At 39.3% G+C, this 57,671-nt stretch carries 52 protein-coding genes, 2 tRNA genes, 1 riboswitch and 2 other annotated features (1 of these 57 cut by a window edge); of the genes, 50 read left to right on the forward strand and 4 right to left on the reverse strand.

What is annotated here, in order from left to right; translation table 11 throughout:
• Positions 1-245 precede the first annotated feature (245 nt).
• The 4 genes from N0O92_RS04415 to N0O92_RS04430 all read left to right on the forward strand — a co-directional run bounded on the left by N0O92_RS04415 (position 246) and on the right by N0O92_RS04430 (position 3,938).
• Positions 246-875, forward strand: coding sequence for a succinate dehydrogenase cytochrome b558 subunit (locus tag N0O92_RS04415; RefSeq protein ID WP_315613439.1), 630 nt, complete (start codon positions 246-248; stop codon positions 873-875).
• A gap of 14 nt (positions 876-889) precedes the next feature.
• On the forward strand, positions 890-2,659 hold the full coding sequence (sdhA, locus tag N0O92_RS04420) for a succinate dehydrogenase flavoprotein subunit (RefSeq protein ID WP_315613440.1): 1,770 nt from the start codon (positions 890-892) through the stop codon (positions 2,657-2,659).
• Positions 2,656-3,405: a succinate dehydrogenase iron-sulfur subunit gene (gene sdhB, locus N0O92_RS04425; protein ID WP_315613441.1), complete on the forward strand. Its 750-nt coding sequence runs from the start codon at positions 2,656-2,658 to the stop codon at positions 3,403-3,405. The genes sdhA and sdhB overlap by 4 nt, the downstream gene beginning before the upstream one ends.
• Before the next feature lie 86 nt (positions 3,406-3,491).
• Complete coding sequence (locus N0O92_RS04430; RefSeq protein WP_315613442.1) at positions 3,492-3,938, forward strand: acyl-CoA thioesterase; 447 nt, start codon at positions 3,492-3,494, stop codon at positions 3,936-3,938.
• Between the two features lie 183 nt (positions 3,939-4,121).
• Here N0O92_RS04430 and N0O92_RS04435 read toward each other — a convergent pair whose 3' ends face one another.
• Positions 4,122-4,346: a helix-turn-helix domain-containing protein gene (locus tag N0O92_RS04435; protein WP_034627048.1), complete on the reverse strand. Its 225-nt coding sequence runs from the start codon at positions 4,344-4,346 to the stop codon at positions 4,122-4,124.
• A gap of 560 nt (positions 4,347-4,906) precedes the next feature.
• On the opposite strand from N0O92_RS04435, the gene N0O92_RS04440 reads away from it, so the two are divergent.
• The 10 genes from N0O92_RS04440 (at position 4,907) to N0O92_RS04485 (ending at position 12,022) form a co-directional block, all read left to right on the forward strand.
• Positions 4,907-5,170, forward strand: a complete 264-nt coding sequence (locus N0O92_RS04440) for a phosphocarrier protein HPr (protein ID WP_315613443.1) — start codon at positions 4,907-4,909, stop codon at positions 5,168-5,170.
• Complete coding sequence (gene ptsP / locus N0O92_RS04445) at positions 5,170-6,885, forward strand: phosphoenolpyruvate--protein phosphotransferase (protein ID WP_315613444.1); 1,716 nt, start codon at positions 5,170-5,172, stop codon at positions 6,883-6,885. Before N0O92_RS04440 ends, ptsP begins: the two co-directional genes overlap by 1 nt.
• A gap of 142 nt (positions 6,886-7,027) precedes the next feature.
• Positions 7,028-7,471, forward strand: a complete 444-nt coding sequence (locus N0O92_RS04450; protein WP_315613445.1) for a MarR family winged helix-turn-helix transcriptional regulator — start codon at positions 7,028-7,030, stop codon at positions 7,469-7,471.
• Positions 7,472-7,501: 30 nt separating this feature from the next.
• Positions 7,502-8,296 (forward strand): glutamate racemase, encoded by a 795-nt coding sequence (gene racE / locus N0O92_RS04455; RefSeq protein ID WP_315613447.1) that lies wholly within the window; start codon positions 7,502-7,504, stop codon positions 8,294-8,296.
• A gap of 150 nt (positions 8,297-8,446) precedes the next feature.
• Entirely contained in the window at positions 8,447-9,532 is a 1,086-nt protein-coding gene (locus tag N0O92_RS04460) for a GerMN domain-containing protein (RefSeq protein ID WP_315613448.1), read from the forward strand.
• 148 nt (positions 9,533-9,680) lie between these two features.
• Complete coding sequence (rph, locus tag N0O92_RS04465; protein WP_315613449.1) at positions 9,681-10,418, forward strand: ribonuclease PH; 738 nt, start codon at positions 9,681-9,683, stop codon at positions 10,416-10,418.
• 25 nt (positions 10,419-10,443) lie between these two features.
• Positions 10,444-11,034 (forward strand): XTP/dITP diphosphatase, encoded by a 591-nt coding sequence (locus tag N0O92_RS04470; RefSeq protein WP_315613450.1) that lies wholly within the window; start codon positions 10,444-10,446, stop codon positions 11,032-11,034.
• Between the two features lie 12 nt (positions 11,035-11,046).
• Positions 11,047-11,559 carry a metallophosphoesterase family protein gene (locus tag N0O92_RS04475; protein WP_315613451.1) on the forward strand — a complete coding sequence of 171 codons (513 nt, stop codon included), beginning with the start codon at positions 11,047-11,049 and terminating at the stop codon, positions 11,557-11,559.
• 312 nt (positions 11,560-11,871) lie between these two features.
• A tRNA-Gly gene (locus N0O92_RS04480) sits at positions 11,872-11,942 on the forward strand.
• Positions 11,943-11,945: 3 nt separating this feature from the next.
• A tRNA-Arg gene (locus N0O92_RS04485) sits at positions 11,946-12,022 on the forward strand.
• 31 nt (positions 12,023-12,053) lie between these two features.
• On the opposite strand, the gene N0O92_RS04490 is transcribed toward N0O92_RS04485, so the two are convergent.
• A complete protein-coding gene (locus N0O92_RS04490; protein WP_315613452.1) occupies positions 12,054-12,461 on the reverse strand; it encodes a hypothetical protein in 408 nt (135 codons plus the stop codon).
• Between the two features lie 294 nt (positions 12,462-12,755).
• Here N0O92_RS04490 and ilvE point away from each other — a divergent pair, with 294 nt between their 5' ends.
• The 15 genes from ilvE to yihA all read left to right on the forward strand — a co-directional run bounded on the left by ilvE (position 12,756) and on the right by yihA (position 33,311).
• Positions 12,756-13,649 carry a branched-chain-amino-acid transaminase gene (gene ilvE, locus N0O92_RS04495; RefSeq protein ID WP_315613453.1) on the forward strand — a complete coding sequence of 298 codons (894 nt, stop codon included), beginning with the start codon at positions 12,756-12,758 and terminating at the stop codon, positions 13,647-13,649.
• A 43-nt stretch (positions 13,650-13,692) separates the two neighbouring features.
• Positions 13,693-15,360, forward strand: coding sequence for a dihydroxy-acid dehydratase (gene ilvD / locus N0O92_RS04500; protein WP_315613454.1), 1,668 nt, complete (start codon positions 13,693-13,695; stop codon positions 15,358-15,360).
• 3 nt (positions 15,361-15,363) lie between these two features.
• Positions 15,364-15,606: a binding site (T-box leader), on the forward strand.
• A gap of 127 nt (positions 15,607-15,733) precedes the next feature.
• Positions 15,734-17,461, forward strand: coding sequence for an acetolactate synthase large subunit (ilvB, locus tag N0O92_RS04505; protein WP_315613455.1), 1,728 nt, complete (start codon positions 15,734-15,736; stop codon positions 17,459-17,461).
• On the forward strand, positions 17,458-17,979 hold the full coding sequence (gene ilvN / locus N0O92_RS04510; RefSeq protein WP_315613456.1) for an acetolactate synthase small subunit: 522 nt from the start codon (positions 17,458-17,460) through the stop codon (positions 17,977-17,979). Before ilvB ends, ilvN begins: the two co-directional genes overlap by 4 nt.
• 68 nt (positions 17,980-18,047) lie before the next feature.
• Positions 18,048-19,064: a ketol-acid reductoisomerase gene (gene ilvC / locus N0O92_RS04515; protein ID WP_315613457.1), complete on the forward strand. Its 1,017-nt coding sequence runs from the start codon at positions 18,048-18,050 to the stop codon at positions 19,062-19,064.
• Positions 19,051-20,601, forward strand: coding sequence for a 2-isopropylmalate synthase (locus N0O92_RS04520; RefSeq protein WP_315613458.1), 1,551 nt, complete (start codon positions 19,051-19,053; stop codon positions 20,599-20,601). The genes ilvC and N0O92_RS04520 overlap by 14 nt, the downstream gene beginning before the upstream one ends.
• 12 nt (positions 20,602-20,613) lie before the next feature.
• Entirely contained in the window at positions 20,614-21,705 is a 1,092-nt protein-coding gene (leuB, locus tag N0O92_RS04525; RefSeq protein WP_315613459.1) for a 3-isopropylmalate dehydrogenase, read from the forward strand.
• Between the two features lie 127 nt (positions 21,706-21,832).
• Positions 21,833-23,251: a 3-isopropylmalate dehydratase large subunit gene (gene leuC, locus N0O92_RS04530; RefSeq protein WP_315613460.1), complete on the forward strand. Its 1,419-nt coding sequence runs from the start codon at positions 21,833-21,835 to the stop codon at positions 23,249-23,251.
• 13 nt (positions 23,252-23,264) lie between these two features.
• Positions 23,265-23,843, forward strand: coding sequence for a 3-isopropylmalate dehydratase small subunit (leuD, locus tag N0O92_RS04535; protein WP_315613461.1), 579 nt, complete (start codon positions 23,265-23,267; stop codon positions 23,841-23,843).
• A 222-nt stretch (positions 23,844-24,065) separates the two neighbouring features.
• Complete coding sequence (locus N0O92_RS04540) at positions 24,066-25,124, forward strand: tetratricopeptide repeat protein (RefSeq protein ID WP_315613462.1); 1,059 nt, start codon at positions 24,066-24,068, stop codon at positions 25,122-25,124.
• 123 nt (positions 25,125-25,247) lie between these two features.
• Positions 25,248-26,540, forward strand: coding sequence for a trigger factor (gene tig / locus N0O92_RS04545; protein WP_315613463.1), 1,293 nt, complete (start codon positions 25,248-25,250; stop codon positions 26,538-26,540).
• A gap of 562 nt (positions 26,541-27,102) precedes the next feature.
• Entirely contained in the window at positions 27,103-28,377 is a 1,275-nt protein-coding gene (clpX, locus tag N0O92_RS04550) for an ATP-dependent protease ATP-binding subunit ClpX (protein ID WP_315613464.1), read from the forward strand.
• A 231-nt stretch (positions 28,378-28,608) separates the two neighbouring features.
• Positions 28,609-30,273, forward strand: a complete 1,665-nt coding sequence (gene lonB, locus N0O92_RS04555; RefSeq protein ID WP_315613465.1) for an ATP-dependent protease LonB — start codon at positions 28,609-28,611, stop codon at positions 30,271-30,273.
• A 127-nt stretch (positions 30,274-30,400) separates the two neighbouring features.
• Positions 30,401-32,722, forward strand: coding sequence for an endopeptidase La (gene lon / locus N0O92_RS04560; RefSeq protein ID WP_315613466.1), 2,322 nt, complete (start codon positions 30,401-30,403; stop codon positions 32,720-32,722).
• A gap of 1 nt (position 32,723) precedes the next feature.
• A complete protein-coding gene (yihA, locus tag N0O92_RS04565; RefSeq protein ID WP_315613467.1) occupies positions 32,724-33,311 on the forward strand; it encodes a ribosome biogenesis GTP-binding protein YihA/YsxC in 588 nt (195 codons plus the stop codon).
• A 52-nt stretch (positions 33,312-33,363) separates the two neighbouring features.
• Here the strand turns inward: yihA and N0O92_RS04570 are convergent, their stop codons facing one another.
• Entirely contained in the window at positions 33,364-33,840 is a 477-nt protein-coding gene (locus tag N0O92_RS04570) for a LiaI-LiaF-like domain-containing protein (protein WP_315613468.1), read from the reverse strand.
• Between the two features lie 337 nt (positions 33,841-34,177).
• Between N0O92_RS04570 and hemA the strand changes: the two genes are divergently transcribed.
• The 9 genes from hemA to ysxE all read left to right on the forward strand — a co-directional run bounded on the left by hemA (position 34,178) and on the right by ysxE (position 44,326).
• Complete coding sequence (hemA, locus tag N0O92_RS04575) at positions 34,178-35,557, forward strand: glutamyl-tRNA reductase (protein WP_315613469.1); 1,380 nt, start codon at positions 34,178-34,180, stop codon at positions 35,555-35,557.
• A gap of 18 nt (positions 35,558-35,575) precedes the next feature.
• Complete coding sequence (locus tag N0O92_RS04580) at positions 35,576-36,391, forward strand: cytochrome C assembly family protein (protein ID WP_315613470.1); 816 nt, start codon at positions 35,576-35,578, stop codon at positions 36,389-36,391.
• A gap of 497 nt (positions 36,392-36,888) precedes the next feature.
• Positions 36,889-37,824 (forward strand): hydroxymethylbilane synthase, encoded by a 936-nt coding sequence (gene hemC / locus N0O92_RS04585; RefSeq protein ID WP_315613471.1) that lies wholly within the window; start codon positions 36,889-36,891, stop codon positions 37,822-37,824.
• On the forward strand, positions 37,821-38,612 hold the full coding sequence (locus N0O92_RS04590) for a uroporphyrinogen-III synthase (RefSeq protein ID WP_315613472.1): 792 nt from the start codon (positions 37,821-37,823) through the stop codon (positions 38,610-38,612). The genes hemC and N0O92_RS04590 overlap by 4 nt, the downstream gene beginning before the upstream one ends.
• A complete protein-coding gene (gene hemB, locus N0O92_RS04595; protein ID WP_315613473.1) occupies positions 38,609-39,592 on the forward strand; it encodes a porphobilinogen synthase in 984 nt (327 codons plus the stop codon). Before N0O92_RS04590 ends, hemB begins: the two co-directional genes overlap by 4 nt.
• Before the next feature lie 15 nt (positions 39,593-39,607).
• Entirely contained in the window at positions 39,608-40,894 is a 1,287-nt protein-coding gene (gene hemL / locus N0O92_RS04600; protein WP_315613474.1) for a glutamate-1-semialdehyde 2,1-aminomutase, read from the forward strand.
• A 166-nt stretch (positions 40,895-41,060) separates the two neighbouring features.
• Complete coding sequence (gene spoVID, locus N0O92_RS04605) at positions 41,061-42,374, forward strand: stage VI sporulation protein D (RefSeq protein WP_315613475.1); 1,314 nt, start codon at positions 41,061-41,063, stop codon at positions 42,372-42,374.
• Between the two features lie 12 nt (positions 42,375-42,386).
• Entirely contained in the window at positions 42,387-43,298 is a 912-nt protein-coding gene (locus tag N0O92_RS04610; RefSeq protein WP_315613476.1) for a hypothetical protein, read from the forward strand.
• On the forward strand, positions 43,295-44,326 hold the full coding sequence (gene ysxE, locus N0O92_RS04615) for a spore coat protein YsxE (protein ID WP_315613477.1): 1,032 nt from the start codon (positions 43,295-43,297) through the stop codon (positions 44,324-44,326). The genes N0O92_RS04610 and ysxE overlap by 4 nt, the downstream gene beginning before the upstream one ends.
• A gap of 107 nt (positions 44,327-44,433) precedes the next feature.
• On the opposite strand, the gene N0O92_RS04620 is transcribed toward ysxE, so the two are convergent.
• Positions 44,434-44,640, reverse strand: a complete 207-nt coding sequence (locus N0O92_RS04620; protein WP_315613478.1) for a hypothetical protein — start codon at positions 44,638-44,640, stop codon at positions 44,434-44,436.
• A 173-nt stretch (positions 44,641-44,813) separates the two neighbouring features.
• Positions 44,814-45,049 (forward strand) — a binding site (T-box leader).
• Positions 45,050-45,095: 46 nt separating this feature from the next.
• Between N0O92_RS04620 and N0O92_RS04625 the strand changes: the two genes are divergently transcribed.
• The 12 genes from N0O92_RS04625 to N0O92_RS04680 form a co-directional block, all read left to right on the forward strand.
• Complete coding sequence (locus N0O92_RS04625; RefSeq protein ID WP_315613479.1) at positions 45,096-47,738, forward strand: valine--tRNA ligase; 2,643 nt, start codon at positions 45,096-45,098, stop codon at positions 47,736-47,738.
• A gap of 135 nt (positions 47,739-47,873) precedes the next feature.
• Positions 47,874-49,190 (forward strand): bifunctional folylpolyglutamate synthase/dihydrofolate synthase, encoded by a 1,317-nt coding sequence (locus N0O92_RS04630; RefSeq protein WP_315613480.1) that lies wholly within the window; start codon positions 47,874-47,876, stop codon positions 49,188-49,190.
• Positions 49,191-49,444: 254 nt separating this feature from the next.
• Positions 49,445-49,527: riboswitch (cyclic di-GMP riboswitch) on the forward strand.
• A gap of 113 nt (positions 49,528-49,640) precedes the next feature.
• Positions 49,641-49,865 (forward strand): type II secretion system protein, encoded by a 225-nt coding sequence (locus N0O92_RS04635; RefSeq protein WP_315613481.1) that lies wholly within the window; start codon positions 49,641-49,643, stop codon positions 49,863-49,865.
• Positions 49,866-50,025: 160 nt separating this feature from the next.
• Positions 50,026-50,463 (forward strand): type IV pilus modification PilV family protein, encoded by a 438-nt coding sequence (locus N0O92_RS04640; RefSeq protein WP_315613482.1) that lies wholly within the window; start codon positions 50,026-50,028, stop codon positions 50,461-50,463.
• Positions 50,463-50,918, forward strand: coding sequence for a prepilin-type N-terminal cleavage/methylation domain-containing protein (locus tag N0O92_RS04645; RefSeq protein WP_315613621.1), 456 nt, complete (start codon positions 50,463-50,465; stop codon positions 50,916-50,918). The genes N0O92_RS04640 and N0O92_RS04645 overlap by 1 nt, the downstream gene beginning before the upstream one ends.
• Positions 50,915-52,087, forward strand: coding sequence for a hypothetical protein (locus tag N0O92_RS04650; protein WP_315613483.1), 1,173 nt, complete (start codon positions 50,915-50,917; stop codon positions 52,085-52,087). Before N0O92_RS04645 ends, N0O92_RS04650 begins: the two co-directional genes overlap by 4 nt.
• Before the next feature lie 21 nt (positions 52,088-52,108).
• Entirely contained in the window at positions 52,109-53,224 is a 1,116-nt protein-coding gene (pilM, locus tag N0O92_RS04655; protein WP_315613484.1) for a type IV pilus biogenesis protein PilM, read from the forward strand.
• Positions 53,225-53,254: 30 nt separating this feature from the next.
• A complete protein-coding gene (locus N0O92_RS04660) occupies positions 53,255-53,809 on the forward strand; it encodes a hypothetical protein (protein ID WP_315613485.1) in 555 nt (184 codons plus the stop codon).
• The gene (locus N0O92_RS04665; protein WP_315613486.1) at positions 53,806-54,534 is read left to right on the forward strand and encodes a hypothetical protein; all 729 of its coding nucleotides are present in this window, start codon (positions 53,806-53,808) and stop codon (positions 54,532-54,534) included. Before N0O92_RS04660 ends, N0O92_RS04665 begins: the two co-directional genes overlap by 4 nt.
• Before the next feature lie 56 nt (positions 54,535-54,590).
• Positions 54,591-56,258, forward strand: a complete 1,668-nt coding sequence (locus N0O92_RS04670) for a GspE/PulE family protein (RefSeq protein ID WP_315613487.1) — start codon at positions 54,591-54,593, stop codon at positions 56,256-56,258.
• A gap of 18 nt (positions 56,259-56,276) precedes the next feature.
• On the forward strand, positions 56,277-57,317 hold the full coding sequence (locus N0O92_RS04675) for a type IV pilus twitching motility protein PilT (RefSeq protein ID WP_315613488.1): 1,041 nt from the start codon (positions 56,277-56,279) through the stop codon (positions 57,315-57,317).
• A 26-nt stretch (positions 57,318-57,343) separates the two neighbouring features.
• Positions 57,344-57,671: the beginning of a type II secretion system F family protein gene (locus tag N0O92_RS04680; protein ID WP_315613489.1), read on the forward strand. It continues 878 nt past the right edge of the window; 328 of the gene's 1,206 nt are visible here — the first part of the coding sequence; the start codon lies at positions 57,344-57,346; its stop codon lies off the right edge, out of view.

Here is a 57,671-nt window from a genome sequence, read left to right on the forward strand (position 1 = left end):
GAGGGCTTTTTTCTCTATATGACCATGAAAAGAGTTGTATACGTTTTCTTGACGAGGTTATCCGATGGGAGTACAATAAATTTGTCAGATTTTTTTCACAGAAACTTGCTAAAAGTTTCATAATATTGCTACTTGCAAATCTAGCATTCTAATTTTTGTGAGTGTCAATATACTATAAACGATAGAAAAAAATCATCGATTTACTATGTGTGGTAGGTACAATATTATTTTTGGGGGGAAAAGGTATGGCTGGCAACCGGGAATTCTTTAATCGTAAGCTTCATTCATTACTAGGCGTCATTCCAGTTGGACTATTCCTAGTTCAACACTTTGTAATTAACCATTTTGCAACAAGAGGAGCGAGTGCGTTTAATCAAGCGGCTCATTTTATGGAAAATTTACCATTTCGCTATCTTCTTGAAATCTTCCTAATTTTTATTCCATTGCTTTATCATGCAATTTATGGTTTATACATTGCATTTCAAGCAAAAAACAACACGGCAAGATACGGCTTTTTACGTAACTGGATGTTCCGTATTCAGCGTTGGACTGGAGTATTCCTAGTCATTTGGATTACTTGGCACGTATGGGAAACACGTGTAGCTGCTGCGTTTGGAGCAGAAGTGAATTTTGATATGATGGCGAATATTTTTAGCAATCCATTCATGATTGTCTTTTATATTGTTGGGGTTATTGCAGCGACATTCCATTTTGCTAATGGTCTTTGGTCATTTGCGGTATCTTGGGGCATTACAGTAACACCTCGTTCACAACAAATCGCAACATATGTAACAATGGGTATTTTCTTCGCATTAACGTTTGTTGGAATTAGAGCAATTCTAGCATTCATTAATCCAGACTTAGCAAACATTTAAGGAGTGGATCACATATGAGTAAAGGTAGAGTTATTGTTGTCGGTGGCGGACTGGCTGGTCTGATGGCAACAATTAAAGCAGCAGAAAAAGGGGTACCCGTAGATCTCTTCTCATTAGTTCCTGTAAAACGTTCACACTCAGTTTGTGCACAAGGTGGAATTAATGGCGCGGTAAACACAAAAGGGGAAGGAGATTCTCCGTGGGAACACTTTGATGATACGGTTTATGGAGGAGACTTTTTAGCGAATCAACCTCCAGTTAAAGCAATGACAGAAGCAGCACCTGGAATTATTCACTTAATGGACCGTATGGGTGTTATGTTTAACCGTACTCCAGAAGGATTACTAGATTTCCGTCGTTTTGGTGGGACGCAACACCATCGTACAGCATTTGCAGGAGCAACAACGGGTCAGCAGTTATTGTATGCACTTGATGAGCAAGTACGTCGTCATGAAGTAAGTGGACTTGTTACGAAATATGAGGGCTGGGAGTTTTTGTCAGCTATCGTTGACGATGAAGGAACCTGTAGAGGGATTACAGCTCAAGATTTAAAATCATCTGAAATTCGTAGCTTCCAAGGTGATGCGGTTATTATGGCTACGGGTGGTCCTGGAATTATCTTTGGTAAATCCACTAACTCAGTTATCAATACAGGGTATGCAGCTGCGAAGCTCTACCAACAAGGTGTTCACTACGCAAATGGTGAATTCATTCAAATTCACCCAACAGCCATTCCGGGTGATGACAAGCTAAGACTTATGAGTGAATCTGCTCGAGGTGAAGGTGGACGAGTTTGGACGTATAAAGACGGAAAGCCTTGGTATTTCCTTGAAGAAAAATACCCAGCTTACGGTAACCTTGTACCTCGTGATATCGCAACACGTGAAATCTTTGATGTGTGCGTCGAGCAGAAGCTTGGAATTAACGGAGAGAACATGGTTTATCTTGACCTTTCTCATAAAGATCCTAAAGAGCTGGATATCAAACTTGGAGGAATTATCGAGATTTATGAAAAATTCATGGGTGATGATCCTCGTAAAGTACCAATGAAGATCTTCCCTGCTGTTCACTATTCTATGGGTGGTATGTGGATTGATTATGATCAAATGACAAACATTCCAGGATTGTTTGCAGCTGGTGAGTGTGATTACTCTCAGCATGGTGGAAACCGCTTAGGTGCTAACTCGCTTCTATCAGCGATTTATGGTGGAATGGTAGCTGGACCAAAAGCTGTTGAATATTTGAATGGATTAGACAAAACGGCGGATTCAATGCCTTCATCTTTATTTGAAGGTGAAGTGAAAAAAGAACAACAAGCATTTGATGATATCATGAAAATGGATGGTAAGGAAAATGCCTACATTCTTCATAAAGAGCTTGGTGAATGGATGACAGATAACGTAACAGTTGTTCGTTACAACGATAAGCTTCTTAAGACCGACGAGAAGATCCAAGAATTAATGGAACGTTATAAAAATATTAATATCAATGATACAGCAAAATGGAGCAATCAAGGTGCATCATTTACTCGTCAGTTAGACGGAATGTTAAGTCTTGCTCGTGTAATTACTCTTGGTGCTTATAATCGTAATGAAAGCCGTGGTGCTCATTATAAGCCTGACTTCCCAGAGCGTAACGATGAAGAGTTCTTGAAGACAACGAAGGCTACATTTAACCCTGCGAAAAATGGTCCTGACTTTTCATGGGAAGAAGTTGATACGTCGCTTATTAAGCCTCGTAAACGTGACTACTCACAAAAAAAGCAAGGAGCTGCTAAATCATGAGTGATAAAACAATTAAATTTAAAGTAACACGTCAAGATGATCCGAACAGTGCTCCTTATGTAGAGGAGTTTGAAGTACCATATCGTCAAAATATGAACGTGATCTCGGCGCTAATGGAATTCCGCCGTAATCCAGTCACAACAAGCGGAAAAGAGACCACACCAATTGCTTGGGACATGAACTGCCTAGAGGAAGTTTGTGGTGCATGTTCGATGGTTATTAACGGTAAGCCTCGTCAATCATGTACGGCACTAGTTGATCAGCTAGAACAGCCAATTCGTCTTGAACCAATGAAGACTTTCCCGGTTGTACGTGATTTAATGGTAGATCGTAGTCGTATGTTTGATTCACTTAAAAAAGTAAAAGCATGGATTCCGATTGATGGAACGTATGATCTTGGTCCTGGACCGCGTATGGCAGAAACGAAACGCCAGTGGGCCTATGAATTGTCTAAATGTATGACGTGTGGAGTATGTTTAGAGTCTTGTCCAAATGTAAATAGCAAATCTGATTTTATTGGACCTGCGCCACTATCGCAAGTTCGACTATTCAATGCACACCCAACTGGTGAGATGAATAAAGAGGAACGTTTAGAAACAATCATGGGTGAAGGTGGACTCGCTAATTGCGGAAATTCACAAAACTGCGTGCAATCTTGTCCAAAAGGGATTCCACTTACGACATCAATTGCTGCGTTAAATCGCTCAACCACTCTACAATCGTTTAAAAATTTCTTTGGTGCATAATTGATAATAAGGTCTAATCTCTTTGTAAGGAAAGAGGTTAGGCCTTTTCTAACCATTACGATTATGAAAAAGGGAGAGTGATTATTATGAAAAGACCGTCATACATAGATAATGTAGAAATGTGGAAAGAATCGTTTGATTTTTTTATTGAGATCAAAGTGCGTTTCTGTGAAACAGATGCCTTTGGTCATGTTAATAATACAAATGCTTTTGTTTACTTTGAGGAAGCTCGCTTAGAGTGGTTTAAACAAAAAGGGATGATGAAAAAATGGGCGAGCAAGTCGAATGATGCCATTATTGTCACAGCTGACCTTCAATGTGATTACCATAGACAAATCCTTTTTGATGATCGCCTCCAGGTCGGGGTGAAAGTTGCTCATATTGGCCGTTCATCCATCGATCTTCACTATTTAGCAGTAACTTCAACTGGCGATGTTTGTTTAACGGGAAGGGGAACGATGGTACAAGTAAGCAAAGAAACAGGACGCGGGCTTCCTTTTGATCAAGAAACAAAAGAACTGCTAAGTATATAAAATAGAAGAAGAGGAAGTCTTTTAGAATAGAGTTCTGTTCATTGAGTAACAGTCTTTGAGTGAACAAAGACTGTTACTCAAAATGAATAGATCTATCTTAAGACAACCTCATTTAAAATATGAGACGACTAAAACGTAAGCGATCAACGAAATAGTAGATGAGCCTCGTGAATTTTAGCGTACCTATATTTCAAGTTCTCCTAGTCTTACTAATTCGATAACGGCTTGAGAGCGCCCCTTTACTCCAAGCTTTTGCATCGTATTAGAAATGTGATTTCGTACGGTTTTTTCGCTTATGAAAAGTTCTTGTGCAATGTCTCGCGTTGTTTTGTCTTGAACTAGTAATTCGAATACTTCACGTTCCCTTTTCGTAAGCAAGGGTTTAGGTCCGAATTCTGCTCCTTTCAATGAGTTCACTCCTTCTTGCTCGGGCTGAGAGCGAATTGTGGGGACTAAATTCCCACGTATTGAAGGGTTTTAGTCTCGATAGTATATGTGTGTAAGGGGAACGACGTGTTTTATTTGCTACAATAAGTTACATTATTTGGGCATTTGTTTCATGTAACTATTGTTTATGACAATTTATAAAACACCTCAACTCTACCTTCATATCACAAGCGAAATCTGTTGAACATTTCAAATTGCTTGTGATATACTGTTTATGGCTTTAAGAAAGCAAACCATCTACAGTACTTTATTGTATATGCAATTTGTGCTTAATACGTGTTACTGATTCGATCAGGCATGAGTATGGAAAGTGTATATGGGATTCATTTTGGGTACTCTATTTTTGTGTACATCAAAAAATGGGAATCTACATAACGTTTCTTTACTTATGTCTTTTTTAAGTTTCTTTTTGTTATTCCGTTTAAATGTACAAATGTAGAAAACAATAAGTACATGGCAAAATAGAAAAAGGTTTCTTTTTCTAAAACTAAATTTCATTCAAAAGAAAGAGGTAGATTATTATGGCAGAAAAAACATTCTTAATTACAGCAGATACGGGAATTCACGCACGTCCAGCAACTCAATTGGTGAACAAAGCAGGTCAATTCTCTTCAGATATTACACTTGAATACAAAGGCAAGTCTGTTAACTTAAAATCAATCATGGGCGTTATGTCTTTAGGTGTGGGCAAAGGTGCAGAAGTGACAGTGAAGACTGAAGGTTCTGATGCTGCTGAGGCACTTCAAGCTATTGAGGATGTTATTAAGGAAGGATTAGGAGAATAATGCAGAAACTGACTGGTATCGCTGCTTCATCTGGTGTGGCGATTGCAAAGGCTTTCGTACACGAAGAGCCGGACATGACGATTGAACTGAAAGAAGTTCAAGATGCCACTAGTGAAGTTCAGCGCCTTGATGATGCATTAACGAAGTCGAAAGAGGAGCTTTCTGTTATTAAAGATAAAACAGAAAAAGAACTAGGAGCTGATAAGGCTGAGATCTTTGCAGCTCACTTACTTGTTCTTAGCGATCCTGAATTAGTTGATGCAGTTAAGGCTAAGATTACAGATGAGAAACAAAATGCTGAATACGCAATGAATGAAATTTCATCGATGTTCATTACGATGTTTGAAAACATGGACAATGAGTACATGAAAGAGCGCGCAGCCGACATTCGCGATGTATCTAAACGTGTTCTTGGACACCTATTAGGGCTTGAGGTACAGTCTTTAGCTACGATCTCAGAAGAGACGATCATTATTGCAGAAGACTTAACACCGTCTGACACAGCTCAGTTAAATCCCGTTTTTATTAAAGGGTTTGCAACAGATATTGGTGGGCGTACATCGCACTCTGCTATCATGTCAAGATCTTTAGAAATTCCAGCTGTCGTCGGTACTAAAGAAGTTACAACTCAAATAAAAACAGGTATGACTGTTATTGTTGATGGATTAGAAGGTACGGTCATTGTTGAACCATCTGAAGATGAAATTGCTACTTATACAAAAAAGCGTGACGATTTTGCGAAACAAAAAGCAGAATGGGCAAAGCTTGTAAATGAGCAAACGACAACAAAAGATGGACAACATGTTGAATTAGCTGCAAACATCGGAACACCAAAAGATTTAGAAGGTGTTATTAACAATGGTGCAGAAGGAATTGGGCTTTATCGTACAGAGTTTCTTTACATGGGCAGAACAGAGCTTCCTTCAGAGGAAGAGCAGTTCGAAGCGTATAAAGAAGTGGTTGAGCGTATGGAAGGAAAACCTGTTGTAATCCGTACATTGGATATTGGTGGAGATAAAGAACTTCCTTATTTGGATCTTCCTAAAGAAATGAATCCATTCTTAGGTTTCCGTGCGATTCGTCTTTGTCTAGAAGAAAAGGAAATTTTCCGTACTCAATTGCGAGCTCTTCTACGAGCGAGTGCATTTGGAAATCTGAAAGTAATGTTCCCTATGATTGCAACACTTGATGAATTCCGTCAAGCAAAAGCAATGCTTCTTGCTGAAAAAGACGAACTAGTTGCAAATGGAGTAACGGTTTCAGACTCAATTGAAATTGGAATGATGGTTGAAATTCCATCTACAGCTGTTGCCGCAGATCTGTTTGCTAAAGAAGTTGATTTCTTTAGTATTGGAACGAATGATTTGATTCAATATACGATGGCTGCAGATCGTATGAACGAACGCGTTTCTTATTTATATCAGCCTTATCATCCTGCTATTTTACGTTTAGTAAAAATGGTTGTCGATGCAGCTCATAAAGAAGGAAAGTGGGCAGGAATGTGTGGAGAAATGGCTGGGGACGAAGTAGCCATTCCGTTGCTTCTTGGTCTTGGTCTAGATGAGTTTAGTATGAGTGCGACGTCTATTTTACCTGCGCGTAATCAAATGGTATCTCTTTCTAAAGAAGAACTAGCTTCTTTTGCAGAAGAGATGATTATGTTGGATACAGCAGATGAAGTAGAGAAACGAGTGCGTGAAACTTATATGAGCTAGTAAGAAGAGGGGGTTGACTTAATGGGTCAACCTCTTTTTTTATGATTCACCATGCATGGAATTGTCACATATTACGCTTGCTTTTCCTCAGAAAACAAGCGACAATTAAAAGAGTTACTAGAATTATGGGAGGTGCGTAGTGGTGGATCATCGCCAAATTGAGCAAATTGAACGTTCATTACGTAGAGTATCAGAAATGGTTAAACAAAAGGGACGAGAAATTTTGACACAATTTCCTATTACCCCACCACAATTTGTAGCACTACAGTGGCTAAACGAATATGGTGATATGACAATAGGTGAACTGTCTACAAAAATGTATTTAGCTTGCAGTACAACAACAGATTTAGTAGATAGAATGGAAAAGAATGAATTAGTAGAACGAGTCAAAGACAAAAATGACCGACGTGTAGTCCGGATTCATTTGTTAGATAAAGGTCGTACGATTATTGAGGAAGTTATTAAAAAGCGTCAAGATTACTTAGAAGGAATCTTAACAGATTTTTCTCAAGAAGAAGTGGATTTCCTTGAGAAGAGTTTGCATGTTCTTCATGAAGAAATGAAAGCGACACGAATGAACTCCTAACTATGCATTGAGTAGAATGAGGGGAAATTGTTGGATAGACCAATTGGAGTGATTGATTCAGGTTTAGGTGGACTAACCGTGGCAAAAGAAATTATGAGACAGTTACCGAAAGAAGAAATTGTTTATATTGGCGACTCTGCGCGGTGTCCATATGGTCCACGAACTGAAGAAGAAGTTCGAAAGTTTACATGGGAAATGATAGACCATTTATTAGAAGAAAAGATGAAAATGTTAGTTATTGCTTGTAATACGGCAACGGCTGTTGTCTTAGAGGAAGTAAAAAGAGAACTATCGATTCCTGTAGTAGGTGTTGTCCATCCGGGTGCCATCAGTGCTTTAAAAGTGACAAAAAGAGACCATGTGGCTATTATAGGTACAACAGGAACCATTCGTAGCCAAGCTTATGAAAAAGCGTTAAAAGCAATTAATAGTGAAGTGAAAGTCGAAAGTCTTGCATGCCCTCCTTTTGTTCCTCTTGTTGAAAGAGGCGTTTTTGAAGGGGAAGAAGCAGAGCGAATTGTTGATGAAACACTTAAGCCATTAGATGACTTGCTTTTTGATACACTAATCTTAGGGTGTACCCATTATCCGTTGTTAAAAGATGTCATTGGCAAACGATTAGGTGATAACATACAATTAATTTCTTCTGGTGATGAAACAGCCCGTGAAGTTAGTAGTCTCTTATACCATAATAATTTATTATTTACAGAGGATAGACAACCGAATCATCGTTTTTTTACAACGGGAGATGCCGATCGCTTTAAAGTTTTAGCAGATCAATGGCTTGAAATGAATGTAGATTGTGTAAAAACAAATCTCTTATAAATTAAAGTAAGTGACTATTATATATGTTTGTAATCGCTAAGATAATCTTAGCGATTTTTTGTTTTTTTGATAAAAATATAGACAAAGGTGGTCTATTATCTTTTTAAGGCTCGTATACATGTAGTACAAACTATCTTAGGAGGGAAAACAATGCGCAAAGTTTTACGAAAAGGGGTTCCCATTCTTGCATTTACTACATTGTTAACAATGACAGCTTGTTCGTTTGGTTCGAATGAAGCTACAAATGAGATGGATACACCACCGACGAATTACGTAGAGGAAGATGAATCATTAGGGTTAGAAGAAGATGTAGAGGAAGCACCAGATGAGGCTGATGGAGAAGAGGGTGCGGGTGAGGAAGCGAATGAAGAATACGTGCAACGTGAAATATACTTAATTGATTCTAATGGACTGGTTGTTCCGCAAACTCTTGAATTACCAAGAACAGAGAGTGTATTAAAACAATCATTAGAGTATTTAGTAGACGGTGGTCCTGTAACGGAATTGTTACCAAATGGATTCCGTGCTGTACTTCCAGCAGGTACGGAAGTGACTGTGAATTTACAAGAAGATGGGATTGCTGTTGCTGATTTTTCGAATGAATTTAAAGAATATGATCCTAACCAAGAGAAACAGGTTCTAGAAGCAATTACTTGGACATTGACTCAATTTGAAAATGTAGACAGTGTTCAGATCAATGTGAACGGCTATAAGCAAGACACGATGCCAGTAGGTGGGACTCCTATTGGTGAGACCGTAAGCCGAGCAAATGGGATTAATTTAGAAACAGGCTCTGTTACAGATGTTGTAAACAGCAAAGGGGTAACTCTTTACTTCCTAGCTCAGAATGGAGAGAATACGTACTATGTTCCAGTAACACGTCGTGTTGCATCAGGGCAAGAGTCACTCACTGCAGCAGTTAAGGAACTACTAAAGGGGCCATCAAATGAAAGTCCGTTATTGACAGATTTCCGCCATGAAGTGGCTCTATTAGATGAACCAAAGTATGAAAATGGAACCGTTACATTGAATTTTAATGAATCGCTTCTTTCGCAAAATCAAGCTACTGCAGTGTCAGATGATGTGTTAAATATGTTAGCACTTACTCTAACAGAGCAAGAGGGAGTAGAAAAAATTGCAGTAAAAGTAAATGGAGAAGCTAACGTCTTATCTGAGTCTGGTAACGCTGTTGAACCTGTTTCAAGGCCAAGCCTTGTCAATACAGGAAGTTATTAACTCCTTAATTGGACTCTAGTTATAAAATTCTTTATAATTAAATATAGAAATAAGAGGAGGAGCAGATTGCTTCCTCCTTTTTACTCTTACATAGAAACACATTGACGAAGTGTCATAAAAGTCTTTTTTAGTATTCAGGAGGGGTATTATGAGAGTGGACGGACGTGCAGAGAATCAAATAAGAGAGGTTTCGATTGAAACTGGTTATGTGAAACACCCTGAGGGTTCTGTTCTGATTTCCATGGGAGATACAAAAGTGATATGTACGGCAACAGTGGAAGAACGAGTTCCTCCCTTTTTAAGAGGACAGGGGAAAGGTTGGATTGCTGCAGAGTATGCAATGCTCCCTAGAGCGACAGAAACGCGCAATATTAGAGAGTCTTCCAAAGGGAAGGTTTCTGGTAGAACGATGGAAATTCAACGCTTAATTGGTCGATCATTACGTTCAGTTATTGATTTAGAGAAATTGGGTGAACGGACTGTTTGGATTGATTGTGATGTTATTCAAGCGGACGGAGGAACGAGAACAGCTTCTATTACAGGTGCGTTTGTGGCGTTAGTGCTTGCAATAGACAAAGTGATGAAAAAAGGCAAGCTAAAAGAGTGGCCGATCAAAGATTATCTAGCCGCTATTTCCGTTGGAGTGGATCAGAAAAAAGGTGAGCTCCTTGATTTATGCTACGTGGAAGATGCAGCAGCCAATGTAGATATGAATGTGGTTATGACCGGAACATTTGAATTTGTCGAACTGCAAGGGACGGGAGAAGAGGCAACATTCTCACGTACACAGTTAAATAAATTACTTGATTTAGCGGAACAAGGAATTGCTGAACTAGTTAAGAAGCAAAAAGAAGCCCTTGGAGATATTTCTGAACGAATGAACTAATAGGTGAATGAAAAAGGAGTACGGGATGAAAGAAATTGTTATTGCAACAAAAAATAAAGGGAAGATTGCTGAATTTAAGCAAATGCTAGATGGGTGGGAAGTACGATCATTACTTGATTATCCTGACATTCCTGACATCGAGGAAGATGGAGATACCTTTTCAAAAAATGCAGCAAAGAAAGCTGAAACGTTAGCGACATATTTAAATCAAATGGTTGTTGCGGATGATTCAGGATTAGAAGTTGATGCACTAGATGGAAGACCGGGAGTTTACTCAGCTCGATATGCAGGTTCTGATAAAAGTGATGCTGCCAATATGGGGAAAGTATTAACCGAAATGTTGGACGTTCCCAGCGAAGATAGAACAGCAAGATTTATATGTGTGATGGCTGTTGCTAGCCCAAAGAAAGAAACACGGTTCTATGAAGGTTCTTGTGAGGGAATGATTGCGTTAGAAGAAAGAGGAACAAATGGTTTTGGATACGACCCGATTTTTTATGTGCCAGAACTAGAGAAAACAATGGCTCAATTAACAGCAGAACAAAAAAATGAGCGAAGTCACCGCGCTAATGCATTGCACCAATTGCTTGCTCATAAAGAAGAATGGAGTGAATAAGGGGGAGATTCGATGAAGGCTTTTATTATAAGTGATAGCCATGGCTGGGGAGTGGAATTACAGAAGGTGATTCAACGTCACAGAAATGATGTTGACTTACTCATCCATTGCGGAGATTCTGAGTTAAGTGCAGAAGATGAAGCTCTTCGTGGAGTGAAAGTTGTCAGAGGGAACTGCGATTTCGGTGTAGATTTTCCAGAAGACCGCACAGAAAAAGTGGATGGAGTGACAATTTATGTGACTCATGGCCATTTGTATAATGTGAAAATGACACATGTTCCATTAAGCTACCGTGCAGAAGAAAAGGGAGCGCAAATTGCTTGCTTTGGTCATTCTCATGTAGCGGGAGCTTTCGTTGAGAATGGAGTTGTCTACATTAACCCAGGAAGTATACGACTTCCTCGTAATCGTGAAGAAAGAACGTATTGTATTTGTGAATACAAAGATAAGAAAGCAACTGTCACGTATTATGATTACAACGGTTCGGTTGTGGAAGATATGATTTATCAGTTTGAGGTTAACTAATGACGTTATTCTCTCTTATAAAGTCTTCTTTGTTAGGAGAGAATAACTTTTCAATTTTTTTCTGAGGAATTGTTGACATTTGTATTTGATTACGTTATATTAATATATGTCGTCACAAGTTGTTACTAACTTATGACAAACAATAGATATAACATGCGGGTGTAGTTTAGTGGTAAAACCTCAGCCACGAGCGAAACATCTGCCGAATTATCTACGAGTTGTCTTGACGCATCTTACTTCTATGAAATACTAGAAGAGGAAAAGACATGTTTGTCGTTACATGTGATTTCTGATAAACACTATATATGATATGCGGGTGTAGTTTAGTGGTAAAACCTCAGCCTTCCAAGCTGATGTCGTGAGTTCGATTCTCATCACCCGCTCTTGTCCCAGTAGCTCAGCAGGATAGAGCAACGGCCTTCTAAGCCGTCGGTCGGGAGTTCGAATCTCTCCTGGGACGCCACTTTTCATACATAATGAACAGCGTCTCCACTTTATGAAGTGGAGACGCTTTTTGCATGTGCGGGAGCTTGTTTTAATACTTGATTCACATATAATTTTTCGTTTTTTAATAACTGATCCGTATCATAAAATAAAACACGCCATCCGCGTTTTTTTAATTGACGAATGATTCTTTTCTCATTTAATCCTGGTCTTGCTTCAATCAGTGCGAGTTTGTAAGGAACAAGTGCCAAATTGGCTCGAACGCTTTCTATCCAATAATGTGGCGTCGGATAATACATGTTAGCACGCAACTGATTGTATAGTAATTTTTCGCCATCTGTATTGCATATTTGTTCCAGTTCTTCTACTAAAACTAATGAAGCTCGATGTCTTTTCGTTAGATGTAGATAAGGAAATTTTTTTGAAATACGCACATATTTTTTGTATTTTTTTAACATATTTTATCACCCATGTATAGGATGTCCTTTTGGTTTTGTAATATGCCCGATAAAGGCAGGGGTGGAAATATTTTTTTGCAATTCTTATTGTAATAACGGTGTAAGCGCATTCATTGAAAATGACTAATCGAAATAGTCAAATTATTTTAAAAAAATGGTTGACCATAGTGAAGAATGAGCGTATGATAAATCTCAAACAACACTATATAAAAAAACAAATGTCCGCTCTAGAGAGATAAAATTATGCAATGCTTGAAATGAATGTTGCATAATACATGAGGAGAGTAAAACGTCATGAGTGAGCAATGGATTTATTTAAATGGAGATTTTGTAGAAAAACACGAAGCTAAAATATCGGTATATGATCACGGCTTTTTATATGGCGATGGCGTCTTTGAGGGCATAAGGGTATATGAAGGAAATGTCTTTCGACTGCAAGAGCATCTTGATAGACTTTATAATTCAGCAAAATCTATTATGCTAGCAATTCCGCACTCAAAAGAAGAGATGAAATCACTAGTTGTTAAAACATTACAGAAAAATCAATTAAGTAATGCATACATTCGTCTAGTTATTTCAAGAGGGGTAGGGAATTTAGGACTTGATCCTTCGTCTTGTGCAACACCTCAGGTCATAATTATTGCTGAGGAACTGGCTCTTTTTCCAAAAGAATTATATGAATCTGGATTAGAAATTGTTACGGTTGCAACTCGTAGAAATCGTCCAGATGTTCTAAGTCCTAAAGTGAAATCTCTGAATTATTTGAATAACATTCTCGTGAAAATTGAAGCGAGCTTAGCTGGGGTAAGTGAGGCACTAATGCTAAACGATCAAGGATATGTAGCTGAAGGTTCAGCAGATAATGTTTTTATCGTTAAAGGGAAAGAGCTTTACACACCACCAGGATATGTAGGAGCGCTTGAAGGAATAACGCGAAATGCGATCATAGAATTTGCCCAAGATCTTGGTTATACGGTTAAAGAAGAACCATTTACTCGACATGATGTTTATGTTGCAGATGAAGTATTCTTAACTGGTACAGCAGCAGAGGTAATAGCAGTAGTGAAAGTAGACGGCCGAATCATTGGTGAAGGAAAACCAGGAAAAGAAACGAACGCTTTATTAAAAGCTTTTAGAGAAAGAGTAGTAGTAGAGGGAGAAAAAGTTTATTCAGAAACTTTTAAATAGAGTAGCAGAGCAGAGAGATACAAGGAAATAGGGAGCGGGTAGTATGAGAAGTAACATGATCAAAAAAGGAATTGACCGTGCGCCGCATCGAAGCTTACTTCGAGCAGCTGGTGTAAAAGAAGATGAAATGGATAAACCATTCATTGGTGTATGTAATTCATACATCGATATCATTCCAGGACATATGCACTTAAACAAATTTGCAGAAGTGGCAAAGCAAGCAATACGAGAAGCTGGAGGAATTCCATTTGAGTTCAATACAATTGGAGTCGACGATGGAATTGCTATGGGGCACATCGGGATGAGATATTCGCTCCCAAGTCGTGAAATTATCTGTGACGCAGCAGAAACGGTTATTAACGCACACTGGTTTGATGGAGTATTTTACATTCCAAACTGTGACAAAATTACGCCAGGTATGTTAATGGCATCAGTAAGGACAAATGTTCCTTCAGTATTTGTATCAGGTGGCCCAATGGAGGCAGGGAAGACAAAAGATGGGAAAAACTTATCTCTTGTTTCTGTCTTTGAAGGTGTAGGGGCATTTTCGTCAGGTAATATGACAAGAGAAGAGTTATTAGAAATTGAACAAACGGCTTGTCCAACTTGTGGTTCCTGTTCTGGAATGTTTACTGCCAACTCAATGAATTCATTAATGGAAATGCTAGGGTTAGCTTTACCAGGTAACGGTACGATTGTTGCAACATCCAATGATCGTCATCAACTAATTAAAGATGCAGCCAAGCACTTAATGAACTTAATCGAGAAAGACATTAAACCTCGTGATATCGTCACAAAAGAAACGATTGATGATGCATTTGCACTTGATATGGCAATGGGTGGTTCAACGAATACGGTTTTACACACATTAGCAATCGCAAACGAAGCTGAAATTGAATATGATCTTAACCGAATTAATGAAGTTGCTGAGCGAGTTCCTTATCTTTCGAAGATCAGTCCAGCATCCGATTATTCCATGGATGATGTTCACCACGCAGGTGGAGTGAGCGCTATTATAAAGGAATTGTGCAACATTGAAGGTGCCATTCACCCAGATCGAATTACGATTACTGGAAAAAGCTTGTATGAAAATGTAAAAGATGCAGAAATTACTAATGATGACGTTATTCGTCGCAAAGATAATCCTTATAGCCCAGTTGGAGGTCTTTCTGTATTATTCGGAAACATTGCACCAGACGGGGCAGTCATTAAAGTAGGGGCAGTTGATCCTTCAATCAAAGTGTTTGATGGAGAAGCAATTGTTTTTAACTCTCAAGAGGAAGCCCAAAAAGGAATTGATGATGGTCTAGTTCGTGAAGGCCATGTCGTAGTCATTCGATATGAAGGTCCAAAAGGTGGACCAGGAATGCCTGAGATGTTAGCACCAACTTCAGCGATTGCCGGAAGAGGTCTTGGAACGAAAGTCGCTCTTATCACAGACGGCCGTTTCTCTGGAGCATCTAGAGGAATTTCTATCGGTCATATTTCGCCAGAAGCTGCAGAAGGTGGTCCAATTGCTTTTGTAGAAAATGGAGATCGAATCAGAATAGATCTACCAAATAGAACAATTGAATGGTTAGTATCTGATGAAGAACATGCTAAACGTAAGGAAGGCTGGGTTGAGCCGGAACCAAAAGTAAAAAAAGGCTACCTTGCTAGATATTCAAAATTAGTAACTTCAGCTAATACTGGTGGAGTCATGAAAATATAATAGTTTAAAACGAAGAAGAGGAAAAGTAATCAATGATGTAACTTCGACAGAGAGCCGTGGTGCTGAGATGCGGTGTTGTTACCTTTGATGAAGCTCGCCTCAGAGTATCAATCTGAACGATTATATCTACTAAGATTGGTCGGGTGTACACAGCACTCGTTATCAAAACAATAAGATTAGATAGATCACGGATCTATCTAATGAATAAGGGTGGTACCGTGGAAAGAAAATCTTTTCGCCCCTTCTAGCTACAGCATAAGTGGCTTATATGGGGTGGGAAGATTTTTTTTCTTGTTTATAACTAGATGTTGTTCACTTTGTATTGTAACTGGGGTCATTTACGAGAGAATCTGAGTAAGGAGGCAGGAAAAACATGAGTACGCATGTGAAAAAGAAAGAACAACAAACAAGTGAAGAACCAAAACAACTATCAGGTTCAAGTATGTTGATTGAAGCTTTGGCAAAAGAGGGCGTTGATGTTATTTTTGGTTATCCTGGAGGGGCTATTTTACCAACATATGATGAAATCTATAAAACGGGTATCCATCATGTTCTAGCAAGGCACGAACAAGGAGCTATTCATGCTGCTGAAGGATATGCAAGGGTATCTGGAAAACCGGGTGTTTGTATTGTTACATCTGGCCCTGGAGCAACCAATGTTGTTACAGGAATCGCGGATGCTATGATCGATTCGTTACCATTAGTCGTAATTACGGGGCAAGTAGCAACAACTGTGATTGGAACAGATGCTTTCCAAGAAGCCGATATGATAGGAATTACGATGCCAATTACAAAGCATAATTATCAAGTGCGTTCTGTAGATGAGTTTCCTAGAATCATCAAGGAAGCCTTTCACATTGCAACAACAGGTCGCCCTGGTCCAGTTTTAATAGATTTACCAAAAGATATCTCGCTTGCAACGGGAATGTTTGATTATAGCAAAGAAGTAAATATTCCTGGTTATCAACCAACTGTTGTTCCAAATCGCTTGCAAATTCGCAAGGTAGTAGAAGCTGTATCGGAAGCGAAGAAACCAGTCATTTTAGCAGGTGCTGGGGTTTTACATGGCAAGGCATCTGATGAATTGTTTGAATATGTAGAAAAAATGAAAATTCCTGTTGTCAATACGTTATTAGGACTTGGTAGTTTCCCTGGCGATCATGATCTCTGTCTTGGTATGGCGGGAATGCACGGAACATACACAGCAAATATGGCTATTTATGAATCAGATTTATTGATTAGCATTGGTGCAAGATTTGATGATCGATTAACGGGGAATTTAGCACACTTTGCGCCGAATGCTCGAGTTGTTCATATCGACATTGACCCAGCTGAGATTGGAAAGAACATTAAAACGGAAATTCCAGTTGTTGGAGATGCGAAGCAAGCATTAAAAATGCTCTTAGATGAGGACGGTACACCTGGTAACACAGAAGAATGGCGTGCAACACAAAAAGAAAGGAAAGCAGAATATCCGCTTTGGTATCAGGAAGATGGAGAGGTTATTAAACCGCAACATTTGATTGAGCTAATTCATGAAGTAACGAATGGAGAAGCCATTGTTACAACTGACGTTGGCCAACACCAAATGTGGTCTGCACAGTTCTACCGCTTTAACAAACCAAACCGCTGGGTGACTTCAGGTGGACTGGGTACGATGGGATTTGGGTTCCCGGCAGCAATTGGAGCTCAATTTGCAGAACCAGATACTCCGGTTATTGCCGTAATTGGTGATGCAGGATTCCAAATGACAGCACAGGAAATGTCGATTTTACAAGAGTTAAATATGCCAGTGAAAATTGTTATTGTGAATAATGCTTCATTAGGAATGGTAAGACAATGGCAACAATTATTCCATGGAGAGCGTTATTCAAACTCGTTATTCCCAATTCAGCCGAATTTCGTCAAGCTAGCTGAAGCATATGACATTAAAGGAATGAGGGTGGATAACTTATCTGACCTTAAAGGGTCTTTAGAAGAAATGATGGCTCACCCGGGTCCTGTATTAATGGATGTGCGTGTTGCCAAAACAGAAAACGTCTATCCAATGATTGCACCGGGGAAAGGACAGCATCAAATGGAAGGGGTTAAGCCAGAATGAAACGTACCATTACTGCCCTTGTAAATAACACGTCTGGTGTTTTGAACAGAATTACTGGTCTGTTTGCTCGCAGGCACTATAACATTGAAAGCATAACAGTTGGAGTAACGGAGAACCCAGCCATTTCAAGAATGACGTTTGTCGTTGCTGCTGACAGTATGGAAAATGTCGAACAAGTAATTAAGCAATTAAACAAACAAGTAGATGTTTTAAAAGTGAAAGATATTACAGATGAGTCGATTGTTGCTCGTGAACTCGCACTAGTTAAAATTGTGGCAAATCCTCAACAACGAGGTGAAGTTGCTGCACTTGTTAATCCGTTTAGAGCAACGATCATTGATGTTGGTCGAGAATCGATGACGATTCAAATTACAGGAGATCATCCAAAGGTCGAAGCGTTTATTGATTTGCTTCGTCCTTATGGAATAAAAGAAATTGCACGTACTGGAATTACTGCATTTAATCGTAGTACAAAAAAGCCAGTGCAAGATCCTTATCGATTAACACTCATCAATTAAACTTGTGAATTCATTAATTCAAAATAGATAAAAATCTAAAACTAATTAAACAAGAGGAGAGATTTATTATGGCAAAGGTTTATTACAATGGAGACGTTAACGAAGCAGTATTAAGTGGGAAAAAGGTAGCAATCGTAGGATATGGTTCTCAAGGTCATGCGCATGCACAAAATGCTCGCGAAAATGGAGTAGATGTTATTATCGGTCTTCGCCCAGGGAAGTCTTGGGATCAAGCAGTAAGTGATGGATTTGAAGTATTCCCTGTAAGAGAAGCAGCTGCACAAGCGGATCTAATCATGATCTTATTACCAGATGAGCATCAACCAACTGTTTACAAAAATGAAATCGAGCCTGAATTACATGCTGGAAAAGCATTAGCATTTGCTCACGGTTTTAACGTTCATTTCAATCAAATTGTTCCACCAGCAAATGTTGACGTATTTTTAGCTGCACCAAAAGGACCAGGTCACCTTGTTCGCCGTACGTTCGTAGATGGAGCTGGAGTTCCTGGATTAATCGCTGTATTCCAAGATGCGACAGGTCAAGCAAAAGATATCGCACTTGCTTATGCAAAGCAAATTGGTTCGGCTCGTGCAGGGGTTCTTGAAACAACATTCCAAGAAGAAACAGAAACAGATCTATTCGGTGAGCAAGCAGTACTTTGTGGAGGAACAGCTGCACTTGTAAAAGCTGGTTTCGAAACATTAGTTGAAGCTGGTTACCAACCAGAAGTTGCTTACTTTGAGTGCTTGCATGAATTGAAATTAATCGTTGATTTAATGTACGAAGGTGGACTTGAAGGAATGCGTTACTCAATCTCTGACACAGCTCAGTGGGGAGATTATGTAGCTGGACCTCAAGTTGTAACAGATGAGACAAAGAAAGCAATGAAGAGTATTTTAACAGATATTCAAACAGGTAAGTTTGCAAAAGGATGGATTCTTGAAAACCAAGCAAATCGTCCAGAATTCACGGCTATTACAAGAGCAGAAAGCCAACACCCAATTGAAGTTGTTGGTCGTGAGCTTCGCGAAATGATGCCATTTGTAAAATCTAAAGGAGTGGTTGGTAGTGCGAAAAATTAATGTCTTCGATACCACGCTAAGAGACGGGGAACAATCAGCAGGAGTAAACTTAAACTTTCAAGAGAAACTTGAAATTGCAAAGCAGTTAGAACGTTTAGGAGTAGATATCATTGAGGCTGGCTTTCCAGCCTCCTCTCAAGGTGATTTTGCTTCCGTTCAAGCAATTGCTCAAACAATTAAGGGTAGCTCTATCACAGGTCTTTCCCGTTCACTCGAGCGTGACATTGAGACAACTTGGCAAGCATTAAAAGATAGTGCTGAGCCAAGGATTCACGTTTTTATTGCAACATCACCAATCCACATGGAATATAAATTAAAAATGACCCCAGACCAAGTAATTGAAAATGCAGTTGCAGCTGTGAAGTTAGCAAAGAAGACATTTCCTCAGGTTCAATGGTCGGCAGAAGATGCAAGTCGAACAGAATTACCATTTCTGGCAAAAATCATTCGTGAAGTGATCGATGCAGGTGCAACGGTCATTAACCTACCTGATACAGTGGGGTATACAACTCCGTACGAGATCGGGCAAATGTTCCGATATGTGTCAGAAAATGTTCCGAATATCGATCGCGCAATTTTATCAACGCATAATCACGATGATCTGGGGATGGCGGTTGCGAATTCGTTAGCTGCGATTCAAAATGGTGCAGGTCAAGTTGAATGTACCGTGAATGGAATTGGGGAACGTGCAGGAAATGCATCGCTAGAAGAAATTGCAGTCGCATTAAACATTCGTCAAGATCATTATAAAGCTGATACAGGACTTGTTTTAAAAGAGATTAAACGCACAAGCTCACTAGTAAGCAAGTTAACCGGGATGGTTGTTCCGAACAACAAAGCGGTTGTTGGTGCTAATGCGTTTGCTCATGAATCTGGAATCCATCAAGATGGAGTCTTGAAAAACAAAGAAACGTACGAAATTATTACTCCTGAACTTGTGGGAGTATCATCTAATAGAATGGTGCTTGGGAAGCATTCAGGGCGTCATGCGTTTAAAGAAAAGCTTATCGAACTTGGTTTCAATGGTACAGATGAGCAGTTGCAAAAAACATTTGTGGCTTTTAAAGATTTAGCTGATAAGAAGAAAGATATTACAGAAGATGACTTGTTTGCTTTAATGACAGAAGCGACAGTTGGAGCTTCTGTTACTCATTATGAACTTGAAACATTGCAAGTAAATTATGGTACGACTAATATACCAACAGCAACGATTACGATGAAATTGCCTACTGGTGAAACAGTTCAAGAAGCTGCAACTGGTTCTGGTAGTGTTGAAGCGATCTACAATACACTTGAGCGTGTTATTGACGAAGAGATTTTGCTCATGGATTACCGTATTCAATCGACGACGGCGGGGCGTGACTCGCTTGCAGAAGTGTACGTAACGGTAAAGTATGATGGTACAGAATCTTCGGGTCGAGGAACAGCACATGACGTTTTAGAAGCTTCTGCAAAGGCGTATATTAACGCAGTCAATCGAACCATTAATCGAAAACAATTCAATGAACAACAACGCACGAATCCATTAAACGTATAGGGAGGAAGAAACATGAAGAAACGTATTGCCGTTCTCCCTGGTGATGGGATAGGACCAGAAGTTTGTGAGGCTGCTACCCAAGTACTTTCAGAGATTGGTCGTTTGTATAATCATGAATTTGAATATACATTTGCTGATCTAGGTGGTGTAGCAATTGATAAGGCTGGTACGCCCCTCCCAGATGAGACGTTAGCCGTTTGTAAACAAAGCGATGCAGTGTTACTTGGAGCCGTAGGAGGACCTAAATGGGATACTCTCCCAGGAGATCAACGTCCTGAAAAAGGATTGCTAGGGCTTAGGAAAGCACTCGATTTGTTTGCAAATCTTCGCCCAGTTACGATTTATGATTCGTTAGCGGATGCTTCACCATTGAAAGATGATATCATTCAAGGTGTAGATCTTGTTATTGTTAGAGAGTTAACAGGAGGATTGTACTTCGGAGAACCACGTGAACGCAGGGGTGAAGGAAACGAAGAGGTTGCAGTAGATACTCTCGTTTATTCGCGAAAAGAAATTGAACGAATTGTCCGCAAAGGGTTTGAATTTGCTACTATTCGTGGCGGCTCTTTAACATCTGTTGATAAAGCCAATGTGTTAGAATCAAGCCGTTTGTGGCGTGAAGTCGTTGATGAAGTAGCAAAAGATTATCCTGAAATTAACTATAGCCACATGCTAGTCGATAATGCTGCTATGCAATTGGTACGCAATCCAAAGCAGTTTGATGTAATGGTAACAGAAAATATGTTTGGCGATATATTAAGTGATGAGGCTTCGATGATCACAGGATCACTAGGGATGTTGCCATCTGCTAGTTTAAGTCAAAACGGTCCTGGATTGTTTGAACCAATTCATGGTTCTGCACCAGATATCGCAGGAAAAGGAATTGCCAATCCATTAGCAACGCTTTCGTCTGTCGTCATGATGCTAACATACGCATTTGAAATGAAAGATGAGGCGAATGCCTTAGCTGAAGCGATTAATGATGTGTTAGAAGCTGGGCATCGTACAGCCGATTTAACTACTGATCAAAGCAAAGCTTTATCGACAGAAGAAATGACGAATCAAGTTTTGAATGCTTTAGCTAAGAAAGCAGTCATCTCATAACATTCAATAAACAGGGATGGCGAAGATGGAACAGCCTACTAGTCAATTCAACTAGAAAAGGCTAATGGTACTGTTCCTGAGCCATCCTCTTATTCTATTAAACTAAAACAAACGAGGAGGAGCGAAGATGGCACCTAAAACGATTATTGAAAAAATTTGGGAAGCACATGAAGTGATTCAAGAAGAAGGAAAGCCGACACTCCTCTATATTGATTTGCACATGGTTCATGAAGTAACATCTCCACAAGCATTTGAAGGGCTTCGTTTAGCAAATCGAAAAGTAAGGCGCCCAGACTTAACGTTTGCTACGATGGACCATAATGTTCCAACTGTGAACCGCTACGATATAACAGATCAAATTGCTAAAACTCAAATGGAAACTCTTGAATCAAACTGCAAAGAATTTGGTATTGACCTAGCTGACTTAGATCACCCGGAAAATGGAATTGTTCATGTTATTGGACCTGAGCTCGGGTTAACTCAACCAGGAAAAACAATTGTATGTGGAGATAGTCATACGTCTACTCATGGCGCATTTGGAGCATTAGCTTTTGGGATTGGAACGAGTGAAGTTGAGCATGTTCTTGCTACACAAACACTTTGGCAATCACGTCCGAAAACGCTAGAAATTCGTGTTACAGGTACGCTGTCGCCTGAACTTTCCGCGAAGGATGTGATCTTGGCTATTATCGCTAAATTCGGAGTGGATGTTGGTACAGGATCAGTTGTTGAATTTACAGGGGATGCCATTCGCGGAATGACGATGGAAGAGCGTATGACAATCTGTAATATGTCGATTGAGGCCGGAGCGAAAGCGGGACTCATTAGTCCAGACCAAGTTACATTCGATTATCTTCAAGGAAGAGAGTATGTTCCAACTGGTGCTTCCTTTGATGAAAAAGTAGAAGAATGGAAACAGTTAGCGACAGATGAAGGTGCGACGTACGATAGAGTGGTAACGATTGACGCATCTGAAATTGAACCGATGGTAACATGGGGAACGAATCCTTCACAAGGTGTAGGGATATCAAAAACAGTTCCATCTCCAGCAGACGGAAAAACTGAAACAGATCGACGTGCGATTCAACAAGCTTTAGATTATATGGAGTTAGAACCAGGAACACCTATTTCTGAAATCAACATTCAACACGTCTTTATTGGCTCCTGTACAAACTCGCGCTTTAGCGATTTGAAAGCAGCAGCTAACCTTATTAAAGGCAAGAAAGTTGCTGAACATGTTCGTGCATTGGTCGTTCCAGGCTCTCAAAAAGTAAAGCAGAGAGCAGAAGAAGAAGGATTAGATCAAATCTTTATGGAAGCAGGCTTTGAATGGCGGAGTTCAGGTTGTAGTATGTGTTTAAGTATGAACCCAGATGTTGTACCTGAGGGAGAGCGTTGTGCTTCAACGTCAAACCGCAACTTTGAAGGGCGACAAGGTAAAGGAGCTCGTACTCACTTAGTTAGTCCAGAAATGGCGGCAGCTGCTGCTATAGCGGGGCACTTTGTAGATGTTCGTGAATGGAAAAAACAACAAGTAGCACAGTAAAGGAGGGTCAACTATGGAACCAATTGTAAATCATAAAGGAATCGTTGCAACAATGGACCGAGTGAATGTAGATACGGACCAAATCATTCCAAAGCAATTTCTTAAGCGTGTAGAAAGAACAGGATTTGGACAATTTTTATTTTATGATTGGCGTTTTCTAGCTGATGGCACTCCGGATCCTAAATTTGAATTAAACCAAGACCATAACCAAGGGGCTACAATCTTAGTAGCTGGACATAACTTCGGGTGTGGTTCGTCACGTGAGCATGCCCCTTGGGCTCTTCATGATTATGGATTTAAAGTTGTTATAGCACCAAGCTTTGCTGATATCTTTTACAACAACTGTGTAAAGAATGGAATGCTTCCAATTAGACTAGATGAGAAAGAAGTTCAACAGCTTTTGGCAAAAGGAGCAAACGAAGCTCTAGAGTTGAGTGTGAGTTTAGAAGAGCAAACGATTAGCGGAGAAGGATTTCATGCTTCTTTCACAATTGATCCATATTGGAAAGAAATGCTTTTAAATGGATGGGATGAAATAGGCTTAACGCTGAAATATGATGAGCAAATTAAGGCCTTTGAACAAAAAGCATAACAACTTAGAGTAATTCTTGATGCCGATGTAGGGAGAGTAAACTAGGCGTTAAGAATTACTCTTTTAATTTATGGGGACCATTGATTGTAATGGCAAGGTGGAACTGATAAAATTAGAGAAATAGTATGAACGACAATTCATCTTCGTGTAATATGACAAATCTTTTTGTTTGGATGGGACAATTCATATTATAAGGATGAAATAGAGTGGGGCGGTTCTCCAGTGGATAAACGAATACATAAAAAGGATAAGAAAGTAATATTATACCCTGGTCTTGTAAAGCGCTTGATTGAAAAAGGAATGGACGCTTTAAAGGACAAGGACGGCAAGGCGGCTTACGACTTTTTTTTATCAGCAGAAGAACATGAGCCTGACCATCCACAAGTTCTTTTCGGGAAAATGTTAAGCTTAGTTGAACTAGGGCGACTAGAAGAAGCAGTAGAACATACGAATAGTTTGCTACGAGAAGGAATAGGCGATTATTATGAGAATTTACAAGTACATATCTCTCTGCTTGTTCAACTAGGGAAATACCAAGAGGTAGTTGATATGCTAGACGCAGTTCTTTCAGAGAATCAATTCCCTTCTCAATATGCGGAGTCATTCTATCAACTTTTGCATTTCAGCAGACAAATGGTTGGTGATCAAGAATGGTTGCACCAATTAGAAATTAAAGATGAACCTATTCCGGTCGAGTTAGTAGATATGCTACAATCTGACTCACTTGAGCTCCAGTCTAAAGCAATACAACATTTAAGGGAGATCGACAATCAGGCATCGACTCGATTGTTAATTGAATTTCTCGAGCGAGCTGATCGTGATTATGTTCTTCAAAGCATGGCATTAAAGTCATTAGAAGAGAAGAATTGTACAGATTCTATACATATTACAAAGCAAGGCCGAGAAATGGATATTGTTCCAAGTGAGTTTAGTGATGAAAAGCAACAAGCGTTTTTTGAAGAAGTAGTACATCATGTAAGTGAACAACTTGAACAAACAGATCCACTCTTATATGAGATGACAAAACAGTTAAGTTGGACTCATCTATGGTCGCTCTATCCTTTTTTACCAGAGCCAGAAGATGCAAAACTTTGGGGGCATGTTTTTTATTATTGTGCAGCAGAACGAATGGGCTTAGATGATGACCTAGAAGAATTATTAGAGCGCTATCAATTTAAACGTCCCTTCTTTCTTGAGAAAGTGGAAGTAGTGAAACAACTAGAATTATCTGTCTATCAAATTGATACCAGTTCTCTCACGCTTAATCAGGATGAAACGTAGGCTAGGCTTGGATCAACTATTTGAAATGAACAAACGTTATGTTATACTAGAGTGGTTGTCAAAGATAATAGAAGAAATCTATCGTTTTAAAAACGAGATGTGTATAAGTTGGAGGGAAAGTAAATGACTACAAAATGGGAAAAGTTAGAAGGAAATGAAGGCGTCCTAACAATTGATGTAGAAGCTGAAAAAGTAGACGCTGCTCTTGATCAAGCATTTAAAAAGGTTGTAAAAAAGGTAAATGTACCTGGATTCCGTAAAGGAAAAGTACCTCGTGGTATGTTTGAAAAGCAATTTGGTGTTGAATCTTTATACCAAGATGCTTTAGATATTTTACTTCCAGAAGCATATGCTGCTGCTATTCAAGAAACAGGCATTGAGCCAGTTGACCGTCCTGAAATTGATATTGAAACAATGGAAAAAGGAGCTACTCTTGTTTTTACAGCAAAAGTAACTGTGAAGCCTGAAGTAGAGCTTGGTGAATATAAAGGTCTTGAAGTAGAAGAGCAAGATACAACAGTAACGGACGAAGATGTGGAAGCAGAGCTTAAGCAACTTCAAGAGCGTCAAGCTGAGCTTGTTGTTGTAGAAGATGGCGCAATTGAGAATGGCGATACAGCTGTATTTGACTTTGAAGGTTTCGTAGATGGAGAAGCATTTGAAGGCGGACAAGCTGAGAACTATTCTTTAGAAATTGGTTCTGGTCAATTCATTCCTGGTTTCGAAGAGCAATTAGTTGGTCTTAAATCTGGAGAAGAGAAAGACGTTGAAGTAACATTCCCTGAAGAGTACCATGCTGAAAACTTAGCAGGTAAGCCAGCAACGTTTAAAGTAAAAATTCACGACATTAAGCGTAAAGAACTTCCAGCACTTGATGATGAGTTTGCAAAAGATGCGAACGAAGAAGTAGAAACGTTAGAAGAGCTTAAGACTCAACTAAAAGACAAACTTCAAAAAGATAAGGATCATCAAGCTGAGCATGCTGTTCGTGATACACTAGTAGAAAAAGCGGCTGAAAATGCAACAATTGATATTCCAGAAGCAATGGTAAATACAGAAGTAGATCGTATGCTACAAGAATTTGAGCAACGTCTGCAAGCTCAAGGTATGAACCTTGAATTGTACTTCCAATTCTCTGGCCAAGACGAAAATGCAATGCGTGAGCAGTTCAAGACAGATGCAGCGAAGCGTGTTCGTGTAAATCTTACTCTTGAAGCTATCGCATTAGCTGAGAATCTTGAAGCTACGGACGAAGATGTAGATAAAGAAATCGAAAAAATGGCAGAAATGTACCAACGTTCTGCTGAAGAAATTAAAAATATTTTTGCTGCGCAAGGTGGCCTTGAAGGAATTAAAGGCGATCTAAAAATCCAAAAAGCTGTTGAGTTTCTTGTCGAAAACAGCAAAAAAGCGTAGGAAATTGATAACTACTGTAATGGAATAGAAAACAAGGTGCGAATTTTCGTGCCTTGTTTTTTTCCTTCGCTCTTAGATTGCTTACGCTGTATGTATGGAGTTTGTAGGAATTGAACAAGCTTAGTATAGGGATGGGCACACAAAAAATAGTAATGTAATGAATTTTGAACAAGAAAAAGGATTTTTCTTACTTAATCTTGAATGTATAATCAATCCATACATAAAATGAAGTAATCAGTCTTGATTGCTCGTCTTCTATGTCTTTTGTAAGGTACATAGAAATTCTTAGTAAATTAATGGACATGGAGGTGTAAAACAAGAACCTATAGGTCGAATTCATTACGCGTTCGACTAGATCGATGTTGGAGCATATCACAAGCCATAAGGGTTATCTTTAGGGTTCTTATCGTTTATGTGATACAATGACGAAACATACGATTATTTAGTCTTAGTTACTAGCTGTTCGTAGTTATTGTATTGTCGTGTCCATTCAGAAAAAGCCTGTTAATAGGTGAAGTTTTACTAGAGGATGGTACAATATTTTCTAAGGGGTGATGATTGAATGTTTAAATTTAATGAAGAAAAAGGACAACTTAAATGTTCTTTTTGTGGAAAAACACAAGACCAAGTTCGTAAGTTAGTTGCCGGACCTGGTGTGTATATATGTGATGAGTGTATTGAACTTTGTACGGAAATCGTAGAGGAGGAATTAGGAACAGAAGAAGAAGTAGAGTTCCAAGAAATTCCTAAACCGAATGAAATTAGACAAATCTTAAATGATTACGTTATTGGACAGGACCGCGCAAAGAAATCTCTATCAGTAGCTGTTTATAACCATTATAAGCGTGTAAACTCCTTGTCGCGTTCGGATGATGTTGAGTTAGCGAAAAGTAACATTTGTATGATTGGGCCAACAGGAAGTGGTAAAACACTACTTGCTCAAACTTTGGCTCGAATTCTAAATGTACCATTTGCGATTGCTGATGCAACCTCATTAACAGAGGCAGGTTATGTTGGGGAAGATGTGGAGAATATTCTTCTAAAACTTATCCAAGCCGCTGATTATGATGTGGAAAAAGCGGAAAAAGGAATCATTTACATTGATGAGATTGATAAGGTTGCACGTAAATCAGAAAACCCATCTATTACACGTGATGTATCAGGGGAAGGTGTACAGCAAGCCCTTCTAAAAATTCTTGAAGGTACAAGTGCGAGTGTTCCTCCACAAGGGGGACGTAAGCATCCTCATCAAGAATTCATTCAAATTGATACAACAAATGTTCTCTTCATTTGTGGTGGAGCATTTGATGGAATTGAACAAATTATTAAGCGCCGTCTAGGGAAGAAAGTGATTGGTTTCGGTTCTGATGTGAAGCAAGAGGATCTAAAGCCTGGTGAATACTTAGGAAAAGTACTACCTGAAGATTTGCTTCGTTTCGGCTTAATTCCAGAGTTCATCGGTCGTCTACCAGTTATTTCTAGTTTAGAGCCGCTTGATGTAGATGCCTTAGTTGAGATTTTAACGGCACCGAAAAATGCACTAGTGAAGCAATACAAAAAATTGCTTGAACTAGACGATGTAGAGCTTGAATTTACGGAGCAAGCTCTTCGCGAAATTGCCAACAGAGCAATCGAGCGTAAAACAGGTGCGCGTGGTTTGCGTTCCATAATTGAGACATTGATGCTTGATGTCATGTTCGATTTACCATCTCGTGAAGATATCGTGAAATGTATCATTCATGAAAAGTGTGTAACGGACAATGAATTGCCTACATTGCTTACAGCTGATGGCAAAGAAATTACATTGGAGAAATCAGAGCCTAAAGAGAGTGCTTAATGTTCTCGGATAAAAAGCGAATCCTTTGTGGATTCGCTTTTTTTCTGTTCAAGAAGGTCGCCTATTAGAGAAAAACGAAAGCAGATTTAAGAAAGGTGCCATTTCATTTTTTCTGTTGAAATAGATACCATGTAGATTTTCTCCAATCATTCTCAGAACTTTCTTTGATTAGTGTTGTTTTTCCCGCACATACTAAAGGAAACAAAACGACTACTTCTGGGAGGTTTCATCATGAATTGGACAGGAATTGCATTGGTGATCCAATTATTCTTTGGTATCATCATTGGTGTCTACTTTTGGAATTTATTAAAAAGTCAACGCAATCAAAAGGTCTCAATTGACCGTGAATCACGCAAAGAAATGGAAGAGCTAAGGAAAATGAGATCTATCTCACTAAGTGAGCCACTTGCTGAAAAAGTACGTCCCATTTCATTCGAAGATATTGTTGGACAAGAAGAAGGCATTCGTTCATTACGCGCTGCCTTGTGTGGGCCAAATCCTCAACACGTGATTATCTATGGACCACCAGGTGTCGGGAAGACAGCAGCAGCTAGGCTAGTATTAGAAGAAGCAAAAAAGAATGCCCAATCTCCTTTTAAAAAGGATGCCGTGTTTGTTGAGCTTGACGGGACAACAGCTCGTTTTGATGAGCGTGGAATTGCTGATCCGTTAATTGGATCTGTTCATGATCCCATTTATCAAGGAGCAGGTGCGATGGGCCAAGCTGGAATTCCGCAACCTAAGCATGGGGCGGTCACAAAAGCACATGGTGGGATGTTATTTATTGATGAAATTGGAGAACTTCATTCCATTCAGTTAAATAAATTATTAAAAGTATTAGAAGATCGCAAAGTGTTTCTTGAAAGTGCCTATTATAGTGAAGAGAATCAACAAATCCCACGACATATACATGAAATTTTTCAAAAAGGACTTCCAGCTGACTTTAGGCTTGTTGGAGCAACAACAAGAACACCAGATGAATTACCTCCAGCGATTCGCTCTCGTTGTTTAGAAGTGTATTTCCGTGCATTAAAACCAAAAGAGATTATTCAAATTGCTGAAAAGGCAGCAAAGAAAATCAATTTTAATGCGGAAGAAGGGGCAATCGAACGGATTGCTAAATATGCAACAAATGGACGTGAAGCTGTCAACATTGTTCAAATTGCTGCAGGAATTGCTACGGCAGAAAACCGTACCGAATTAACGGTAGCAGATGTGGAATGGGTTCTTCATGCAAGTCAAATTGCTCCCCGACCTGAAAGAAGAATTCATAGTAATTCTGCCGTTGGATTAGTGAATGGATTAGCTGTATATGGTCCTAACTTAGGTGCTTTATTAGAAATAGAAGTGAATGTTCTCGAAAATCCGGGTAAAGGTACAGTGAACATTACAGGGATTGCGGAAGAAGAAAGTACAGGGAACCAAATGCGTTCAATTAGAAGAAAGAGTATGGCCAAAGGCTCAGTTGAGAATGTAGTGACTGTACTAAGACGAATGGGAATTCCGACGCAAGACTATGACATTCATGTCAATTTTCCAGGCGGGGGTCCTGTAGATGGCCCATCTGCTGGAACAGCGATTGCAACAGGGATTTACTCAGCGATTCGAGGAGAAAAAGTAAAGAATACAATTGCTATGACTGGAGAATTGGGTATTCATGGTAAGGTGAAACCAATTGGTGGCGTTGTTGCAAAAGTGGAAGCAGCCAAACTAGCTGGAGCAGAAGTTGCCATTATTCCAAAAGAGAATGAGCAAGCCATTCTTCAACAAATTACCGGTATTGAAGTCATTGCAGTGGAGCATTTGGATGAAGTGCTTGAACTCGCAATTGAACAAGAAGTAGAAGAAACGGTTCCAGCAGCTACAGACTTAAACACTTCCATCGCACCTGTCTAATATTAGACAAACATAGGAACGATAAGATAAAATTGAATGTAAACCGCAAGATCAAAATAAGCAAGCATCTTTTAATAGGAAGTTTGACTTAGGAAATAGGATGTATTGGAGATGGAGGTGTATGCGGATGGTCGAATCAAATGATAGACGACAAATTCCGCTTCTACCGTTACGCGGATTGCTTGTTTTCCCAGCAATGGTTCTTCACTTAGATGTAGGAAGACCGAAATCCGTTCAGGCGTTAGAACAAGTGATGGAAGATGACCATCAAATTTTACTCGCAACTCAGAAAGAAATTTCAATAGACGACCCAACAGAAGAGGAAATTTATTCAATTGGGACCATAGCAAAAGTGAAGAGTTTGTTGAAACTTCCTAATGGTACAGTCCGTATTCACGTAGAAGGCTTACAACGTGCTCGTATTGATCAATTTCTTTCTAATGAGCGTTTTTTAGAAGTTGAGATTGAGGCCCTTGAAGAGGAGGATGCCTTTCTTACACCAGAGATTCAAGCCCTGATGAGAAACTTATTAACGATGTTTGAACAGTATACGAAAGTTTCGAAAAAAATCTCTGCTGAAACTCTAGCTTCTGTAAAAGACATTCATGAATCAGGACATTTTGCAGATGTCATTGCAGCTAATTTGCCATTAAAGCTAGCGCAGAAACAAGAATTACTTGAAATCAAGTCCGTCAAAGAACGACTGCTTAAATTGATTGAGATCTTAAATAATGAGCAAGAAGTGCTTGGTCTTGAAAAGAAAATAAGCCAACGTGTCAAAAAGTCGATGGAAAAAACGCAAAAAGAGTATTATTTGCGTGAACAGATGAAGGCCATTCAAAAAGAGCTTGGTGATAAGGAAGGTCGCACGGGAGAAGTGTCGACGTTACGAGAGAAAGCTCAAAAGATAGAAATGCCAGAATCTGTGAAAGAAAAGTTCCTAAAAGAGTTAGACCGCTATGAGAAAATGCCAGCGAATTCTGCTGAAAGTTCTGTGTTGCGAAATTACTTAGATTGGCTACTTCAGCTGCCATGGACATACGAGACAGAAGATCAGTTAGATGTTCTCAAAGCGGAAGAAATTCTTGATGCTGATCACTATGGACTTGAAAAAGTAAAAGAACGAATTCTTGAGTACCTAGCCGTGCAGCAATTAACTCGTGAATTAAAAGGTCCAATTTTATGTTTAGCAGGCCCTCCAGGGGTAGGGAAAACATCATTAGCACGTTCGATTGCACGATCGTTAAATCGGAAGTTTGTTCGAATTTCACTTGGTGGTGTTCGCGATGAAGCCGAAATTCGAGGTCATCGCAGAACGTATGTCGGGGCTATGCCTGGACGTCTAATTCAAGGAATGAAAAAAGCAGGATCCATCAATCCGGTATTTTTATTAGATGAAATTGATAAAATGGCCAATGATTTTAGAGGAGATCCTTCGTCCGCTCTACTAGAAGTGCTTGATCCGGAACAAAACAATACGTTTAGCGACCATTACATTGAAGAGCCATATGACTTATCAAAAGTCATGTTTATTACTACCGCGAACAATATTGGAACAATTCCAGGTCCACTTCTGGATCGAATGGAAATTATCTCGCTTGCAGGTTATACCGAACTGGAAAAGATCCATATTGCAAAAGACTACTTGCTACCAAAGCAAATGAAAGATCATGGTCTGAGCAAAGGTATGCTTCAAATGAAAGATGAAGCCATTCAAAAAGTAGTTCGTTATTATACACGAGAAGCGGGTGTGCGAAATCTTGAACGTCAGTTAGCGACATTATGCCGGAAAACAGCGAAGAAGATCGTAACTTCTGAGAAGAAAAAAGTGATTCTAACAGCCAAAACGGTTGAGGAAATGCTTGGGAAACCAAGATTCCGGTACGGTCTAGCTGAAGAAGAAGATCAAGTTGGAGCAGCAACTGGACTTGCGTATACGACAGTGGGGGGAGATACACTTTCCATTGAGGTCTCGGTTGCACCTGGAAAAGGGAAGCTAACGTTAACAGGAAAGCTCGGCGATGTGATGAAGGAATCTGCTCAAGCGGCGTTTAGTTATATTCGTTCCCGTTCAGCCGATTTACACATTGATCCGGAATTTAATGAGAAAAATGATATCCATATTCACGTTCCTGAAGGTGCAACGCCAAAGGACGGTCCTTCAGCGGGGATAACGATGGCAACAGCTCTTGTATCTGCACTTACAGGACGCAAAGTGAAAAAAGAAGTTGGGATGACGGGAGAGATTACGTTACGTGGACGTGTTCTTCCAATTGGTGGATTGAAGGAGAAGTCGATGAGTGCTCACCGTGCAGGACTGACAACAATCATCATCCCGAAAGATAATGAAAAAGATTTAGAAGATGTACCAGAGAGCGTGCGCAACGACTTAACATTCATTCCTGTCACTCACCTAGATGAAGTCTTACAGCACGCGTTAGGAGAGTAGAATGAAAGTAACCAAAACAGAGTTAGCTCATGTAGCTGTCAAACCTGAACAATACCCAACTTCTCGTTTACCAGAGGTTGCGTTATCAGGTCGTTCGAATGTAGGAAAGTCATCATTTATAAATAAAATGATTAATCGCAAAGGGTTAGCACGTACGTCGCAACGCCCTGGAAAAACACAAACATTGAATTTTTATGAAATCAATGAAATGCTTTATTTTGTTGATGTCCCTGGGTATGGCTTTGCTAAAGTACCCAAGCCAGAGCGAGAAGCGTGGGGACGGATGATTGAAACGTATTTACAAGATCGTGAGCAACTAAAAGCGGTCGTTTTGTTAGTTGATGTCCGTCACGCCCCTTCTGCAGATGATAAAATGATGTATAAGTGGCTCAAGCATTTTGACATTCCTGTGATTGTCGTCGCAACCAAAAGCGATAAGATTCCAAAAGGGAAATGGCAGAAGCATTTGAAAGTAATTAGAGAGTATTTAGAGAAAGTGGAATCCGATCCATTGCTTCTGTTCTCTTCTGAAACAGCACAAGGAAAAGAACAAATTTGGAAAACCATTCAATATTACATTTCACAATAGTGGGGAAAAGAAAAAGAGAGGAGAAATCCTCTCTTTTTCTTATGACTACATTTCATTTCTTTCTTAAGAGTAAAAATAGCCCAGCGCCGATTAGGAAAATTGGCCAAAGTGAACTGAGAAAAGAATAAGCATCATATAACCAACTAAATGGATTGATGGACGCAAAGCTAAGAAGAGAAAAAACGATTAAAAGGATCCCAATTAGCATGCCATCTTGTTTCATTTTTCTAGCAGATAAAATAAAAGCTAATCCAACTAGGCTTGTATACATACCCCAATGATTTGGCCAAACAGAAACTAGTTCAAGAAGATGAAAGTGGATCGCTAGTCCAAATAAAAGAATCCCCGGAAATATCATTGTATACTCTCGGCCGATATAGGCTTGTAATAAAAATGCAAGACCGAGTACAAGCAAAAGGGATGGCCAACTTAAAATCTGTTGGTCATACGGAATCGAAAATTGCTGCAACAGATAATAACAGCCCGCGCCAATTAATAAAACGCCTGGAAAAATACGTTGCGTCTTCATTTGTCTCTTCCTTTCCATAACACTCAATACAGTTTTTGTTGCTTTTTAAGCTAGTTACTATTTTGTATTCATACATAATAAATAGTTGGATAAAATATCAGGTAACAGGAAGGGTTTGGCTAAAAAACCAGTACGTTGAAACAATAGTATCATGATAGCATATGCTTCAAGATCTGTTCACAATTTTTTTTGGTCTCCTACATTAGACATGTTATAATGTACTGAGTTATACTAGTAAGGTGAAAAATGAGGACGTTGGTCTTCTTTAAATACGTACGTTACGATAAATATAGATGATTAATTTGAACGGATATTACAAATGGGGGTGAACGTCAGGATGCATATTCTTGTTGTAGGTTTCAACTATAAAACGGCTCCTGTCGAATTAAGAGAAAAGTTCTCGTTCCAAGAAGGAGAGCTTCCGAATGCTTTGGCACAGTTGCGAAACATGAAGAGCATTCTTGAGTGTACGATTATTTCAACCTGTAATCGTACGGAAGTCTATGTCGTAGCCGATCAATTGCATACAGGTCGCCACTTCACGAAAACGTTTCTAGCGGATTGGTTTGACTTACCTAAGGACGAGTTCATCCCTTATTTAGATATTCGGGAAGATCATCATGCAATTGAGCACTTATTCCGTGTAGCCTGTGGTCTAGATTCAATGATTCTAGGTGAAACACAAATACTAGGACAAGTGAGAGATAGCTTCTTGCTAGCGCAAGAACAGCAAGCGACAGGAACCATTTTTAATCAATTGTTCAAACAAGCAGTGACACTTGCGAAAAAAGCACATACAGGTACTGAGATTGGAGCTCATGCTGTATCTGTTAGTTATGCTGCTGTTGAACTTGGTAAAAATATTTTTGGGGACTTTTCAGGAAAGCACGTAGTCATTTTAGGTGCAGGGAAAATGAGTGAACTAACAGCGAAGCATTTACACTCAAATGGAGCGAAGCAAATTACGGTAATTAACCGTACAGAAGCAAAAGCGGTTGAACTAGCTGCTCGGTTCCTCGGACAAGCGAGACCATTTGAAGAGCTTCAACAAGCGTTAGCAGAAGCAGATGTTCTGATCAGTTCAACAGGCGCTCGGGATTTCGTGATCACGAAGGACATGATGCGTGGATCAATGAAAAAGCGTAAAGGTCGTCCCCTTTTTATGGTGGATATTGCCGTGCCACGTGACTTAGACCCTACGATTTCTGATTTTGATGATGTGTATCTCTATGATATAGATGATTTACAAAATATCGTTGAAGCGAATCTAGCGGAACGAAAGCGTGAAGCTGAAAAAATCGAAATTATGGTCGAAGCAGAGATCGATGAGTTCAAGCAATGGTTAAATACACTTGGTGTTGTGCCACTTATTTCTGCTCTTCGTACAAAAGCGCTTGCTGTACAAGCTGAAACAATGGAAAGTATTGAAAGAAAGCTTCCAAACTTATCTGAACGTGAAATGAAAGTGTTACGTAAGCATACGAAAAGCATTGTGAACCAGTTGCTACGTGATCCGATTACGAGAGCAAAAGAGCTTGCTGCTGAACCTGGTGCGGAAGAAGCTTTACAGTTGTTCACGAAAATTTTTGCATTAGAAGATGAGTTAGCTTCACAGGAAGAAGAATTACGAATTAAAGAAGCCGAGAAACAATGGGAGAATCAAAAGCAAGACTACGTCAACGTATCAAAACAACGTCCAGCAGTTGTTCGTTCATAAGAGAGAAGGGACAAACGCATGAACTGGATTTATCCTATTACGATTGTTTTATACAGTATGAGCTTAATTGGATACTTTGTTGATTTCTTACAGCACAACCGGAAGGTCAATATTATGGCCTTCTGGTTGCTTTCTATTGTTTGGGTTCTGCAAACGGTCTTTTTCGTAATCCGAGCAATGGAGTTAGAGCGCTTACCATTACTAACACCGTTTGAAGGACTCTTTTTTTATGCGTGGTTAGTAGTCACGCTCTCACTAGCCATAAACTGGTTCTTTCGTGTAGACTTTCTCGTATTGTTCACAAATGTAATTGGGTTTAGTATGATGGCCTTTAGCTTGTTCACACCTGATGGTGATGTACCTGAATCACTTTCGGCCCTACTAGCTTCAGAGCTCCTTATCATCCACATATCGTTTATCATACTTTCATACGCAGCGTTTACCTTCTCATTTGCTTGTCAAATCATGTATGTCATTCAACATCAAATGCTAAAACGCAAAGTATGGGGAAAACGTTTGTTACGATTTGGCGCCTTATCCAAACTAGATTCCTTTTCATTTGTAGCTATTATGATAGCGTGGCCTTTTTTATTAATAGGACTAATTTTAGGCTTTATTTGGGCTCATACTCAACTTACATATGTTCCGTTCTTTGATTCCAAAGTAATAAGCTCATTAATTGTCTTATTTATCTATGCAGTTTATATTTATCAAAGAGTTGTAAAACTCCAAAGAGGATACAACATGGCCTTACTCGGAATTGCAGGCTTTCTAGTCTTACTCATTAACTATTTTCTATCAGGACAATACTCCTCATTCCATATGTGGTATTAGTCAACAAGAAAAAGGTGAACTTCCCTTTTTCTTGTTGACTAAGCAATGAGCGTAGCCGCCGTTATGTTTTAAGCCTTTTATGAGTGGGTTTCTCATAAAAGGCGCACGGCGAGCGGAGCCATTGCCAAATGTTCGCACTGTAAAAAAGGGTAACTACAAGACCCTTGAAAACAGAGGCAAGCAGAGCGTAGCCGCCGTCAATGTTTTAAGCCTTTTGAGTGGGTTTCTCATAAAAGGCGCACGGCGAGCGGAGCCATTGCCAAATGTTCGCACTGTAAAAAAGGGTAGCTACAAGACCCTTGAAAACAGAGGCAAGCAGAGCGTAGCTGCCGTCAATGTTTTAAGCCTTTTGAGTGGGTTTCTCATAAAAGGCGCACGGCGAGCGGAGCCATTGCCAAATGTTTGCACTGTTTAAGAAAAAAGGCTAACCTAAATTAACCTTGACTGTTAAAACCAACAAAAACAGACCAAAATGTAATTAAAAACTGGAGGATTTTATGCGTAAAATTGTGATCGGTTCAAGAAAGAGCAACCTAGCTCTTGTTCAAACAGATTGGGTGATTGACCAACTGAAGAAGACGGGGTTGCCTTATGAGTTTGAAGTGAAAAAGATTGTAACAAAAGGAGATAAAATCCTTGATGTGACCCTTTCAAAGGTCGGAGGAAAAGGATTGTTTGTAAAGGAAATTGAACAGGCTTTAGCTGACGGAGAGATTGACTTAGCTGTTCATAGTATGAAAGATGTTCCTTCTGTTTTACAAGAGGACTTTACGCTAGCTGCCATTACAGAACGAGAAGACCCGCGTGATGCGCTTATTTCTAATAACCATGTGAAGCTAGCTGATTTACCAGCAGGTTCAATTATAGGTACAAGTAGCTTACGACGTTCTGCACAAATTTTAGCTGCGCGCCCTGATCTAGAAGTGAAATGGATTCGTGGAAATGTTGAGACGAGATTACGTAAGTTGAAAGAAGAAGATTTTGATGCAATTATTTTAGCAGTTGCAGGTATTAAGCGTTTAGGGTTTCCTGATGATTTAATAACTGAGTATTTGGATGAGGCGATGTGCGTACCGGCTGTTGGGCAAGGAGCTTTAGGGTTGGAATGTCGTTCAGATGATGAAGATTTAATTCAACTGTTACAACACATTAACAATGATCATACAGCTCGTACCGTGACTGCCGAAAGAACGTTTTTAAATCGCATGGAAGGTGGATGCCAAGTACCGATTGCTGGTTATGCTACGGTTACTGAAAACAATGAGGTACAGCTAACAGCTTTAGTTGGTTCACCAGATGGAAAAGTTTTATTAAAAGAGACGGTAACCGGAACGGATCCTGTAACCGTTGGTGAACAAGCTTCACAGTTCTTATTAGACCGAGGAGCGAAAGAGATTCTTGATCAAGTAAAAAAAGAGCTTGATGAAGGATGAAAAAAGGACCTTTAGCTGGTAAGACGATTCTCGTTACACGAGCAAAGGAACAAGCAAAAGAATTAAGTGATCAAATTAAACAGCAAGGAGGAATTCCCATTGAAGTTCCTCTCATTGCTTTTCAATCGATTTACAGAGACCAGGTCAGATATGCGATAAACCACATTCTAGAATACGATTGGATTATATTTACGAGTGTGAATGGTGTTCGTTTTTTTATGAATCAGTTTCAAAGGAATCATCAAGTGGATGTATTATCTTCCTTAAAAATCGCAGTTGTTGGAACAAAAACAGAGCAATATTTAACGAAATGGGGTCTTCGTGCTAACATCATTCCTGATGAATACGTTGCTGAGGGGCTAATTGATTCTTTAAAAGGGAATATTAAAGAAGGCGATAAAGTGCTAATTGCACGAGGGAATTTAGGAAGAGCTAAATTGCGTCTTCAATTAGAAGAGTTGGGAGCGAGTGTGTTGGATGTAGCCGTTTATGAAACGGTCTGTCCAATTGAAGCGAAGCAACAGCTTGAAAGTGTCTATCAGACGATAGGAAAGCTAGATTATGTTACGTTTACAAGCTCATCTACAGTTACCCACTACATACAAATCTTAATTGATTTAAAAAGAGAGATCGACAACTCTAACTCGACTGTTGCATGTATAGGTCCAATTGCAGCACTAACTGCAACAAAGTTCGGTTTACGGGTTGATATTGTCCCTCATACATATACAATTGACCATCTAGTAAAAGAAATAGTTCGACATTCAAAGGAGGAACATCGATTATGAAAGACTTACAATTTCGTCGTCATCGTCGACTTCGCCAATCGGCAAGTGTCCGCAGTATGGTAAAAGAAACTCATTTACATAAAGAAGATTTTATTTATCCTATCTTTGTTACAGAAGGGACAAACGAAAAAAACGAAGTTGCTTCCATGCCAAATGTTTTTCAGTGGTCTCTTGATTTAGTTGATAAAGAAGTAGAAGAAGTAGTGGCTCTAGGTATTCCAGCCATCATTGTCTTTGGTGTGCCGAACTCAAAAGATGATGTAGGTTCCTCCGCATTTCACGATCAAGGTATTGTGCAAAAGGCTATTCGTCAAATCAAAGGAAACCATCCTGATTTAACGGTGATTGCAGATACTTGCTTATGTCAATTTACTGATCATGGACATTGTGGAATTATTGAAGAAGGCAAAGTATTAAATGACCGTACACTTGACCTTTTGGCCAAAACAGCTGTTTCACAAGCGGAAGCGGGAGCAGATATTATTGCCCCTTCGAATATGATGGATGGCTTTGTAGCTGCAATTCGTTACGGTTTAGACAACGCTGGTTTTAGTGATATTCCTATTATGTCTTATGCTGTTAAATATTCATCTGCCTTTTACGGTCCATTCCGTGATGCTGCGCACAGCTCACCGAAATTTGGAGATCGAAAGACGTATCAAATGGACCCAGCGAATCGATTAGAAGCGCTTCGAGAAGCAGAGTCAGATATGGAAGAGGGAGCAGATTTTCTCATTGTCAAGCCAGCACTTTCATACTTAGATGTTATTCGTGAAGTGAAGGATTTTTCAGGCTTTCCGGTTGTGGCCTATAACGTAAGCGGGGAGTATTCAATGGTTAAAGCCGCAAGCCAAAACGGATGGATCAATGAAAAAGAAATCGTTTTAGAAAAATTAACGAGCATGAAGCGTGCGGGTGCCGATCTCATTTTGACGTACCATGCGAAAGACGCTGTACGTTGGTTACAGGAAGATAACTAAGAAGGGAGAAGAGAGATGCGTACATATACAAAATCAAAAGAAGCATTTGCAAAAGCAAAACCATTAATGCCAGGTGGGGTTAACAGTCCCGTTCGTGCCTTTAAATCAGTGAAAATGGATCCTGTTTATATGGAACGTGGAGAAGGTTCGAAAATTTATGATATCGATGGGAACGAGTACATCGATTATGTTTTGTCATGGGGCCCGCTCGTATTAGGGCATGCCGATGAAAAAGTGGTAGCAGCATTAAAAGAAGTAGCGGAAAAAGGGACAAGCTTTGGTGCACCGAATGAGCTTGAAACGAAGCTGGCTGAATTAGTAATTGACAGAGTGCCGTCCATAGAGGTCGTTCGTATGGTTAATTCTGGAACGGAAGCTACCATGAGTGCTCTTCGCTTAGCTAGAGGGTATACAGGACGAAATAAGATCTTAAAATTTGTTGGCTGTTATCATGGACATGGTGATTCTTTGCTAATTAAAGCTGGTTCAGGTGTAGCTACACTTGGATTACCTGATAGTCCTGGCGTACCAGAATCTGTTGCAAAAAACACATTAACGGTACCTTACAATGATTTAGAAAGTGTTCGTTATGCCTTTAACGAATTCGGAGATGACATTGCAGGTGTGATTGTTGAACCTGTTGCTGGAAACATGGGTGTTGTTCCTCCAGAACCAGGTTTTCTTGATGAGCTTCGTAAGATTACAGAAGAGAATGGAACCCTTCTCATTTTTGATGAGGTGATGACTGGCTTTCGTGTTGGTTATCATTGTGCTCAAGGGAAACTAGGCGTGACACCTGACCTTACTTGCTTAGGCAAAGTCATTGGTGGTGGTTTACCTGTAGGCGCATATGGTGGAAAACGTGAAATTATGGAGCAAATTGCGCCAAGTGGTCCCATTTATCAAGCGGGTACGTTATCAGGAAATCCACTTGCGATGACAGCAGGCTATGAAACGTTATCACAGTTAACAGAGGAAGACTACCATCGTTTCGAGCAGTTGGCTGAACGTCTAGCAAACGGATTATCTGAAGCAGCGAAAAAACACGAAATTCCACATACGATTAACCGTGCAGGATCAATGGTTGGATTCTTTTTTACAGATGAGAAAGTAACAAATTTTGAAAAAGCGTCTACGTCAAACCTTGATTATTTTGCAACCTATTTCCAAGAGATGTTAAATCAAGGCATTTCTCTTCCACCTTCTCAGTTTGAAGGAATGTTCTTATCAACCAAACATACAGAAGCAGACATTGATCAAACGATTGCTGCTGCTGAAATTGCTTTTTCTAAATTGAAATAATGAAAAGTCTATTCGCTTCTATATGAAAATATAGATAAAGCGAATAGGCTTTTTTATTTGCAACTTCTCATTTTCTTGCATATTGATAGAGAACTTGTCATAGAGTGATATTGTACTGACTATGACCGTAGCAGAAGTTAGAGAATACGATGAGGAGGAATGCAACGTGACACAAGAACACCCGTCTAAGTTATCATTTTCAATTGAGGAATCCGTTTGGTTAAATAAAGGCCAAGAAGTAGAGGAGATATTAGGAATGTCTCTTGAGCCCGAAATTGTTATCGAAGAAAAAGATCATCATGTATTTATTAGGGGTGGCTTACGTCTCGTTGGGGAATATCGTCCTACTGGTACTGATGATTCGAAAGCTGATAACAGCCAAACGCTTGAACAGCAAGTATCCTTTCGTTCTGCAGGTGACGTAACAATCGCCGCAGATGGATCTGGACAAATTAAACATTTTTTCCCAATTGATGTGACAATTCCGTTAAGCCGCATTCAAAATCTTGATGATGTTTATGTAGAGGTGGACTCATTTGATTATGATCTTCCTGAGAAAAGTTGCATCCAGTTAACAGCTGATATTAGTATTTCAGGGATGACACAGCAACAAGAAACATATGAAAAGCGCATAGAAAAAGAAATTGAAAAAGCAGCAGCTGCAAAAGCAGAAGTGTCAGAAGAAGAAGAACAAGTACCAACTGCATTTTCATTTGAGGCGAAAAAACGTCCCGAACCAGAACTTGCCAGACAAGAACCAGTGGTACAAAAGGAAGAAATAGAGGAACCAGTGTCCTATACACCACCTTCTGCACCAAAACCAGCATCACCAGCTCAAACATCGGCTTCATCTCCGATTCATTCGTTTTATCAGCCGGAAGAAAAAAAACCAGCATGGGCGGGGTCTCCATCATCTAGAATGTATGCGCAACAAGAAGAGGAGGAACCTACTTTGACATCTTATGATTCGCGTAAAGAAGTAGAGCTTGAGGCTACATCTGAAAGAGAAGAGGTAGCAAGACTAGAAGAAGTAGAAGAGGACGCAACTGAATCTACTGAACCCGTTTATGAAGAGATAGAATCAGTAGAGGAAGAAGTAGAAGAGATAGTGGAAGAAGTGAGAGAAGCGCCAGCTCAACCTGAAACGAAAATTAACCTTGCTCCACTTAAGGAAATTGCAACAGAACCAGTAGCAGAAGATCGACCTGAAGCAGACGCAGAAGGAGACGCTGAAGTCGAAGCGAAAGCACCAACCCCTAGAGAAGAGAATGCTCTCTATTTAACAAAAATGCTTTCAAAAGGTGAAGAAAGATTTTCTAAGTGGAGAATGTGTATCATTCAAGAAAACGAATCTTTGGACACGATTGCTGATCGGTACGAAATTAGCACAAGTCAAATTATTCGAATGAATCGCTTGCAAGGGGAGCAAGTGGAAGAGGGGCAAATCCTTTATATACCGGTTAGTGTCGAGTCCAAATAAAGGAGCTACAACATGGAATTGTTGGATTGGCTTAAGGAGAATTATCAATGGCGAAACGTAAAATTTGTAAATGAAGCATTGATTGAAACTGATCATGGTCAAAAAAGGTTGCGCTATTGGTCCGATAAAGCCCTCCTTGATTGGCATATAACGTGGCGTGACGAGTGTAGTGTCACGCCCTATATGCTTGCCGACCGAATGATTAGAAATAAGGATCAGGAAGCTGCAATTGAATGGAAAGATGGATGGGTAACCGTTCACGATGAAGTGGATCAACAACTAAATGTCGTAACGGTCGAACGCAAAGTTGCTCAGATGATTGGAGCAATGATCGGATATGGGTTAGAAACTGCTACAGAAGTGAGAAAAGTAAGTAGTAAAGAACCTCAATTTCGTTCGCTTTACTCACAGTTGCCTTATGTAAAAGAAAAACATAAGACGTATATTCGTTCGTTACTTCAAGAATCAGAGTATCGGATGAACAAAGCAAAGGCACTAAAAAAACAAGTAACCGAAGAAAAACTTCCTGTCATAGATCCATTTGAATCAACAGATCAAGCAAAAAAAGTGTATGATGTCATGATTTGGTTTGGTACGAAGCATTATCCTGAAGAAGGCTACTCTTCACTTCGAACGTTTTTAGGAAAATGGTTTGATGAGTATGGGAAGGACTCTGTTATACGCTTAGTAACAGAGATAGTCGATCATGACAAAGTCTCGAGAGATCAAGCGTTATACTTGTTAATTGAATGTTTACAGCCGTATGAGCTCGACCACCTTACGAGAGTGACAAATCGGGAAGCTACTAATCAGGAAATAGAAGAAGCGTTAGAGCAAGTGACAAAAGATTGGGAACGTTCAAAGGAGCTTGTTCAAGTGATTAGCTCAGTGATAGATGAGAAAAAGAAGGTGTTACCACAATGATGCAAGCACAATCTCCTTATGATTCGGTGCTCTTTTATTATGATCTTTATCCTCAAACAATTGAAGATTTTGGGAAAATAAAAAAAATAACGACGAATCACGGTGTTTTCGCGTTAAAGGAAACGACCATGAGCAGACATCAGGCAGATGATTTCGTTCATGCACTTCGTAAACTAACAAAGCTTGGGTACAATAAAGCGATTCCGATTTTGCCGAACAAATATGGAGAATATACTCTTTCCACTGGAACAAATACGTATTATTTAATGCCATGGGTAGAGAGAGTCGAATACACGGCAAGAGAGTCTCAAGAACAGAAGCTTGCTTCTCAATTAGGAGTTATTCATCGTCTGACGGTAAAAACACAACCATTTGTAAAAGATCATGTTGAGGAAGCATACAATCAACTTCTTCAACGCTGGGAAATGAGACAACTTGAATTAAAACGATTTGCCGATCAAGCAGAACAAAAAACATATATGTCACCGTTTGAACTGACCTTTATCACTCATGCCTTTATGCTCGATCGAATGGCTGAAGTAGCAAAAGAACATTTAAAAAAATGGTATGAAACGTGTTTAGAAAAAGAGAAATATCGAACAGTTCTTTGTCACGGCCGTGTCAATCGCTCACACTCCTTTTTTACAGCAGACAATGAGCCATTATTGCTCAATTTTGAGCGAGCCGGAATTGATACTCCGTCAAGAGATTTAGCTAGTTTCTGTAGGTATAGCTTTAAGCATGCTTATTGGGTGGAAGAAGAGGTATTGCAATGGTTTGTTAACTATGAAAGACACTTGCCATTGCTAGAAGAAGAAAAACATTTGATGTGTGCCTATTTAAATTTTCCAGAGCCGATTGCGTTTGCTGTAGATTCATATTTAAAGAACAAAGGTTCTGCAAGAGAATTTGAGCATGTGCAAAGGTTAGAAAAGCGTTTAACATCGATGCGCAGAGTTCAGAGATTAACGCAAAAGCTAATTGTCGTAGAGCAGCAAGCACAACAAGAAATGCAAGCTGATCAATAATAGAGGTTGTCTTCAATTCAAGTTTCAGACCCCCGAGTAACCAGTATAGGAACGAACTGTACTGAAATAGGGAAGGGGGTCAGATTCTTATGAGACAATCTCTTTTTTTATATTAGACGCAAAGTAATGGAAAAGTACATAACGATCATGAGTGTAAGTAGTATCATATCAAAAGTAGTTGGCAAAAGAAGCGTGCGTAATAATTGAAAACAAATGAGAGGAACGAGAATTTGTGCAAAGATCGCTCGTATTTTTAGCCACCAACCTGGGCGGTTATGGTGATGATGATGGAAACGCCCAAAACGTCGACGCATCGTAACACCTTCTTTCAATAGACTCCATACTTTACGGTATGCACGAATCTAATAGATGTGCAAGCACTTAGGCAAAAGCCTACAATGAAAACGAAAAGGTATAGAAACGAAAAAAATAGGCGATGCTTTTATTGACGAATGAACCAAATTCGAGATAAAATATAAAAACATAAAGAACTGCCTTGAATAGGAAGAGTAAAATCCGAACCTTTCAGAGAGAGAAATCAGTAGCTGAGAGATTTCTTAAGATGTACGATTTGAATGTCGCCTAGGAGCAGCTATCGTGAAACGTCAACGACATGTAAGGATAGCCGGCCACTGACCGTTATCAGATTGAGTGTGTAGCACATGAACTTTTTTGTGTTGCAAACAAAGGTGGTACCGCGAGCAAACTTTCTTCGTCCTTTGGATGGAGGGGTTTTTTTTATTTGTTTGAATTTAAGGAGGAAGAACGAATGAGTGATGAAAAACTAACGATGCCTACAAAGTACAATCCGCAAGAAACAGAAGCAAAATGGTATTCGTTTTGGAAAGATGGGAAATTTTTTGAAGCAACTGGCGATGAATCGAAACAACCGTACTCCATTGTCATTCCCCCGCCAAACGTAACAGGGAAGTTGCATTTAGGTCATGCATGGGATACAACGTTGCAAGATATTCTTGCCCGAGTAAAAAGAATGCAAGGCTATGACACGCTCTGGCTACCAGGAATGGACCATGCCGGTATTGCGACTCAGGCAAAAGTAGAAGGGAAACTAAAAGAAGAAGGACTAAGTCGTTACGATTTAGGACGCGAAAAATTCCTAGAGAAATCTTGGGAATGGAAAGAAGAATATGCATCGTTCATTCGCAACCAATGGTCAAAAATGGGGCTTTCACTTGATTACTCTCGTGAACGATTCACATTAGATGAAGGCTTGTCAAAAGCAGTTCGCGAAGTGTTCGTTAAGCTTTATGAAAAAGGCTTAATCTACAGAGGCGAATATATTATTAACTGGGATCCACAAACGAAAACAGCTCTATCAGACATCGAAGTAATCTATCAAGATGTTCAAGGTGCATTTTATCATATGAACTATCCGTTAACAGACGGAAGTGGCTCCATTGAAGTGGCAACCACTCGTCCTGAAACGATGCTTGGTGATACAGCAGTGGCCGTTCATCCAGAAGATGAGCGCTACAAACATTTGATTGGAAAGACGGTTACCCTCCCAATTACAGGTCGAGAAATTCCGATTGTCGCAGATGACTATGTTGATATGGAATTTGGCTCAGGTGCAGTGAAGATTACACCAGCACATGACCCGAATGATTTTGAAATTGGAAACCGTCACAACCTTGAGCGCATTCTAGTTATGAATGAGGATGGAACGATGAATGCCAAAGCAGGAAAATACCAAGGAATGGATCGCTTTGAATGCCGTAAACAACTAGTTAAAGACTTACAAGAAGAAGGCATTCTTTTCAAAATTGAAGAGCATATGCATTCTGTTGGTCACTCTGAGCGTAGTGGGGCAGTTGTAGAACCATATTTATCAACGCAATGGTTTGTAAAAATGCAACCACTTGCTGATGCGGCGATTGATTTGCAAAACTCAGAAGACAAAGTTAACTTTGTGCCGGACCGTTTTGAAAAAACATACTTACGCTGGATGGAAAACATTCGTGATTGGTGTATTTCCAGACAACTTTGGTGGGGACATCGAATTCCTGCTTGGTATCATAAAGAAACAGGGGAAGTGTATGTTGGACACGAGGCGCCTGAAGATGCAGAAAACTGGAAACAAGATGAAGATGTTTTAGATACGTGGTTTAGTTCTGCTTTATGGCCGTTTTCAACAATGGGATGGCCAGACGAAACATCTCCTGATTATGAGAGATTTTATTCTACGAATGTTTTAGTAACGGGGTATGACATTATTTTCTTCTGGGTATCTCGTATGATCTTTCAAGGACTTGAATTTACAGGCAAACGTCCATTTGATGATGTACTTATTCACGGTCTTGTTCGTGACTCAGAAGGCCGTAAGATGAGTAAATCACTTGGGAACGGGGTAGACCCAATGGATGTTATCGACAAATACGGTGCCGATTCATTACGATTCTTCTTATCTACCGGTAGTTCCCCGGGAAATGACTTGCGATTCTACTGGGAAAAAGTCGAATCAACGTGGAACTTTGGAAATAAGATTTGGAACGCCTCTCGTTTCGCTCTAATGAACATGGAAGGCTTAAAGTATGAGGAAATTGATTTAAGTGGTGAAAAGACGATTGCTGATAAATGGATTCTTACTCGTTTACAAGAAACAATCGCTGATGTAACACGTCTAATTGATGCGTATGAATTTGGTGAAGTTGGACGTCTTTTATATAACTTTATCTGGGATGACTTCTGTGATTGGTACATTGAAATGGCAAAGTTGCCATTATACGGAGAAGACGAAGAAGCGAAGAAAACGACAAGATCTGTTCTAGCTTATGTATTAGATCAGACAATGCGACTCCTTCATCCGATGATGCCATTTATTACCGAGGAAATTTGGCAACATTTGCCGCATAAAGGCGAATCAATTACCATTGCACCTTGGCCAGAGAAAAAAGAAGAGTACATCTTTACAGACGCTGTCGAAGATATGGAGCTTTTAAAAGAAATTATCCGCTCTGTTCGAAATACAAGAGCAGAACTAAATGTTCCAATGAGCAAGCAAATTGAATTGCTCGTTCATGCGAAAGACGATCATGTTCTTGGGAAATTAACTCGAGGTCAAAGCTATATTGAAAAATTCTGTAACCCAAGCAAACTTGAAATTGGCACAGGTGTAAAAGCTCCTGAAAAATCGATGTCACAGGTATTAAGTGGTGTTGAATTATTCTTGCCACTAGCAGGATTGCTAGATTTAGATGCAGAAATTGCTCGACTAGAAAAAGAACTTGAAAAGCTAAATAAAGAAGTAGAGCGAGTTGAAAAGAAACTAGGAAATCAAGGTTTTATCGCGAAAGCACCAGAGAAAGTCATAGAAGAAGAAAAAGCGAAACAAGCAGACTATATAGAGAAACGCGAAACGGTTCAAGCTAGAATTGCAGAGCTTAAGGCATAGAAGGAAGGAAAGTCCAATTTTGGACTTTCTTTTTTTTATATGATTGAATGTGCTACTTTAAATCGACAACATTCTACGTTATTATGAAACAAGGAAAAGAGAGAGCGGAACGTTAGAGACTGGAGGGATGAAGCGATGAAAACAGGAGAAGAAGCCATTGCATGGATACATAGCTTGTTGCCATTTGGAATAAAACCTGGTTTAAAACGAATGGAATGGATGCTGGAGCGTTTAGATAATCCTGAATTAAAGCTAAAAACCGTTCATATCGGTGGAACAAATGGAAAAGGTTCAACGGTCAGCTTTATGAGGCATGTGCTAGAAGCGGCTGGATATAAAGTGGGAACATTTACATCTCCGTTTATTGAGTGTTTTGAAGAGCGAATTTCGATTAATGGGAAACCAATTGAAGAAGAGGCTCTTGTCGCTGGGGCGAATCGTGTTCGACCTCTTGTAGAGGAACTAGCACAAACCGAACTAGGAAGCCCAACTGAATTTGAAGTCATTACAACCATCATGTTTGATTACTTTGCAAACGTCGCTAAGCCAGACATTGCTTTAGTCGAAGTTGGATTAGGCGGTCGTTTTGACTCGACGAATGTCATCACACCTCTTGTATCGGTTATTACTTCGATTGGGTTTGATCATATGCACATTTTAGGGGACACGTTGGAGGAAATTACGTCTGAAAAAGCTGGCATTATTAAAGAGAACGTGCCAATTGTTTCAGGTGTTTCCCAAAAAGTGGCGCAGCAACTAATAGAGGATACAGCTAACAAAAGTCATTCTTCCTTTTACCAGTTAGGAACGGATTTTTCAGAACGTTTGTCTGTTGTTGATGGAAGAGTTCAAGTTTTTACATTAGAAAGCGTATCGACTAAGTACAATGATGTAAGGATTCAAATGCCAGGTCCGCATCAAAGACAAAATGCGGCTGTTGCGTTTAAAGCAATTGAGTTACTCGCGAACCATGCAGACTTTTATGTAAGTGAAGAAGCCTTTTATTCTGGAATGCATGCCACAACGTGGACAGGTAGGTTTGAACAAATTAGTGACAATCCTCTCATTATTCTTGATGGAGCTCATAATAAAGAAGGATTCGAATCCTTATCCAAAACACTTGAACTGCATTATCCAGAAAAGTCTTACCGATTCTTACTAGCGGCTACGAAAGAAAAGGATATGAGTGTATTATTAAAGCCTTTTGAAAAGATGAACGCTACTTTCACATTTACTAGCTTTGAGTTCTTTCGAGCAGCTGAGAGCCAAACCCTATTTGAACAAGCTCAAGTATTACAAAAGAAATACAATGATGATTGGGAACTAGCGTTAACAGAAGAAGTACGATCGCTACGTGAGGATGAAATGTTAGTTGTAGCCGGTTCATTATATTTTATCTCATCTGTTAGGGAGAAGTGGCATCAGTCTGCATTTATGTATGAGAAGATATGATGGTTTTTGTAAGGAATGTTCCTGTGGATTGTCTATTTATTTATATATAGAGCGCAATATAACGGAAACCAAAACAACTTGCAAAAAAGATAGAAATATGTTGAAAAAATTTATGAACCTGGTAAGATGAATACAGTTAGATAATAACCGGGTCTTATGTACTGTATTTATCTGGTTATTCTTACCGAAAAGATTTTATTGCTATAAATAAACACATTATGGTATATTTTAACCAGTTCTTAATAACTACAAATGATATTTAAGGAGCTATGAAATACGACTTGTAACTGGGCACCTAAGTCGTACGGAGCGAGTGGTGCAACCGGCCTTTACAACCATTACTTTGGTTTGTTTGGGCCTTTTTTTATGGTATAACTAGCATTCTACTTTTGTATTTAAGAGCTTCACTCTTAAAGATATATATTTCCGTAAAACAGGGAGGAACATCGAATGATGAAAGCTTTAACGAAACGACTTGGATTGAACAATCAACGCGGTTTTACGTTAATTGAGGTATTAGTTGTTATTGTGATTTTAGGTCTACTTGCTGCAATTTTAATACCTAACGTAATTAGTTGGATTGATAGGTCTGATGAACAACTCGATATAATAGAAGAACATATCGGTGATGACCTAAATCAAATAGAAGGCTATTTTGATAATGATGGGGAATAAGATTAGTTTTGATGTGCTGCCACCTTTTGTGGCGGCATCTTTTTTCAAACAATAGTTTTCTATTATTTATAAAAATAAAAATTGTTTTATACATAGTATAAAACTATTGTTCTTCTATAGTTGCAAGAACTGATCTAAGAAATATACAGGAGGACACACCATGAACAACGAGAAAGGTATGACATTGATTGAGTTGCTAGTCGCCATTGTTATTGCAGGTATCATTGTTGTACCTCTTGTTACTCTCATGGTGAGCACTCTTACGGTTTCGCAAAGTCAGGGGAAAGAAACGAATATAGCGTATGTTGCCCAAGAAGTAATGGAAAAAGTGGTTCATCAAACCCCAACACTTGGGATCGGACAGTATTGTTGGAGTAATATGGAAGGTCAGTGTAGTGGATACACGCTTCTTACTAACCTTTATAGTAACTCTGCCGTGCATGACGAAGTCGTTGTCATCGTTCGTGTTACTGATTATGAAGGTCCGTTTCATGAAGTGACGGTCAAAGTATTAAATGAAACAACGGTATCTAACGGTTCAAACGAGGTTGCTCGTGAAAACGAAATTGAACTGGTAACGGTGGTGAGAACGCCGTGATGAATCAAAGAGGATTTACGCTAGTAGAAGTGTTGGTTGTTATTGTGATTTTAGGGTTGTTTCTCCCAGTTGCTTATTCCTTAATTTCCTATACGATGGATGGCCAGAGACAAGTGATTGCAGAAAATGAAGTGCAAATAGAAGCAAGGCGCATTATGGAATATATGACAGAGAAAATGCGAGACGATGCTAGATGGGTTGGGGAATCGGATTCGAATATGAAACTAGTCAAAAACGAGACGGTTTGGTTGATTTATGAAAAGGAAGGTACTCTTGGAAACATGAGGCTTCCTGGGGCAAACGGCCGCGTGTTATCACAATCGATTGAAACGTTTATAGTAACGGAATCTGATTCAAGTACCCAAGTTAAGCTCGAAATTACAAAACCTCGCGCTTCGATCGTGCTAGAGTCGACGATTCACTATTCGAGGTTTGTAAATGAGGTGAGCGAATGAATATGAAAACTCTTTTATCTTCTCAATATGGGGGCGCTCTCGTTACCGTTTTAGTTGTGATTGTCCTTTTTTCAATTGCCGCTCCCATGCTCGTGAAGGTGACGGTACATAGCAAAAATTCAATAGAAACCAATGTAGAAACGCAAGAAGAGTTTTACAGAGCAGAAGGGGCGCTCAGACTTGTCCTTCATGAGATGGAGTCATACCGAGGAAATCATGTAGATTTGCTTGATGGAAATGGAAACGTCGTAAAAGATGGGGCAGGAAATGAAATTCAAATTCAGCAGGTAGGTCCCTATTTTTACTTGCAAGACGGAGTCATTCCTTCTTCAAAGGTGATAGGTGAGAGGACCGTTAAAGTTGATATAACGAAAATAGAAATAGACTCTGAAACATATAAAGCAACTTTAAAAGCGAATTATGCGGATGGGCCATCTATTGTAGCACGAGAGCTCACAGTAACGGTAAAGAAAGAACAAAGGCCCATAATTGAACAGTCAGGTCAATTTTTAAGCGGGCCTATTCGATATACGTCAAGTTTCGAGTATGGGCAAAATAGTCGGCATACACACGATGAGTTAAATGTTTTTGAGAACAATAAAGTACTATCAACCATTAAATTAGATGAAATTTTACAGTATTTAAATTATACCCCGACAAATGCATGGAATTATAATCAGAATTTAAAAATCTCAAGTTCTCATACGTTTTCACAAGGTAGACATTATCCGATTAGCATTGGGGGAACAGGAAACAGTACTGGTACCGTGCGAGTTCCATCTAATTCCATTGTTTTTGCAAAAAAAGTAGAGTACGGTGGGGTTGGGAATAATGAAGATACGTTAATTATTGATGGTATTCTCATTGCGGAAGATTTCTCTCTTGCAGGAAATCCAAGAGTAGAAGTAAATGGGGCATTAATTGTATTAGATCAATTTTCGAGAACGGGTGGAGGTAACAATGACTTTGTTGTAAATTCGGGAATGATTGCAAAGAAATTCCAGACAACTGGGAATCAACGGTATTCTGGGGAAGCAAAAGGAATTTCTTGTTCCTTAATTGGGCTCCTGCAGTGTGATGGTCCAACAACGGTTGATTACTTTGATGCGGCTGCTCATCCATGGAGTTCTTCTTTTGGAAATATAGATTATCAGACAGTAAGGCAATAGAGAGGGTACGGAGGTGGATGTATGTTATTTAAAAAAAGCGTGTTTACGGGAATTGATTTTCGACCACGGAAATTGTATCAAGCGATTGTTAAAATGGAACGAGACAAACCTATAGTGATGGAGGTTAGGCAAACTCTTTCAGATAAACCTTTCTTTGAAAACAGTCGTATAAAAGAGAAGCAAGAGCTCTCCCTTTTACTAGAAGATCTTCAGAAGGGGAAAGGGGATGCGAAGAAAGGACATTTTGTCATTCCAACTGAACATACGCTTATTCGAAAAATACGGTCTCTTCCTGATATCAAAGAGAATGAATTAGCAAAAATCCTTAAGTTTCAACTAGGGGAAAGCATCGTTTTGCCATTTGAAAATCCAATCTATGACTTTGTTAAAATTGGTTCTTTTGAAGAATCTAATAGAACCGATCAAATAAAAGAAGATTTGTTATTTGCAGAAGCAGCGGAAAGTGTAGATAGGAAAAGTGAGATTCTCTTTTTTGCCACCTCAAAGGAACTCTCGACTGATTTAATGGAAGTATGTGAAGGAGCAGGAATTAAGCCATTAACAGCTGAAATGAGAGGGTTGGCATTACAGCGTCTAGTATACCAAACACATCCTAATTGGGTAGCAGAAACTCACATGATTGTTGACGTCTCAAACGATAGTATTGAAATTCATATTTTTAATGATGAAATCATCATTTTCTCACGCTCAATTGAGCTTGCCGATGTACATGAACTGTCTGATGAACAACATTCTGATGAAGTACTCTGGCTGGTTGATGAGGCTCGTGATGAAGTGGCTGTTACAAAGACAGAAGGAGATAACATGGTACCATCTTCTCAACAACTTATCACTGACATTACGAATGAGATAACGAAGGCACAAAACTTTTTCAGATATTCCCTAGGAGGAAGGGAGCAATTATTTGAACGAATTGTTTTAACGGGGGAGTTAGCTGATCAAGTAAAAGAAGGCTTAGCACAAGCGGTAGAGACAGAAGTATCTCAAATTGATTTTCAAGCGATCCTTTCACCTGACTTTAAAACAGAAGCCTCTTTAGATGCTTTTAGTGTCGCTATTGGCCTTGCATGTCGTGGCAATGAAAAAGTGAATAAGAAGTGGAAGAATAAAAAATAAAGACTGTTTCGTAAGATAGGAGCGGCAACTGTGAAAATTAACATAGATCTATTACCTCAAAAAACAGAGAGAAAAGACAGTACAGTTTTAATCATCCCGGTTGCAGGGGCCGTAATGATTTTTCTTCTAGCAATATATGTAACTGTTTCTTTTATCCATTTGTCGAGTTCGGTTGCTAAGTTGGGGGCAAATGTAGAGGAACAAACGGCTTACTTAGATGAACTAAATGTAGAATTATTGGAAAAGCAAACAGGTACAACAGCGTATAATTTTGTTGATCACTATACTCAGCTGGAACATGTATTACACTCGATTTATCAAGATGCAACAGTTATTCGAAAAGAGTTGTTTTCATTCCTCCCAACTGAAACAGAAGTAAATGAGTACGATTATGATCATGCGGGGAATGTTACGATGGTTGTAACCTTCTCTTCAAAAGAAGATGCAGCGATCTATTTAAATCGACTGCTACATGTGGATATGGTTATGGATGCAAAAATTGAAACCATTTCATTAGTAGAACAAAATGGATTTCGCTCTCTGTTGCACGTGGAGCTTAATAGTTTAGTAGGTGACAAACAGTGAAAGAGTGGGTAAAAGCGAAACAACAGACGATTTTATTAATGATCTTATTGTTACTGGTTTTGTTAGCGGCTATTCAATTTAGTTTGGTTAGACCGTTGCAGCTGGAACACACAGCCAAAGAACAAGAATGGCAAGCGACCAATTCAGAAGTGAAAAAAGCGGAATCGGTGATCAATCAACTTCAGCCCCAAGCAGTAGATCCTAAGAAAAAAGACAGCTTTTTTTCTAGTGTTCCACCAAGGGCACATGTTGAACAACTCATCGCCGACTTGGAACGAATCGAACATAGTGCGAACGTCACAGTTAGTAACCTTACAATTAGTCTTCTATCTAATGATGTAGAAGAGCAAAGTGGAATTCAAGAAAGTCAAATAGAAGAACTCAATCAATCACAATTAAATGAATTGGATCATAAGGATTACAGAATGTGGGAAGGAATTTTTTCTAATGATGTGATTACAGCAATGAGTAGCGAATTAGAAGAGATTCATCATTTGACCTTGTCCCCCGTTGATGTGAATGTCCAATTTACTGGAGATGAAGAGGCGGTTACGTTGTTTGTGGAGGAAGTGGAGAACATGAGACGAGCCGTTCATATTCAAAATTTCACTTATACAACGAATAATAGTCAGCTGACCGCTAACGTTTGGATAAGAGCTTATTATTCCGAAGACTTTGAAGAATTTATAGAAGGAGAACAAGGCCTTGTTCTTTCGCGAGATTAAGCAAGTAACGAGAATAAATCATAAGCTATTTACTATATGTGAGGAGGAATAGTCAGTTGAGTCAGAAACGAAAAAGACTAGGAGATATTTTAATAGAGGCTAACGTCATCACGCAAGATCAATTATCTCAAGCATTGTTAGAACAAAAGCAATCCAATCTCCGACTAGGCGATCAGCTTATAGAAATGAACTTGGTGACGGAACAGCAAATAATTGAAGTATTAGAGTATCAACTTGGCATTCCTCAAATTGATTTAAATAGAGAGCAAATTGATCCGAAAATTATTAACATTATCAATGAAGATTTGGCAAGACGATATAACGTTATCCCGATTAAACGAAACAAAGATCGATTGAACGTGGCGATGTCTGATCCGTTAGACTATTTTGCTATTGATGATTTACGATTAAGTACCGGTTTTCAAATTGAACCACTTATTGCGAAAAAAGAAAACTTAAAAATAGCGATAAATCGCTATTACGGAATGCAAAAGTCAATTGAGCAGCTACTAAACGAGATGAGCATACGAGAAGATGATCCAGCCTTTTTAGAAGCCCAACAAGCAGATGATTCACCAGTTGCCAAAATGATAAATCAAATCATCTACCAAGCTGTTCAGCTAGAAGCAAGTGATATTCATATTGATCCACATGAATTTGAAACCGTGATCCGATTTAGAGTAGATGGAGTACTTCGAACGGAACGTACATTGCCGAGGGATATGCAAAATATTCTTGTTTCTCGTATTAAAATCCTCACGAAATTAAACATTGCTGAGCGTAGGTTGCCTCAGGATGGACGGTTTAAAATGGATGTTGACTTGAAAAAGATTGATATTCGTGTTGCCATTTTACCAACTTTATTTGGGGAAAAAGTAGTTCTCCGTTTATTAGACGTTGGGAATGTCTCTTTTGGTGTTGAAAAATTAGGGTTTTCTCCATCAAATGAGAAAGCCTTTCGAAATATGATTGGAAGTGCATATGGAATTGTCTTAGTAACTGGGCCAACCGGTTCAGGGAAATCTACGACGTTGTATACTGCTCTTCAGCATTTGAATACGGATGATGTAAATATTATTACCGTAGAAGATCCGGTTGAATATCAACAAAAAGGAATAAATCAAGTGCAAGTCAATTCGAATATTGGAATGACGTTTGCAACAGGATTACGTTCGATCTTGCGTCAAGATCCAGATATTATCATGGTCGGGGAGATACGAGATACTGAAACAGCCGAAATTGCTCTTCGTTCTGCTATGACGGGACATTTAGTATTAAGTACATTGCATACGAATGATGCGATTGGCTCGATTAGTCGGTTAATGGACATGGGTGTTGAACCTTTTCTTATTTCTTCTTCACTCATTGGGGTCATTGGGCAACGATTGGTACGAAAAGTATGTGGATCTTGTACAGAGCCACATGAGTTGTCTTCTGAAGAGAAAGAGCTCTTCATACAAAGAGGCATGAAAATGGATTCAATCGTGAAAGGGACAGGGTGCCCAATTTGTAGTAATACGGGATACAAAGGAAGAATAGCGATTCAAGAAACGTTGCCACTTGATGATCAGTTACGTGAGTTAATTGCTCAACGAAATGGAGATAGCGCGTACCGACAATACGCGATGCAAAGAGGGTTCGTTACGATGTTTGAGGACGGATTAATGAAAGTTTCTCAAGGCTTAACAACACTTGAAGAGGTCTATAGAGTGACAGTCGAGTAAAGAGGATGGGGGACAGATATGGAGATAGATAAACTATTAGAATTTGCCTATCAAAATGGTGCTTCAGATCTTCACTTAACGATACAGACAACACCTATTGTACGTATAAATGGATCCCTAAAAAAAGTAGGCACCCAAGAGCTGACTAGAGACAATATGCTAGAGCTAGCAAAACAAATCGCGTCAGAAGAGCAGTTCAGACAATTTTCAGAAATAGGAGAAATTGATTTTTCCTATGAGTTAAAAAAGGTTTGTCGTTTTCGTGTGAATATGTTTAAACAGAAAAAAGCTATCGGAATCGTCTGTCGAACGATAAACAGCATGATTCCATCGTTGGAAAAGTTACAGCTTCCAGAAATCGTACGTTCTTTGTCAAAACAAACACAAGGCTTAGTACTTGTGACAGGGCCAACGGGAAGTGGAAAATCAACGACATTAGCGGCAATGATTGATTTTATTAACTCAAATTATAGTAAGCATATTTTAACGTTAGAGGACCCAATTGAATATTTGCATAATCACAAAAAAAGCTTGGTGAACCAGCGTGAAATTGGACTAGATAGTCAGTCTTTTTCCATTGGATTACGGGCAGCGTTACGTCAAGATCCGGATGTGATTTTAGTTGGGGAAATGCGAGATCTTGATACGATACGAACAGCAATTACGGCAGCTGAAACAGGGCATTTAGTGTTAGCAACCCTTCATACATCTAGTGCATCACAAACGATTGAGAGAATTATAGATGTGTTTCCAGGAGAGCAACAACAACAAATACGTACTCAATTAGCAAGCACTTTAGCAGGAGTCATTACACAGCGGTTGCTTCCTTTGGCTGATGGTTCTGGACGTGTTGCTGGATTAGAGATACTCGTAAATAACAGCGCGGTTGCCAATTTAATTCGTTCAGAAAAGACTCATCAATTAAGAACCGTCCTTGAAACAAATAGAGCAAAGGGAATGCAATCGATGAATATGGCAGTAACTGAATTAGTTAAATCTGGCCAAGTGACTCCTTTGGACGCTGATGAATATGTACCAGGTTGGGACCATCATGTTTAATTATTGGAAGGAAAGGGAGAAACCAGATGCTCTTTCTATATAAAGGTTTTAACTCAAAATCGGGGAAAGAATTAAAAGGCAAGATCAATGCGACCTCCTATGAAGCGGCCTTACAGGAATTAAAGGTCAAAGGTCTGTATATTTCAGAGTTAAAAGAGCAAAAGCAAACGTTTCTTAACACAGAGCTTTCATTAGGAAGACCTGTTAAAAATCAAGAATTTGTCCTTTTTTGCCGGCAACTGGCAACGTTGTTACGTGCGGGCACAACCATTGCTGATTCTATTAAAATTCTTTCTGATCAAACCACATCAAAAGTCTTTAAAAAGGCCCTTGGAGAAGTCTATCTTGATCTAA

Source organism: Alkalihalobacillus sp. MEB130, assembly GCF_032335535.1.
Classification (GTDB): Bacteria; Bacillota; Bacilli; order Bacillales; family Bacillaceae_D; genus Halalkalibacter.

Bases quoted from the DNA above. Each gene is read 5' to 3' on its own strand.
- N0O92_RS04415 (WP_315613439.1), top strand. From the start codon at position 246: ATGGCTGGCAACCGGGAATTCTTTAATCGTAAGCTTCATTCATTACTA.
- sdhA (WP_315613440.1), top strand. From the start codon at position 890: ATGAGTAAAGGTAGAGTTATTGTTGTCGGTGGCGGACTGGCTGGTCTG.
- sdhB (WP_315613441.1), top strand. From the start codon at position 2,656: ATGAGTGATAAAACAATTAAATTTAAAGTAACACGTCAAGATGATCCG.
- N0O92_RS04430 (WP_315613442.1), top strand. From the start codon at position 3,492: ATGAAAAGACCGTCATACATAGATAATGTAGAAATGTGGAAAGAATCG.
- N0O92_RS04440 (WP_315613443.1), top strand. From the start codon at position 4,907: ATGGCAGAAAAAACATTCTTAATTACAGCAGATACGGGAATTCACGCA.
- ptsP (WP_315613444.1), top strand. From the start codon at position 5,170: ATGCAGAAACTGACTGGTATCGCTGCTTCATCTGGTGTGGCGATTGCA.
- N0O92_RS04460 (WP_315613448.1), top strand. From the start codon at position 8,447: ATGCGCAAAGTTTTACGAAAAGGGGTTCCCATTCTTGCATTTACTACA.
- rph (WP_315613449.1), top strand. From the start codon at position 9,681: ATGAGAGTGGACGGACGTGCAGAGAATCAAATAAGAGAGGTTTCGATT.
- N0O92_RS04470 (WP_315613450.1), top strand. From the start codon at position 10,444: ATGAAAGAAATTGTTATTGCAACAAAAAATAAAGGGAAGATTGCTGAA.
- N0O92_RS04475 (WP_315613451.1), top strand. From the start codon at position 11,047: ATGAAGGCTTTTATTATAAGTGATAGCCATGGCTGGGGAGTGGAATTA.
- N0O92_RS04490 (WP_315613452.1), bottom strand. From the start codon at position 12,461: ATGTTAAAAAAATACAAAAAATATGTGCGTATTTCAAAAAAATTTCCT.
- ilvE (WP_315613453.1), top strand. From the start codon at position 12,756: ATGAGTGAGCAATGGATTTATTTAAATGGAGATTTTGTAGAAAAACAC.
- ilvD (WP_315613454.1), top strand. From the start codon at position 13,693: ATGAGAAGTAACATGATCAAAAAAGGAATTGACCGTGCGCCGCATCGA.
- ilvB (WP_315613455.1), top strand. From the start codon at position 15,734: ATGAGTACGCATGTGAAAAAGAAAGAACAACAAACAAGTGAAGAACCA.
- ilvN (WP_315613456.1), top strand. From the start codon at position 17,458: ATGAAACGTACCATTACTGCCCTTGTAAATAACACGTCTGGTGTTTTG.
- ilvC (WP_315613457.1), top strand. From the start codon at position 18,048: ATGGCAAAGGTTTATTACAATGGAGACGTTAACGAAGCAGTATTAAGT.
- leuB (WP_315613459.1), top strand. From the start codon at position 20,614: ATGAAGAAACGTATTGCCGTTCTCCCTGGTGATGGGATAGGACCAGAA.
- leuC (WP_315613460.1), top strand. From the start codon at position 21,833: ATGGCACCTAAAACGATTATTGAAAAAATTTGGGAAGCACATGAAGTG.
- leuD (WP_315613461.1), top strand. From the start codon at position 23,265: ATGGAACCAATTGTAAATCATAAAGGAATCGTTGCAACAATGGACCGA.
- tig (WP_315613463.1), top strand. From the start codon at position 25,248: ATGACTACAAAATGGGAAAAGTTAGAAGGAAATGAAGGCGTCCTAACA.
- clpX (WP_315613464.1), top strand. From the start codon at position 27,103: ATGTTTAAATTTAATGAAGAAAAAGGACAACTTAAATGTTCTTTTTGT.
- lonB (WP_315613465.1), top strand. From the start codon at position 28,609: ATGAATTGGACAGGAATTGCATTGGTGATCCAATTATTCTTTGGTATC.
- lon (WP_315613466.1), top strand. From the start codon at position 30,401: ATGGTCGAATCAAATGATAGACGACAAATTCCGCTTCTACCGTTACGC.
- yihA (WP_315613467.1), top strand. From the start codon at position 32,724: ATGAAAGTAACCAAAACAGAGTTAGCTCATGTAGCTGTCAAACCTGAA.
- N0O92_RS04570 (WP_315613468.1), bottom strand. From the start codon at position 33,840: ATGAAGACGCAACGTATTTTTCCAGGCGTTTTATTAATTGGCGCGGGC.
- hemA (WP_315613469.1), top strand. From the start codon at position 34,178: ATGCATATTCTTGTTGTAGGTTTCAACTATAAAACGGCTCCTGTCGAA.
- N0O92_RS04580 (WP_315613470.1), top strand. From the start codon at position 35,576: ATGAACTGGATTTATCCTATTACGATTGTTTTATACAGTATGAGCTTA.
- hemC (WP_315613471.1), top strand. From the start codon at position 36,889: ATGCGTAAAATTGTGATCGGTTCAAGAAAGAGCAACCTAGCTCTTGTT.
- N0O92_RS04590 (WP_315613472.1), top strand. From the start codon at position 37,821: ATGAAAAAAGGACCTTTAGCTGGTAAGACGATTCTCGTTACACGAGCA.
- hemB (WP_315613473.1), top strand. From the start codon at position 38,609: ATGAAAGACTTACAATTTCGTCGTCATCGTCGACTTCGCCAATCGGCA.
- hemL (WP_315613474.1), top strand. From the start codon at position 39,608: ATGCGTACATATACAAAATCAAAAGAAGCATTTGCAAAAGCAAAACCA.
- N0O92_RS04610 (WP_315613476.1), top strand. From the start codon at position 42,387: ATGGAATTGTTGGATTGGCTTAAGGAGAATTATCAATGGCGAAACGTA.
- ysxE (WP_315613477.1), top strand. From the start codon at position 43,295: ATGATGCAAGCACAATCTCCTTATGATTCGGTGCTCTTTTATTATGAT.
- N0O92_RS04620 (WP_315613478.1), bottom strand. From the start codon at position 44,640: ATGCGTCGACGTTTTGGGCGTTTCCATCATCATCACCATAACCGCCCA.
- N0O92_RS04625 (WP_315613479.1), top strand. From the start codon at position 45,096: ATGAGTGATGAAAAACTAACGATGCCTACAAAGTACAATCCGCAAGAA.
- N0O92_RS04630 (WP_315613480.1), top strand. From the start codon at position 47,874: ATGAAAACAGGAGAAGAAGCCATTGCATGGATACATAGCTTGTTGCCA.
- N0O92_RS04635 (WP_315613481.1), top strand. From the start codon at position 49,641: ATGATGAAAGCTTTAACGAAACGACTTGGATTGAACAATCAACGCGGT.
- N0O92_RS04640 (WP_315613482.1), top strand. From the start codon at position 50,026: ATGAACAACGAGAAAGGTATGACATTGATTGAGTTGCTAGTCGCCATT.
- N0O92_RS04645 (WP_315613621.1), top strand. From the start codon at position 50,463: ATGAATCAAAGAGGATTTACGCTAGTAGAAGTGTTGGTTGTTATTGTG.
- N0O92_RS04650 (WP_315613483.1), top strand. From the start codon at position 50,915: ATGAATATGAAAACTCTTTTATCTTCTCAATATGGGGGCGCTCTCGTT.
- pilM (WP_315613484.1), top strand. From the start codon at position 52,109: ATGTTATTTAAAAAAAGCGTGTTTACGGGAATTGATTTTCGACCACGG.
- N0O92_RS04675 (WP_315613488.1), top strand. From the start codon at position 56,277: ATGGAGATAGATAAACTATTAGAATTTGCCTATCAAAATGGTGCTTCA.